We start from the raw sequence: 47,542 nt of genomic DNA on the forward strand, positions 1-47,542 counted from the left end.
AACTGGCCGGAGGTCGCACTCGTCGTTGCGCGCGACCCTGCACTCAGCCTCGCGCTGCTGATTGCCCAGCCCGTCGCCGCCGACGAGCTCAGCGATGGCCTGAACAGCGTGCTCAGACGACGCCTGGAACGTCTCGGCCCCGACCTGCTGCGTGCCTGGCTGCTCGGTCTGGGCAACACCAACACCGACTGCGGCAGCGCCCCCGACCTCGCCCTGCTGCGCGCCGAATGCGCGCTGCACCTGGCGATCGAAACGCGCTATCCACGCCCCGACGAGGCCTATCTTGCCGGGCTGTGGCGCGGCTTTGGCAATGCCAGGCGGCCGCCCGGCGAGACCAGCGCGGCGAGCACGCCCGGGGTGAAAGCCTGCGCGCAGCAGACGCGCCAGGCGCAGCAGCTGTCGAAACTGATTCGTGACTGTGGCCTGCCGGCCAGCCTTGGCGACGCGCTCGAACTGGGCACGGTGATGGAAGAGCAGCTCGAGGGCGCACATCCGCTGCTCGCGCTCGCACTCGCCGCCGAGCGCCTTGCGTATCCGCAGTGGCAGGAACACCTGCCCGAGGTGGCCCGCCTCACCGGCCTGCACGAAGGCGTGCTCAGCAGCATGCGCACCGACGTCGCCTACATCGTGGCCGGACATGCGGCCTATCCGGCAGCGCCTGCCCTGCCGTGCACGAGTGAGACGCACTTGCCGGCCACGGTGAGCGATGACCCCTATCGCAGCGCCGGCATGCTGGGCCTGCTCACCGCCGCCTTTTTCGACCTCGAACCACAACAGGTCCAGGACCGCCTCGCCAGCGCCTGCCCGCTGTTTGGTCTGCAGCAGGTGCCGCCCTTGCTCACCGTCGATGACAGCGGGCGTCTGCGCACCATGCTGCCCGCGCCCAGCGCCGCGCTGTCGGCCCTGATCGACGAGCTGCAGCTGCGCGTCGACGACGACAAGAGCGTGATCGCGCTGTGTGCCCGCAACGCCCATGCAAGCACCGTCCTCTTTCACAACCGGCAGCCCGGGCGCAGCCTTGCCGACTGGCAGATCGCCGGCTGGCTGGGACACAAGGGCTTGTGCTGCCTGCCGCTCACCGCCAACGGCCAGCCCATGGTAGCCCTGATCGGGCTGGATCATGAGCATGCGTTGAGCAGCGAGCTGCGCTGGCGCTACGCCGCCCTGCTCGGTGCGGCGGCACGCTCCCTGCACGCTGCACAGCGCCATCGCAACGAGATTGCAGCGCGCGAAGCCTTGCTCCAGCAACGCTTCCACGACCATGTGCGCAAGATTGCACATGAGGTCACCAACCCGCTGACGGTACTCAAGAGCCGGCTTGAGATGCTCGGCATGCAGCGCCCCGAAGACACCCCGCTGCAGGACGAGATGGTGCTGCTCAACACTGAGCTCGATCGCATCGACAAGCTCATGCGCACGGCCAGCAGCCTGCCGCTGGACGAGGTCGAGGTCGCACGCTGTGGCGTGCCTGAATTGCTGCTCGACATGCGCTCGATTTACGGTGAAGCGCTCTTCGCCGAGCGCGGCATCCAGCTCGAGTTGCGCGCAGCACGCGATCTCCCGCCTGCGGCCGTGCCCGCCTCCGCCCTCAAGCAGGTGCTGCTCAATCTCTTCCGTAACGCCTCCGAGGCTTTGCTGCCCGGTCAACGTCTGGTGGTGTCGGCCTTGTCGCAGGTCACCGTCGATGGGCGCGCCAGTCTCGAGCTCCGCCTCGTCGACAACGGCCCCGGCCTGCCGCCGGAGCGCGCCAGCGCGCCCTTCATGCCCCGCGCAAGCACGAAGGGCGACGGCCATCAAGGCGTCGGCCTCACCGTGGTGCGCGAAATACTGGCGCAATGGGGCGCCACCATCCTCTGTCGCAGTCAGCCCGGCGCGGGCACCCGCTTCCAGATATTTCTACCACTGGAACAAAGGGGCGCAGTGTTGCATCATGAGCGTTCTAAATAATATTTCAGACACGCTCTCAGCGCTTCATGTCGATCCCGGGCGACAAACCTTTCCAGCCTCCGCAAAGCCCACTCCCCGTGGAGCCCAGCTTTCGCATTCTGATCGTCGATGACGATCCGGCGCTGCGTCGGACCTTTCCGCACGTGCTCGCCCAGCCCGGGCGCAGCTTCGACGAAGCGGCGAGCATAGGCGAGACCATTGCGCGCCTCGAGCAGCAGCACTACGACCTCGTGCTGCTCGACTACCGCCTGCCGGACGCATCCGGCCTTGCCGTGCTGGACTGGCTGGTGGAGCGTCGCCGGGACGAGGCCGTGATCATCATCAGCGGCGAGGATGCCATCGACGCCGCAATCAGCGCACTGCGCCGTGGTGCCGACAACTACGTGCGCAAGCCCTACCACGTGGCGCAGCTGCAGCGCGCGGTGGACGGCGCCCTGCACAAGGGCGCGCTGGAAAAGACCAACCGCGCCATGGGCCTGCGCCTGAAGGCATCCGAGCGCCTGCATCGCTATCTGGTCGAAAGCTCACCCGACCTGATCTTCACCCTCGATGCCGAAGGCCGCTTCAGCTACATCAGCCCACGCGTCAGCTCGCTACTCGGCTTCGAGCGCAAGGCCTTGCTGCGTCGCCCCTTCACCACCCTGATCATGCCCGAGGACATCGATCGGGCGTGCAGCCTGCTGGCCCAGTCCAGCACCTCCCTCACCGAGAATTTCAACCTCGAGCTGCGTTTGCGCTGCAATCACGGCATCAACAACGACGGCATCACCGTTGCGCTCACCGCCTCGCCCATGCCGACGCACAGCGGCGGCGCCGGACTCTACGGGGTCGCACGCGACATCTCCGAGCGCAAGCGCGCCGAAGAGATCATCAGCTTTCAGGCCTTTCACGACCAGCTCACCCTCCTGCCCAACCGCGTGCTGTTCAAGGATCGCCTCGAACTGGCGATCACGCAGGCACAGCGCCGCAGCGGCACGCTGGCGGTGATGTTCATCGACATCGACCGCTTCAAGCTCGTCAATGACACCTTCGGTCACGCCGAGGGCGACGCCCTGCTGCGTGCGATCGCAAGCCGGCTGTCGAGCACGCTGCGCCGCGGTGACACCCTGGCGCGACTCGGCGGTGACGAATTCACCGTACTGCTGCCGGACATCAAGCTGACACAGGACGCCGAACTCATCGGCACCAAGATCCTCGCCGCCCTCGAGACCCCGATTGCGCTCAGCCACGGTGACTATCGGGTGACGGCCAGCATCGGCATCGCGCTCTTCCCACGTGATGGCAGTACGGCTGAAGAGCTGACGCGCAATGCCGACGTCGCCATGTACCAGGTCAAGCGTGCGGGCAAGAACGCCTTCCGCTTCTTCGAGCCCTCGTTCAACACCCATCACCGCGAGCGTATTGCACTCGAGAACGACTTGCGCGATGCGCTCCAACGCAAGGAATTCGAACTTCATTACCAGCCTCAGGTCAGCGTCAGTCGCCGCCAGATCATCGGCATGGAGGCCTTGCTGCGCTGGAACCACCCGGTGCTCGGCAAGCTGACGCCGAACAGCTTCATCGAGATCGCCGAAGAACTCGGCCTCATCGGCGAAATAAGCCGCTGGGTGCTGGAAGAGGCTTGCACGCAGCTGGTGCAGTGGCGCAGCGACGGCCACCTGGAGGTGCGCATGTCGGTCAATATGTCAGCGCTGGATTTCGACCGCCGTGACATCGTGAGCTCGATCACCGACTGCCTGCAGCGCCATGCGCTGCCGCCCGCCCGCATCGAACTCGAGATCACCGAAAGCCTGATGATGAACAACGCCGCCGGCGTCGCGGTCAAGGTCAAGGAGTTGCGCGGCGCCGGCATCAGCATCGCCATCGATGACTTTGGCACCGGCTATTCGGCACTCGCCTACTTGCAGAGTTTTCCGGTGAGCACGCTGAAGATAGACCGCAGCTTCGTGCGCGCACTCGAGGGACCGAAGAGCAACCCCATCATCTCGGCCATCACCGGCATCGCGCGCGGCTTCGACCTCGACGTCGTGGCGGAGGGCGTGGAACAACTCCACCAGGCCGAGACCCTGCAGCTACTGGGCTGCGACATCATGCAGGGCTACCATTTCGCCCGTCCCGCACCGGCCCACGAAGCGCTCGAGTGGTTGCGCCAGCCCGAGCTGCTGTTCGGCGCCCACTGACCCCGGGCGGGCCAGACAGCGAGCGCGTGCGCACAGCGGGCGTAAACGTCAAAGGCCGACATCACAGTCGGCCTTTCTTGTCTTGCACCTGCCCATGTGGGGCCCATGCAAAGCGTGCAAGGGATTACTTGAGCGACAGCACCCAGTGCACCAGTGCCTTGGCTTCGGCGTCATTGACCTGCGGGTTGGGAGGCATCGGGACCTTGCCCCATGCGCCTACGCCACCTTTCTGCACCTTGGTCACCAGCATGGCCTCGGCATCAGCCTGGCCTGCATACTTGGCAGCGACTTCCTTGTAGGCCGGGCCAACCAGCTTCTTGTCCAACGCGTGACAGGCCATGCAGTTCTTGGCCTTGGCCATGGCTTCATCGGCAAAAGCCGGAGCGCTGGAGAGGAGACCCGCGGCAAGCGCGGCTGCGACGAACAGTTTCATATTCCTTACCTCGTTGTTGTGGGCCGGTTTAAGGCGTGACCGATGTTAACTCAGGGTCGAGCTTTTTCCTATCGATGGACACCCTTGGAAACAGCTTTTTCATGCACGAATGGCCGGCATCAGGCACGGATTTAACCCATATCAAGAAGCGCCTTCCTGCATGCGTCGTACTCGCCCTGCCTACTGCCTGACCTCCATGCCCTCATCGGCCTGCAGGCCCGCATGACTGGTACGAAAGGGGTTGATGTCCAGCCCGCCACGCCGCGTGTAGCGCGCCCACACCGCGAGCTCACGCGGCCGGCAGCGCGCAAGGATGTCGCAGAACACGCGCTCGACACATTGCTCATGGAACTCGTTGTGGGTGCGAAAGGACACCAGGTAACGCAGCAGCCCGGCACGATCCATCGCCGGGCCGGTGTAGCGCACCACCAGCATGCCCCAGTCAGGCTGACCGGTCACCAGACAATTCGACTTCAGCAGATGCGAGTACAGGGTCTCGCTCACCTCGCTGCCGTGCGCATGCAACAAGTCCGGCGCCGGCTCATAGGTGTCGATGTCGAGCTCGAGCTGATCCAGGCAGAAGCCCTGCGGATAGCTTGAGCTGCGCTGTGGGCGCTGGGTCAGCGGCGTGATGCGCACCGCCACCGCGGCGCCCGCCGCAGCCACGAGGTCGCAGGCAATCATCGCCTGCACCGTGCCCACATCAGCGCAGCGCTGCTGGTTGTAAGCGTTCAGGTAGAGCTTGAGCGACTTGGATTCGATCAGGCGCGGCGAGTTCGCCGGCACCCGGAACTGCGCCAGCGCCACCACCGGCTTGCCGCGCAGGTCCAGCCAGGACAGCTCGTAGGCGTTCCACAAGTCCTCACCGATGAAGGGCAGGTCGTCGGCCTTCAGGCCCAGCTCGTCACGCTTGAGCTGGCGCTCGATCGGGAACAGCAGATCGGGTGCATAGGTGTCACGGTAGGCGGCGGGGCGGCCCAGCGGCGAGGATTCGGCGCCATGCAGGCGCGGGGTGTCAGTGCTCATGGGGGCGACAAGGGTGAGAGGGTGGGCTGCGTGGGCAGGCGATGGTCAAACAGAGCGTCGATCGCGCAAGAGGTTTCCAGCGCGTCGGCAAGGCGCTCGATGTCCGCTTCGCGGCGTGCCGCCAGATCGATCGGCTGCACGTCCTTGAGCCCCGCCCAGGCCAGCAAGGCCGACAGCGCCTGGGGGGCGTCGAACAGCCCATGCACATAAGTGCCAAGAATCTGCCCATCGGCCGACAGCGCGCCGTCCGCACGCTTGCCCGCGGCGCTCTCCAGCCACAGCGCCGGGCGCTGCAGCGCCGCACCCCAGGACACGCCCATGTGGATTTCGTAGCCGCTCACCACTGCTGCGCCGCCACCGAGCGCGCCATCCAGGTGGCCGCTGACGGTGCCGAGCTGCTTGTCCGGTTTGAGCTCGGTTTCCATCTCCAGCCAGCCCAGCCCGGGGGCGGTGCCGGCCTCGCCTTCCAGCCCAAGCGGGTCGGCCAGGCTGCGACCGAGCATCTGAAAGCCGCCGCAGATACCGATGAGCTTGCCGCCATAACGCAGGTGGCGCGCGATCGCCTCGTCCCAGCCCTGGGCGCGCAGCCAGGCCAGATCGGCCTGCACGCTCTTGGAGCCCGCCAGCACGATCAGGTCCGCAGGCGGGATCGCCTGCCCCGGCCCCACCCAGTGGAAGTCCACCTGAGGGTGCAGGCGCAACGCATCGAGGTCGGTATGGTTGGAGATGCGCGGATGGACCGGCGCCACCACGCGCAGTGCGCCCGCTGCGCCCGCCCCCTCCGCCACTGCATCGCCGAGTCCGTCCTCGGCGTCGAGAAACAGGCCGTGCAGGTAGGGCAGCACGCCGAACACCTTGCGCCCGGTGCGCGCTTCCAGCCAGTCCAGACCGGGCTGCAGCAGGCTGATGTCGCCGCGAAAGCGGTTGATGATGAAGCCCCTGACGCGCGCCTGCTCGGACGCCGACAGCAGCTCGAGGGTGCCGACCAGGTGGGCAAACACGCCGCCACGGTCGATGTCGGCCACCAGCACCACCGGCACGTCGGCGGCCTCGGCAAAGCCCATGTTGGCGATGTCACGGTCACGCAGGTTGATCTCGGCCGGGCTGCCTGCGCCTTCGACCAGCACCGCGTCGTAGCGCGCGCACAAGCGCTCCCAGCTCTGCATCACCGCCGCCATCGCGGTAGGCTTGTAGGCGTGGTAGTCACGCGCCGAGAGACTCGCCACCACGCGCCCATGGATGATGACCTGGGCGCCGATGTCGCTCGAGGGCTTGAGCAGCACCGGGTTGAAGTCGGTATGCGGGGCGAGGCCGGCGGCCAGCGCCTGCAAGGCCTGGGCACGACCGATTTCGCCCCCGTCTGCGGTGACGGCGGCGTTGAGCGCCATGTTCTGCGGCTTGAAGGGCGCCACCTGCAGCCCGCGGCGACGCAGGATGCGCGCCAGGCCGGCAACCAGCGTGCTCTTGCCGGCATCGGAGGTGGTGCCCTGCACCATCAGCGTAATCGGGGGAGGCATGGCGTAGAATCCGGGCTCTTCGAGTTGGGCGGTGGATTATCGCCCATTCACGCGCGTCACAGGCCGGCTGCGGCGCTGGCGCTGGCGACGGTCTTGCTGCGGTGCAAACCTCATCCTGCAACGCCGCGGTTCTTGTCTTGCTCACGGTCACCGATCTTGCTCTCCGCCCTCTTCGTTCTCGCACTGAAAATGGCCGCTGGCCTGCTCGCCGACCGCCTCCTGGGTGAAGCTCGACGTTTTCACCCGCTGGTCGGCTTTGGACGCTGGGCGCGCGCGCTGGAAGCCGCCACCCGCCGCCACGTCGGCACGCATCGCGGCGCAGGCATGCTGGCATGGGCGCTCGCGGTGCTGCCGTGGCTGGCGCTGGCGCTGGCGCTGCGTGCAACACACCCGCTTGCGCACTGGCCGCTCGATATCGCCCTGCTCTACCTTGCGCTGGGCGGGCGCAGCCTGGCCGAGCATGCCGAAGCGGTGGCGGCGCCGCTGGCTGCGGGCGATGTCGACAGCGCGCGTGCGCACGTGAGCTGGATCGTCAGCCGCGACACGGGCGCGCTGGACGCTGCGGGCGTGGCGCGCGCGGGCACCGAATCGGTGCTGGAGAACGGCAACGACGCGGTGTTCGGCGCCCTGTTCTGGTTCTTGCTGGGCGGCGGTGGCGGGGTGCTGCTGTTTCGCCTGGCCAATACCCTGGACGCGATGTGGGGCTATCGCACCCCGCGCTACCTGCACTTCGGCTGGGCCGCGGCGCGCATCGACGATGTGCTCAACGCCCTGCCGGCACGCCTGACCGCGCTCACTTACGCGGTGCTCGGCAACACCCGCTGCGCGCTGAAGTGCTGGCGCACGCAGGCTGCGGCCTGGGACAGCCCCAACGCCGGCCCGGTGATGGCTGCGGGCGCGGGCGCCCTCGGCGTGGCCCTGGGCGGCGGCGCGCTCTACCACGGCCAGTGGGAACAGCGTCCGCCCCTGGGTGCAGGGCGCACACCCGATGCGGGCGCAATTCGCGCCGCGATCACCCTCGTGCGCCGCGGCAGCGTGCTGTGGCTGGCCATCACCAGCGCGCTGGCCGTCGTCATCACGCTGGCAGGCTGGGCTCATGCTTGAACACGGCGGCCGCCTGCGCCGCGCCGCACAGCACTACGGCATTGCCGTGGCCGACTGGGTGGACCTGTCGACCGGCATCAACCCCAATGCCTACCCCGCCCCCGCCGTACCCGCCTCCGCCTGGCAGCGCCTGCCCGAGGACGATGACGGTCTCGACGCCGCCGCCGCTGCTTATTACGGCAGCAGCGCGCTGCTCGCGGTGGCGGGCTCTCAACCCGCCATTCAGGCCCTGCCCGCCGTGCTCAGCGGCGCGCGTGTCAGTCTGCTGGCGCCGAGCTATGCCGAGCATGCGCATGCCTGGCGCGCGCGCGCCCCACATTTTTTCGCTGCCGATGCGGACGCCGCCGAAGCCGCCGAAGCCGCCGAAGCCGCCGAGGCCGCGGTCGACGCCAGCGACATCGTGGTGCTGGTGCAGCCCAACAACCCCACGGGCGCGCTGTTCGAGCGCAGCCGGCTGCTGGACTGGCACGCGCGCCTGGCGCGCCGCGGGGGCTGGCTGGTGGTGGACGAGGCCTTCATCGACCCCACCCCCGATGCCAGCCTGGCGCCGATGGCAGGCGCCGACGGTCTGGTGGTGCTGCGCTCGCTGGGCAAGTTCTTCGGGCTCGCCGGCGCCCGCGTCGGCTTCGTGCTGGCGCCGGCCGCAGTGCGGGCGCAACTGGCGGAGCAACTCGGCCCGTGGACGATCAGCGGCCCGGCACGCCATGTCGCACGCAGCGCGCTGGCCGATGTCGCGTGGCAGGCCGGCGCGCGCGCGCAGCTCAGGCGCGACGGCCAGCGCCTCGCCCAACTGTTGCGCCGGGCCGGCCTGGGCGGGTGCACCGGCACCTGCCTGTTCCAGTGGATTGCGCTGCCCGAGCTTCCCGCCGCCGCCGCACTGCACCACGCGCTCGCCCAGCGTGGCATCCTGACCCGGCTGTTTACCCACCCTCCTGCGCTGCGCTTTGGCCTGCCGCCCGACGAAGCGGGCTGGTCGCGACTCGAACAGGCTCTCGCGGCCTGCCGTGCACCCGCATGAACTCCAGCGCGGCGACACCGCATGAGCGCCGCGCCAGCCCCTGCAAGCCGTACACCTGAGCTACCCCAAACCATGGCCGATTTTCTGCGTACCAACTCACTGCATGCCGATTCCCTGGACGGCGCTTCACGTCCGGTCTCGCGGCTGAAGCCTGTCGCCCGCGCACGGGCAGGGACGTGCATCAGCCTGTGCACGCTGCTGGGCCTGATGAGCCTGATGAGCGCGCCCGCGCTCACCCACGCCTCGGCTTCCACCGCCAGCGCTGACAGCGCGATCGAGATCACCGACGACGCGGGCAATCACCTCCGCCTCGAGCGTCCGGCGCAGCGCATCGTGAGCCTGGCGCCGCACGTCACCGAGCTGCTGTTCGCGGCCGGGGCGGGCGCGCAAGTGGTGGGCGTGGTGGCTTACAGTGACTTTCCACCCGAGGCTACGGCGCTGCCGCAAGTGGGGGGCTACAGCAAGGTGGACCTGGAGGCGGTGGCGGCCTTGCGGCCTGACCTCGTTGTGGCCTGGCGCAGCGGCAACCGCAACGCCCACCTCGACCGCCTGCGCGCGCTGGGCATCCCGGTGTTCCTGAACGAGCCGCGCAGCCTGGACGACGTTGCCCGCAGCCTGGAGCAGTTCGGCACGCTGGCCGGCACCAGCGCACCCGCCGCCGCCGCTGCGGCGCGCTTTCGCGCCCGCCACGCCAGCCTGTCGGCGCGCTATCAGGAGCGCGCACCGGTCAGCACCTTCTACCAGATCTGGGACAGGCCGCTGATGACGATCAATGACGAACACCTGATCGCCGACGTCATCCGCCTGTGTGGCGGGCGCAACGTGTTCGGCACGCTGGGCACGCTGTCGCCGACGATCGGCGTCGAGGCCGTGCTCGCGGCCAACCCTGAGGCCATCGTTGCCAGCGGCATGGGCGCGGCGCGCCCGGAGTGGCTGGATCAGTGGAAGCGCTGGCCAGATCTGGCGGCCAACGCCCACGGCAACCTGTTCTTCATTCCGCCCGACATCGTGCAGCGCCACACGCCACGCATCCTCGACGGCGCCAGCCAGCTGTGTGAACAGCTCGAGTCGGTACGCGCAAGACGCGCTGAACGGTCGCCCGCAGCGCCAGCGCCGAAAAACTGAGCCCGCCGCAAAAGCAGCCAGCGCGCGCACTCAGTCGTCGCCGTGCATCTCGTAGCGCGTGCGCCGCTGTGCCCGCCAGGCCCGCCCCCAGGCGCGGTCGAACACCCAGGCCAGGCTTGGCAGCACGGGACGCAGGAAATGCACCGCGGCCGAGGTGGGATCATCTTCGGGCACGCGGCAAGGCACGCCCAGGGCGCTGAGGCGGCGCTGCAAGCTGGGGTGAAAGGCAAAACGCTGCTGTGCCGTGCCCTCGATTGCCACCGCATGGTCGGACACCGTGCGCATGAAGCCGACCTGGACGCCCAGCGCCATATCGCGGTAGGGGCGTAGCGAAGGCTGCGCCTGCCCGGTGCGATGGGCCTCGACATGGGGCCAGTAATCTCGCTCGAGAAAGTGCGACTTCAGGCTCACCTCGACCAGGGCCTCACCCATCAGACCGCGACCGACCAGCTCGGCCGCGATCGCGTCGGCCTCGAACTCCTCGATGCGGGCGAGACGCAGCATCGCCAGACACAGATTGAGCGACTTCGCGTCCAGCCACGGCGAAATCGACGCAAACCGCGCGCTCGCACGGTCGAGCGTGCGCGCCCACCACGCCCGCAGCGCACCGCCCACGCCGGACCAGCCCCGGCGCTGCGCCGCAACATGCGCCAGTTCGTGCGCCAGCACGGCGGCAAACTGGGTCGGAGACAGGCTGTGCGCCAGCGGCAGGCCGATCATCAGGTAGGTGCGCAGCGGGCCGACCACGCCCCAGACCGGGCGCTGGTGGATGTGGGCGTTCATGTCGTCGGTGATGTACACCGCCCGAATGGGCGCAATGCGCAAGCGCGCCGCGGTGGTGTCGAGCAGCCGGAACAATTCGGCAGCGGCCGTAGGCGGCAGCCGGATACCTTGCGGGCGCGGCGGCGCGCTGAATACGACATCGGCGAGCGCGATCGCACACAGCGCCAGCATGACGCCGGCCAGGCTCCACAGCCCGCTCGCAAGCGGCTGTCCGGCGCTGATCGCAGCCCAGCTGTTGGCCAGCGCAAGAATGAACCCACCGACCAGCATCGCCAGCATGAACGTGCACACGGCCAGACCGGCGAGGGCAAGCAAACTCATCCGCCGCGCGAGGCGCTTGCGCAGCTTGAACAGTCGTTTGCCCGAAGCGATCGATTTCATGGGAGATTTCAGGTCGGCCAGGGCCAAAAGTATACGTCAGTGGCCTGCACAATGTTTCTCTTATATAAGACCGGAACGCTGAAACGTGGTGAGCGCAGATGCCAGCCTCGCTGCGCCGCACAAAAAACAAGGAAAGCGCTCGCGCCAGGCCGACTTAACGTCTATAGTGCTGACTGCCCGCGAATTGACCAATCGACCGCGGCTGCTCCTGCAACGATCCTGCTGGCACCCTGCCGCGGATCTCTCCCGTCAGTCCGGATTGGTGTCGCCACGAAGCGCGACGGGCTGGCGCCGGAAACGACTACATGAATTCCGAAGTGACTTTCGCCAGCCTTGAGCTGGCAGACCCCATCCTGCGCGCCATTGGCGAAGCCGGCTATACCTCGCCGACGCCGATTCAGGTCAAGGCCATCCCGCAGGTGCTCGCCGGCCGCGATCTGCTGGCTGCGGCCCAGACCGGCACCGGCAAGACCGCGGGCTTCACCCTGCCCTTGCTGCACATCCTGTCGCAAACCCACGCTCATCCGCACCCGCCTGGCCGTCCGCGCTGCCTGATCATGACCCCGACGCGCGAACTCGCGGCCCAGGTCGAGGAGTCGGTCAAGACCTACGGCAAGCACCTGGCGCTGTCTTCACTGGTGATGTTCGGCGGGGTCAACATCAACCCGCAGATCAGCGCCCTGAAGAAGCGCGTCGACATCCTCGTCGCCACGCCCGGGCGCTTGCTCGACCACGTCGGCCAGCGCACGCTGGACCTGTCGGGGGTGGAGATCCTGGTGCTGGACGAAGCCGACCGCATGCTCGACATGGGCTTCATCCGTGACATCCGCAAGGTGCTCGCGCTGCTGCCGAAGAAGCGCCAGAACCTGCTGTTCTCGGCCACCTTCTCGGACGAGATCCGCGAGCTCACCCGTGGCCTGCTGCACGACCCGGCCACGGTCGAAGTGGCGCCGCGCAACACCACCGCCGAGCGCGTCGAGCAAGCGGTGTACATGGTCGGCCAGAAGCAGAAGCGCGAGCTGCTCGCCCACCTGATCAAGGAAAAGCAGTGGTTCCAGGCCCTGGTGTTCACCCGCACCAAGCATGGCGCCAACAAGCTCGCCGAATACCTGAGCAAGCACGACATCCCGGCAACCGCCATCCATGGCAACAAGAGCCAGGCGGCGCGCACGCGCGCGCTCGCGCAGTTCAAGGACGGCTCGCTCCCGGTGCTGGTCGCGACCGACATCGCCGCCCGCGGTCTGGACATCGACCAGCTGCCACAGGTGGTGAACTTCGAGCTGCCCAGCGTGGCCGAAGACTACGTACACCGCATCGGCCGCACCGGCCGTGCAGGCGCAGCCGGGCACGCGATCTCGCTCGTCGACCGCGAAGAGGTGAAGCTGCTGACCGCGATTGAACGCCTGATCAAGCGCCAGATCGAGCGCGCGGTGGCCGTCGACTTTGTGCCCAGCGCCGGCAGCGAAGCCGCGCATGACGCCGATCATGAGCGCGAGCCCATGCCGCGCCGTGGCGGCGGACGCAACACCCAAGGACGCCCACAGCCGAGCGCAACGGCCACGCGCAGCGCAGACCGCCCCGGCGGCGGGCGCAGCAGCAGCGCGCCGAGCAGGCCGGGCGCGCGCCCAGCCCAGCGCCCGCGCACCGAGGCCGATGGCAACCGCGCACCCCGCCAGAGCGATGGGCGTGAGGTCGATGGCAATCGCGCACCCCAGGCACGCACCCAGGAAGTCGACGGCAACCGTGTCAGCTCATCGCAGCGCGCGGAAGTCGATGGCAATCGCGCACCGGCCAACCGCCGCCCCGAGGGCGCCGGCAACCGCAGCGGCCAGAGCCAGAACCGCCGCCCCACCCCGCGTGCAGCGCTGTTCTCGTCCAAGCCCGGCGGCGGCGAACGCTGAGTCACACCCACGGCGGGCTGAGCGAATTGATGCAGGCTCCATACGCTAAAGTATGGAAACAGGTATAATCCGGGCGCATCGAAATAATGCCGCCGCCCTGCACAAGGGCTCAACCCGCCGTGGAGACAGCATGAGCAAGCCGGAAACCCTGTACCAAGAGAAACGCATGACGGCGGCCGACGCCGTCGCCCTGGTTCGCGATGGCGACACCATCGTCGTCCCCACCGGCGTGGGTGAACCGCCCGCCTTGCTCGAAGCGCTGTCCGCACGTCGCCATACGCTCAATGACGTGGCGGTGAGCCAGATCCTGCCGCTGCGCAAGTTTGCCTATCTCGACCCTGAGACCCGCGCCAACGTCCGCCACGACGCCTACTTCTTTGGCGGCGCCAACCGCGCTGGCGGCCAGGCCGGCTGGGTCGACTTCATTCCGGCCTACTTCTCCGAACTGCCGATGCTGATCGACCGCGGCCAGCTGCCTGCCGACGTCGTCGTGTCGATGGCTTCGCCGATGGACGAGCACGGCTTCTTCAGCCTGTCGCTGGGGCCGGACTACACCATGGCGGCAGTGCGCCAGGCGCGCGTCATCCTGCTCGAAGTCAACCCGAACGTCCCCTTCGCCAACGGCAACTGCCACGTGCACCTGTCCCAGGTGTCCGCGCTGGTGGAGAGCGACGAACCCTTGTTCGAAGTCGGCCTGCCGCAGATCGGGCCGGTGCAGGAGGCTATCGGCAAGTACGTGGCCGACCTGATCGACAACGGCGCGACCTTGCAGGTGGGTTACGGCGGCATTCCCGACGCCGTGGTGATGCAGTTGCAGCACAAACGCGACCTTGGCATTCATTCCGAAATGATCGGCGACGGCATCCTGTCGCTGATCGAGTCGGGCGCGGTGACCAACCGGCGCAAGACCTTCATGACGGGCAAGAGCATCGCCACCTTCGCCCTGGGCTCACGCAGGCTGTACCGCTTCCTGCACCGCAACCCGACGGTGGAGATGCACCCGGTGGACTTCACCAACGATCCCTATCTTGCCGCGCAGAACGACAATCTGTGCGCGGTGAACGCCACCATGCAGATCGACCTGCTCGGCCAGTGCGGCTCGGAGAGTCTGGGTCACCTTCCCTACTCGGGCACCGGCGGCCAGGTGGACTTCGTGCGCGCCGCCAACCGCTCGAAGGGCGGCAAGGCCTTCATCGTGCTGCCCTCGACCGCAAAGAACGACACCGTGTCGCGCATCGCGCCCGTGCTGTCGCCAGGCACGCATGTCACCACGAGCAAGAACGACATCAACTACGTGGTCACCGAGTATGGCGTCGCCCAGCTCCGCGGCAAGACTGCCAAGCAGCGCGCCGAGGCCTTGATCGGCATCGCCCATCCGGACTTCCGCGCCGAATTGCGCGAAGCTGCCCGGCGCTTGAACCTGGCTTGAGCGCTTGCTGCTCCACGCCCACTCCCTTGCGGGCGTGGAGATGACACCCTGGCGAGCTTTTTTCGCCACTCCGCGACGCTCGCCAGCCACCTTCAGCTCAGCCGACCGTTTCGCCCCAGGCGGCACGGTCGGCGCCAGCCTTGCAGCGGAGCGCCATTGACCAGCTCTCACACCAGCAACCCGGACGCAGGCAAAGGCCTGCTCGCCGCGCTCATCGTGGTGCTGTTCTGGTCGGGCTTCAACATCGTGTCGCGGCTCGGCGCCACCGCCACCTTCACCCCCTTCGACATTGCGGCGATGCGCTTCGGCGTATCAGGCGCGATCGCGCTGCCGCTCTTCCTGCGTTTCGTACCGCGCCAGGACTGGCCCCGGCATGCGGTGCTGGCGCTGTTTGGCGGGCTGGGCTACGGCATCATGGTGTATTCGGGCTTCGCCTTCGCGCCGAGCGCGCATGCCGGCGTCTTCGTCAATGGCGGCATTCCATTCTGGACCGTGATCATCATGGCGGTGATGACGCAATTCCGTATTCCACGTCAGACCGTGATCGCGCTCCTGCTGTCGAGCTGCGGCCTGCTGCTGATCGGCTTTCAGAGCCTGTTCGCGAGCGCCCGTGGCGAGCAATGGATAGGCGACCTGCTCTTCCTGGGCGCCGCGCTGTGCTGGGCGATCTTCGGCCTGCTGATGCGGCGCTGGCAGATCCGGCCCCAGCTCGGCATTCTGGGCATCGCCAGCTTCTCTGCCCTGGCCTACCTACCGGTGTATGTGCTGTGGCTGCCTGCTGCCATCGGCGACGCGAGCTGGGGGGCGATCACCCTGCAGTGCGTCTATCAGGGCATCATCGCCGCCCTGCTGGCCGGCGGCCTGTACAGCTATGCGGTGCAGAAGGTGGGCGCGGGAGAGGCCTCGATGATGCTCGCCCTGGTGCCCGCATTTTCTGCCATCGGTGGTTTTCTCATCCTCGACGAAACCCTGGGCCCGACGAGCATCATCGGCATCGTCGTGGTCTCGGTGGGCGCCCTGCTTGGCGCACTGCCTCCCGGCGCCCACAAACGCATGCGTCTGTTCAGCTCGCGCTGAAGCCAGCGCCAGGGCGGCGCGGATCGTCACCCGTGGCCACAGACAGGCGTGGCGCACGCACTGCCTGTCTGTGAATGCTGACGGTGAGCCCGCCTACTGGCTGAGCTTGTGCCCCATCGCCTCGCCCAGACGCACCGGGCTCGCCGCCGCCCAGTCGGAGGAAAAGCGCAGCGTGCACTTCGGGAACAGCATCACCACCGTCGAACCCAGCAGGAAGCGCCCCATTTCGTCGCCCTTGCGCAGTTCGACCTCACCCGCCGCATAGGCGTACTTCTCGATGTCGGGCCGCCGTGGTGGATTGACCACGCCGTGCCACGTCGTCGCCATGCTACCGACGATGGTCGCGCCCACCAGCACCATCACGAAGGGACCGCTCTCGCCTTCGAACACGCACACCACACGCTCGTTGCGCGCGAACAAGCCGGGTACGCCGCGCGCGGTGGCCGGGTTCACCGAGAACAGCTCACCCGGCACGTAGATCATCTGCGTCAGGCGCCCGTCGCAGGGCATGTGGATGCGGTGATAGTCGCGCGGGCTGAGATAGAGGGTGGCGAACTCGCCGTCCTCGAAGCGCGCCGCCAGGCTGCGGTCCCCACCGACCAGCGTGCTCGCACTGTAGAAGTGGCCCTTGGCCTGGAAGATCTGATCACGCTCGATGGGCCCGAACTGGCTGATCGCGCCATCGACCGGGCAGACGTAGTCGGCCTCGGCAAGTGGACGCATGCCTTCACGCAGCGGGCGCGTGAAAAACTCGTTGAAGCTGGCGTAGCTGGCCGGATCGGGGTTTGCGGCCTCGTCCATGTTCACGCCATAGCGCTTGATGAACCAGCGGATGACGGCCGCCGTCAGCTTGCCCGCACGCACGCCGGCGAGCTTGCCCGCAAGCTGGGTGAGGGCACGCTTGGGCAGGACGTATTGCAGGCCAACGGTGAGGCGCTCGGACACGGCGGATTCCTGATGGGAGGTGATGGGGGAATTATAACGCTGCCATGGCAGCGCTCGGCCGGCCCACACACGCGCCAGCCCGCAGCGCTGCGTCGCAAGCAAACATTCAGGCGGAGCCTGGGGTGAAGCCTTCGAGCTCCTTCACCCACTCCTGCATGGTGGTGTTCATGGCCGGGTTGGGGGCCTCAAGAAAGGCGATGGTGAAGCGGTCGTCAAGTTCGCACACGCCGATCGAGCGCGGCCGCGGCGCCATCGCCAGCGGGTTGGGCAGCTTGATGCCGAAACAGAACACCAGATGCTTGGCCGCACGGATGTTCGGGGCGATCTCGCCATCGGGCAGCGCACGGGTGTGGGCGTAGTGATCGAACTCCGCGATCAGGCCAGCGCGCGGGTCCGCCTCCACCTTGGCAGAAAAGAAGGCGATGATCTCATCCACCGAGGTGCAGGCAGTTTCGGTCTTGAGCAGATCGACATGATGAGTGGGGTACTTGTCCATGAAGAGCGTGTATTGCATGGCTTGAATTCTCCTGAAGACTCAGACCGGCTTCGGCCCAAAGAAACGATCACTGAACTTCACATACCAGGCCGCAGACTGCACCTGGATGACATAGGCAACGGCAATCAGCAGCGCCGCGTCCTCGCCGGCGGCACCAAAAGCGTTCATCGCCAGGGCAAGGGCAATCGACAGGTTGCGCATCACCGTGCCATAGACCAGGGCAATGGCGTCACCGCGCGGCAGCAGTCGCCTGGCGACGAAGGTGCTGAAGGCATAGTTGAAGAGGTAGAGGACGAACAGCGGCAGCAGGATGTCGAGCAGCATCTCGGGGTGGGCCAACAGCGTCGTGCCCTTGAGGGCGAGCGCCACGAACACGATGCCCAGCACGCCCAGCGTGGACAGCGGCGGGAAGCGCGGCGCCCAGTGCAACTGGAAAGCCTGCTGCCCATGCCGGCGCAGCAGATGGGCCTGGGTGAGCTGGCCCGCGAGCATGGGCAGGAAGACCACGAGCACGATCTGCAGGAAGATCTCGAACAGATCCACCGCCACCGTCGCGCCCATCAACCATTGCACATACAAAGGCGTGAGCAGCGAACCGAGGATCAGCCCCACCACCGTCATCTTGATCGCGGCAGGAAGATTGCCCTTGGCAAATCCGGTCCAGGCGATGGTCATGCCGCTGGTGGGCAGCAAGGACGCCAGCAACAAGCCAAGCGCGAAGTAAGGCTGCTCGGGAAACCACAGCCGCCCGAGCGCGAAGGCGACAAAGGGAATCACCGCGAAATTGATCGCCTGCGCGAGCAGCTGCGCCTTGCCATCGCCGCCCACGAGCAGGGTGCGCAGCTTGAGGTTGACCATCATCGGATACACCATCAGCAGCGTCAGCGGCACGATCAGGGTGCGCAGCCAGGCGGTCGGTGCGATCAGGCCGTAGCCCAGACCCAGCAGCATCGCCACTGGAATGGCCACGGTGAGATTACCGGTGATGCGGGAAAGCAGCTTCATTCCTGGCCTCTTTTACGACGAAGGATTGCAAGTACACCACCCTTCCATTTTGCCACACGTCATTTCGCCCGCTGCGCCGAGCAGGGCCGCCACCGCCGCCGGATTGGACGGGAACCAGAAGTGCACGTAGGACGCGGTGATCGAGCCCACCCGGTACACTGCCTCGCCCTCGCCACCATCGGGACGCTGCGCGCGCAAGCAGGGCAGCAGCGGGGTCTCCATCCTGGAGTAATGAAAGCTGTGTCCGCTCAGGCGGCCTTGCGCCAAGTCCACATGCTGCATGCCCAGCGCGACCAGGCGCGCCTGCATCAGCGCGCGCCCGGGCAGCAAGCCGACACCCGCATGGACCACACCGGCCTTGTCCACGATGCTGTCGAGCAGACTCATGAGGCCGCCACATTCGGCCAGCACCGGCTTGCCCGCGGCGACATGGGCGCGCAACCCGGACCACAGCGCGCTGTTGGCCACCAGCGCAGCGCCGTGCAACTCGGGGTAGCCGCCCGGCAGCCACACTGCGTCACTGTCCGTCGGCAGGGCATCTCCGGCCAGCGGCGAGAAAAAGGCGAGCTCCGCCCCCAGCGCCTGCAAGGTGTCGAGGTTGGCCGGGTAGATGAAGCCATAGGCCGCATCGCGCGCAATCGCAATGCGCTTGCCGGCCAGCAGCGGCGGCAGCGCGGGCGCGAACGCGGGCACAAAGTCGACCGCCGGCGGCAGCTCGGCTGCGCCAGTGCCTTGCAGATGATCGGCGAGACGATCCAGGCGCTGATCGAGATCAGCGATCTCGGCGGCCTGCATCAAGCCCAGATGGCGCTCGGGCAGCGCGGCGTCGGCGTCGCGCATGAGCGCACCGAACCAGCGCATGCCCGCGGGCACAGCCTGGCGCAGCAGCTCGGCATGGTAGGCGCTGCCCACGTGGTTGGCGAGCACGCCGGCAAAGGCCAGGCCCTCCTGATAGTGCGCCAGTCCGAAGGCCACGGCAGCAAAGGTCTGCGCCATCGCGCGCGCGTCGATCACTGCCATCACCGGGATGCCGAAGCGGCGCGCGATGTCGGCGCCCGAGGGCGTACCGTCGTACAAGCCCATCACGCCTTCGACCAGGATCAGATCCGCCTCTTGCGCGGCGGCGTGCAGGCGCCAGGCAATATCGGCTTCGCCGCACATGCCCAGATCGAGGTTATGCACCGGCGCCGCACTGGCCACCGCATGGATCTGCGGATCAAGAAAATCCGGCCCGCACTTGAACACCCGCACCCTGCGCCCCAGGCGCACATGCAGGCGCGCCAGCGCCGCGGTGACCGTGGTCTTGCCCTGGCCGGAGGCCGGCGCCGCAATGAACAAGGCCGCACAGCGCGCGGTCGTCCAGGCTGCGGCAGGGGCACGAAGCCCGGAGCCATCCACCACGGCTCAAGGCTCGCGCGAGGTATGCACCACCGCACAGCCAGCGTGCGGCAGCGGTGAAGCGGCAGGCGGCGCCTCGGGCTGGAACCAGCTCAGGCGTGGATACAGCTTGACGACGTCGCCGACGATGGTCAGCGAGGGCGGGCGGATGCCCGCGCGCAGCACCTCGTCGGCCAGGGTGGCAAGCTCGGCCTTCACGATGCGCTGCGCATGGGTGGTGCCGCGCTCTATCACCGCCACGGGCGTCGTCGCCGGCAAGCCGTGGGCGACCAATTGCGCGCAGATTTCGGCCAGCCGCGACACCCCCATGTAGATCACCAGAGTCTGGCCGCGATGGGCGAGCAAGGGCCAGTCGAGATCGAGCGCCCCATCCTTGAGAAAGCCGGTGGTGAACACTACCGAATGTGCATGGTCGCGATGGGTGAGCGGAATACCCGCATACGCCGCCACACCGGCGGCGGCGGTCACGCCCGGCACCACCTCGACGGTGATTCCCGCCTCCAGCAGATCCTCCATTTCCTCGCCGCCACGACCGAAGATGAAGGGGTCGCCGCCCTTCAGGCGCACCACGCTCTTGCCCGCCTGCGCCAGGCGCACCAGCAGCGCGTTGATCGCCTCCTGCGGCAGGCTGTGATCGGCCGCCTTCTTGCCGACGTAGATGCGCTCAGCTGCAGCAGGCGCCAGATCGAGCAGCGCCGGCGCCACCAGATTGTCATACACCACCACATCCGCACCTGCCACCAGACGGGCGCCGCGCAAGGTCAGCAGTTCCGGGTCACCCGGTCCGGCCCCGACCAGATAGACATGGCCCGGCACCGGGCCGGGGCGAAAGACAGCGAGATCAGGCAGGGACATGCAAAACCTTCCGTGTATGCGTTGTGCTGAAGTCTGACACAGGCGCGCAGGCTGGGCGCGGCCGTCTCAATCAGGGACAAAGATCACCCGCCCCGCGCTGTCGACGCGGCGCAGCGGATGGCCGAAAGCCTGACTCAGCAGATCAGCGCGCAGCACCGCCTCGCGGTCGCCCGCGATCACCCCGCCACGGCCATCGAGCAGGATGACGTGGTCGGCATAGCGCGCCGCGAGGTTGATGTCGTGCAGCACCATCACCACCGCACGCTGCATCCCTTGTGCGCGGATGAGGGCGCGAAAGAGCTCGAGCGTGGTGATCTGATAGTGCAGATCGAGATGATTCAGCGGCTCGTCGAGCAGGAACAATTGCGGCGCCTGCGCCAGCAAGGTGGCGATGGCCACGCGCTGGCGCTCGCCCCCGGACAGGGTCAGCACCTCCCTCGCCTCGAAGCCCTGCAGGCCGACCTCGGCCAGCGCCTGGCGGGCGAGGGCTTCATCCGCGGCGCTCTCCCAGCCCCAGCGTCCGAGATGGGGGTGGCGCCCGATGAGCACGGTTTCCAGCACGCTGGCGCCAAACTGGTCGGGCTGCTGCTGCACCAGCAGGCCGCGACAGCGCGCCGCTTCCAGCGCCGGCCACGCGGCATAGGGCTTGCCGGCGAGCCGCACCTGGCCCACGGAGGGCGCACGCAAACCCGCCAGGGTGTGCAGCAAGGTGGTCTTGCCGGCGCCGTTGGGGCCAAGCAGGGCAAGACATTCGCCCGCGACCAGACGCAGGCTGAACTCGCAGCACAGCCAGCGCTCACCCACCTGCAGCGCCAGCCCTTCGGCCTCGAGCAGAGGGGCCTCGTCGCCGTGGCGTGCGCTCATCGCGGATGCCTCGCGAGCAGAAACAGAAACACCGGCACCCCGATCAGCGCGGTGAGCACCCCCACCGGCAGCTGCTGCGGCGCAATCACGGTGCGCGCCGCGGTGTCGGCCAGGGTGAGCAGCGTGCCGCCGGCGAGCGCGGCCGCCGGAATCAGCACGCGCTGGTCATTGCCCAGCACCAGCCGCACCAGGTGCGGGATGATCAGACCGACGAAACCGACCGAGCCCACCAGCGTCACCGCGGTGGCGGTCAGCAGCGAAGCCAGCACATACAGCGCCATGCGCAGCCTTTGCACCTGCACACCGAGCGCACGCGCGCTGAGCTCGCCGCGTGCGAGCACGTTGAGGTCGCGCGCGAAGGGCTGCACCGCCGCCACCGCCACCACCAGCACCAGCGCTGCCGGCCAGGGCCGGGCCGCGGCGCTGGCGTCGCCCATCATCCAGAACAGCATCGACATCACCCGTGTATCCGGCGCCAGCGCCAGCATCAAGGACACCGCCGCGCCACAGCCGGCGGCGACAATGACACCGGTGAGCAGCAAGCGCGTCTGCGTCCAGCTGCCATCACCATGAGCGAGGCCGAACACCAGCAGCATCGCCGTCAGCGCACCGCCAAAGGCGAGCGCATCCACCGCCAGCGCAGCCACGCCCAGCGTCATCCCCAGCAGCGCGCCCACCGCCGCTCCGCCCGAGATGCCGAGAATGTAAGGGTCGGCCAGTGGATTGCGCAGCAGCACCTGCATCAACGCCCCGGCGGTGGCGAGCAGGCCACCGCTGACGAAGGCCGCCACCGCGCGCGGCAGGCGCAGCTCGCGGATGATGGCGGCGGTCATGCCCTCACCGCCGCCAAGGGCTGCGAACACCTCGCCCAGGCTGATCGGCATGTCGCCGGCGACCAGCGCCCAGACAAGCGCCAGCACTGCCGACAGCAGACCGACGGCGAACACAAGACGATGGCGGCGGCCCGATCGCATCAGCCCCAGACCTCGGCCCACGGGATGACGATCAGATGCGACGAGCATCGCTTAGTGCATGGCGTAACGCACGGCGATGAAGGCATTTGCCCCCTGGGTGCCATAGTTCTTGGCAAGCTCGTAGCCCTTGTCGAGGAGGTTGTTGGCGCGCAGCTCGACGCTCCAGTCCGGCGCCACTGCGTAGTGGACATAGGCATTCAACAGACCATAGCCATCGAGGCGAGTGCTCGGACTGTTCGGAATGCGATCATAACGCCGCCCTTGCCCGTTCCATTCCACGCCCCAGGCCCACGCGCCAAGCGCACGCTCAATCCCCAGTGATCCGCCAACACGGGCGCGCCGTCCGAGTTCATCACCGGTCTGCTTGTCCTCGGCGTCGAGCAGGTCGACGCTGGCGCGCACCCGGTACCCGGCAACCAGGGTCGCCAGGGACGCCTCGACCCCCTGGATGTCCGCAGTGCCGACGTTGGAGGCGATGCCGCTGCTCCAGTCGATCAGGTTCTTCGCCCGGTTGTTGAAATAGCTCAGGCCCGCGCTGACATTGCCGCGCTCCCACGCCACACCGAGCTCGCGATTGAGGGCCTCCTCCGCCTTGAGCGCCGGGTTGCCGCCAAAGCAGCCCCATAGCGGATAGCACTCAACCGGATAATAGAGATCATTGAAGGTCGGCGCCTTGAACGCAGTGCCGATGCTGGCATGGGCCCGCCACTCGGGCGTAAGCCGGTAGCCGTAAGCCGCGGTGCCGGTGGTCTTGCCACCGAACTGCGAGTTGCGATCGTGGCGGGTGTTGAGCTGCACATGATGGCTGCCGAACTCCCCGCCCCAGCCAAGCAGGAAGGCGTTGATGTTACGGCGGCTTGTCTCATAGTTCGCGGTCGTGTCGACACGCTGCTGCAGAAACTCGTAAGCGGCCATCAAGGACCCGCCGCCGAGCGCGAGGTCGTGCTGCCAGCTCAACTGTCGCTGCGTCGTGTCGAAGCGCGAGCGCGAGCGCGCGTTGGACTGATTCTCCAGCCCATCGAAGCCGTAGCCGAAGCGCAGCGTGCTCGTCCACTCCGCCGTGTGTTGCTTGCGCAGATGCAGACCCAAGGTCTCCGTCTGCTTGTCGAGGTAGGAATTGAAGGACTGCGCCGCATCGAACCAGTTTCGCATGTCGGAATACAGCACGCTGGCGCCGATTTCATCCTTGCCGCCGAGATCCAGGGTAAGCGAGGCCGCCAGATAGTCCTCGCGGAAGCCGTCATCATCGCGGTCGTGGGCGGTCTGCGATGGCGTTCGCGCATTGAAGCCATCGCTGCGCTCGTGACCTGCAGTCAGGCTGTAGCGCAGGGTCTTGTTTCCACCGGCCAGGGTGACGCTGCCTTGGCGCGCACCGTCGCTGCCAGCGCCGACGCGCACCGAGGGCTGGAAGCCTTCGCGCCCCTTGCGGGTGAACACCTGAATCACGCCACCGAGCGCGTCTGCGCCATAGAGCGCACTCGCCGGTCCGCGCAGGATCTCGATGCGTTCGACGACTTCAAGCGGAATCGTCTCCAGCACGGGCGAACCACTGGTGGCCGAACCGATGCGCACACCATCGACAAGCAACAGGGTGTGACCCGAATTGGCGCCGCGAATGAAGACGCTGCCGCTCGAGCCAGGGCCGCCGTTGCGCGCCATCTGCACGCCGGGGCGCGCCGCGAGAAGGGTCAGGAGGCTGGAATGGCCGGCGCGCGCGATTTCGTCGCGCTCGATCACGTCGACACTGGCCAGCGCCTGGTCAGCGCTGATCGGCTGACGGGTGGCGGTAACCACGACATGGCCAAGCTGGGCATCATTGGCCTGCGCAAGGGCAGCGAACGGATAGGCGAGCGCACACGCGGAGACGAGCGCGGAAAGACGGATTTTCATGCTGGGAGCTCCCTTCGCCATGGTCTGCGTCCCCGCAAGCCATGGCAGCTTCATATGGACGCACCACGTTTGAGTAGACTCGAAGAGAGCAGGACACACCGCACCCGTCGCCGCCACCCCGCGGCACATCCGCCATTTCGCGTTACGGCCGGTCTCCGGGCTGGTGCGCTGTGTCGGCCCGAGGGCCGCACGGGCGGGTCGCCTTCCCAGGAAAATTCCCAGTGGCAGCATGACTCGCCTTGCGCGCACTTACCGTTGCGGGGGCAGCACAGGCATTGCGGCCTTGTCCTGACGACAAGCCGCGCACCTGTTTCCCGTTTAAGCCGAGGGCGAGATACGCCCACGGGCACCGATAACGCGCCGCCCCTTACGGAGCAGTGGGGGCGGATGATAACGTACGGGGCAGTATTGCGCACTGCAATAAAACACCGTTTTGAAACCATGAGGCGCGACCGGACCATGGCATGTGAATTGATTCTGGGCGGCGCACGCTCGGGCAAGAGCCGCGCGGCCGAACAGCGCGCCGCCGAGGGCGGCATGGCGGTGACGGTGATCGCCACCGCCGAGGCGCTCGACGCGGAGATGAGCGCCCGCATCCACCGTCATCAGGCCGACCGCCCCGCGCACTGGCGCACCCTGGAAGAGCCCATCGAGCTGGCCGCCGCGCTCGCGCGCGAGGCCGCTGTCGAGCGCTGCGTGATCGTGGACTGCCTGAGCCTGTGGCTCAGCAACCTGCTGGCGGACGCCGACACCCTGGCGCCGGGCGCCGATGCCCAGGCCCTGCCCCTGTTCCGCCGCGAGCGCGACGCCCTGCTCGCCTGCCTGCCAAGCCTGCCCGGCCACGTCATCCTGGTTGCCAACGAGGTCGGCCTCGGGCTGGTGCCGGAGACCGCGCTGGGGCGGCTGTTTCGCGACGAAGCCGGACGACTCAACCAGGCGGTGGCGGCGCTGTGCCCGCGCGTGGTGTTCGTGGCCGCCGGCCTGCCGCTGGTGCTGAAGCAGGGCTAAACTCGCCCCCCGGCCTGTCGCCGTCAGCGCCGCAGCTCCCGCCTTGTCCTCTGCTCGCCCTCCACTCGCCCCCCTTCAGCCCCCCTTCAGCCCCACTCCAGCTCCATCATTCCAGCCCATGAACCTCCTCATCACCGCGCCCGACCCCGCCCTCACCCCCGCCCTGCAACACAAGATCGACCGCAAGACCAAGCCGCTCGGCGCGCTCGGTCGGCTCGAGGCGCTGGCGCTGCAGATCGGCCTCGTGCAGCAGACCTTGACACCTGAACTGCGCCAGCCCCACATCGTGGTCTTTGCCGGCGACCACGGCGCCGCGCGTGCCGGCGTGTCAGCCTATCCGCAGGACGTGACCTGGCAGATGGTGGAGAACTTCCTCGCCGGCGGTGCCGCAATCAACGTCTTCGGCCGGCAGATGGGCCTGGGGCTGACGGTGGTCGATGCTGGTGTCAATCACGACTTCGGCAAGCGCAGCGGGCTCATGGACGCCAAGATCGCGCCCGGCACCGCGAATTACATCGAACAGGCGGCGATGAGCGCCGAACAGCGCGATGCCGCGCTGCAGCGCGGGCGTGAAATCGCCCACGCCCTCGCAGGCAACGGCTGCAACTGCATGTGCGTGGGCGAAATGGGCATAGGCAACACCGCCTCCGCCTCCTTGCTCACGAACTGCCTTGTCGGCGCCGAGCAGGGCGCGGATCTGTACACCGTCACCGGCCGCGGCACTGGCCTGGACGACGCCGGACTGGCACACAAGCGCGCCCTGCTCAAACAGGCGCTGCAGCGCACTGGCGGGCCCAGGGACGCGCTTACGGTGCTGGCCGAATACGGCGGCTTCGAGATCGCGATGATGGTCGGCGCCATGCTGGGCGCAGCAGAAAAGCGCATGCTGGTGCTGATCGATGGCTTCATCGTCAGCGCTGCGCTGCTGGTCGCCCATGCCATCAATCCTGCTGTGCTGCCCTATTGCGTGTTCGCCCACCGCTCGCAGGAACCCGGCCATCGCGTGCAGATGGCCTACCTCGGGGTGGAGCCGCTGATGGAGCTGGACCTGCGCCTGGGCGAAGGCACGGGGGCTGCACTGGCGTTTCCGCTCGTGCAGGCGGCCACGAACTTCCTCAACGAAATGGCCAGCTTCGAGTCGGCCGGCGTCAGCGCCAAGAGCTGAACCGCGCCATGCGCTACCAGCTCGAACTGTTCTTCACCGCGCTCGGCTTCTTCACCCGCCTGCCCATCCCCGCCTGGGTGCCGTGGTCACCGCAGCGGCTCACTGATGCCGGGCGCTACCTGCCGCTGGTGGGCTGGGTGGTGGGCGCGATCGCAGCGCTGAGCGTCCTCGGCTTTGCCCTCATCCTGCCGCCTTCGCTGGCGGTGCTGCTGTCGATGGCGCTGACGGTGCGCATCACCGGCGCCTTTCACGAGGACGGCTTCGCCGACAGCTGCGACGGCCTCGGTGGCGGCTGGGACAAGGAGCAGGTGCTGGCGATCATGAAGGACTCGCGCATCGGCAGCTACGGCACCATCGGTATGGTGTTGCTGCTGATGGCCAAGGCCGCGGCGCTGATCGAGCTTGCCCGCCTCGGCACCCAGGGGCTGAGCGGTGATCTGGCAGGCATGGGCATGCTGCCTGTGGCCTTGCTCGTTGCGCACCCCTTGTCGCGCCTGGCGGCAAGCAGCCTGATCCATGTGCTGCCCTATGTGCGCGCAGACGAGAGCGCGAAGTCCGCAGCGCTCGCAAAACGCCTGAGCGCGACCGAACTCGCCATCGCCGCCAGTTGCGGCTTGCTGCCGCTGGCGCTGCTGGCGCCGGCCCAGATCGTGGTGGTGGTGCTCGCCGTATTCGGGGTGACGCTGTGCGCAGCGCGCCTGTTCCGCCGCCGCCTCGGCGGCTATACCGGCGACCTGCTCGGCGCTACGCAACAGCTCACCGAGCTGGCGTGTTATCTCGCCCTCCTCGCCGCCCTCTCCCCCGCCTCGGCGTAAAACGCCATCCATCACTACTCGCCCATGCAGCTTCACCTCATCCGCCACCCCCGCCCCGCCATCGAGCCCGGCATCTGCTACGGTCAGAGCGATATCGGCCTGGCCGAATCCGCAGTCGAGGTAGCGACCCGGCTCAAACCGCTGCTGCCCGACGCCTACACCGTGCACGCCAGCCCGCTGCTGCGCGCCCGCCTGCTGGCCGAGGCGCTGGGCACGCCGACACTGGATGAACGCCTGAAGGAGATCCATTTCGGCGACTGGGAGGGGCGCAGCTTCGAGTCGATCGGCAGCGCCATCGACGACTGGGCGGCCGACCCGCTCGGCTTTCGCGCACCGGGCGGCGAGTCGGCGCACGAAATGAGCGCGCGCGTGCTGCACTGGCTGAGCGCGCTGCAACTTTCTGCACCCACAGAGCCGGTGGTGGTGGTCGCCCACGGCGGCCCGCTGCGCGCCATCGCCGGCCACCTGCTGGGCCTGCCGCCGGAGCGCTGGCTGGGGCTGGATTTTGGCTGCGGGCAGGTGACGCGGCTGGACGTGGAGGGCTGGGGCGTGGTGCTGCGCTGGTTCAACCGCTGATACCAGGGGCCGGGATGCTAAAGTTCGGGCTGTTTCGAGCCCACACCACCCGATGACCTCCTCCGGCCAGCTCTACCTTCGCCTCCTGCGCTATTTCCTGCCGTATCGCGGCATCGCGGTGTTCACCGTGATCCTGATGGCGGCAGCCGGCGGTGTCGATGCGCTGATGATCAAGCTGCTCAAGGAGCTGATCGACCGCTTCGAGTCGCTTGCCAACGGCAGCATGGCGCTGTGGGTCATGCCGGCAGTGCTGCTGGCCGTGGGCCTGACGCGCATGCTGACCTCCTACGGTTACGAGTACGCCAGCAGCTGGCTGTCCTCGCGCATCACCCACGACGTGCGTGCCGAGATGTATGAGCGCCTGCTGCACCTGCCGGTCGCCACCTACGACCGGGCCTCGGTCGGCGAACTGCTGTCGCGCGTCACCTATGACGTCAACCAGATCATGGAAGCTGGCCTGCAGGTCATCACCGTCGTCGTCAAGGACGGTGTGCTGGCGATCTCGCTGCTCGCCATCCTGCTCTACACCGACTGGCAGCTGGCCATGTTCTGCGCCCTGCTGTTGCCCGGCGTCGCGTTCTCGATGAAGGTGGTCGGCCGTCGCCAGCGCAGGCTGTCACTGCAGACGCAGGACTCGATGGGCATGCTGGCGCGCATCCTGGATGAGAGCCTGGGCGGGCACCGCGTGGTCAAGATCTTCAACGGCCAGGGCTACGAAGCCAGGCGCTTCTCCCGCACCAACCAGCAAGTGCGCCGGCTCACGGTCAAGCGCGCCGCCACCACGGCGCTGAACTCCGGCATCAACCTGTTCATGGTCGCGATCACGATCGCGCTCATCGTCTACTTTGCCGGCGTGCGCACCCAGGCGGGGGCGCTGACCGCTGGTGACTTCGTGTCCTTCATGGGCGCCATGCTGCTGCTGCAACAGCCGGTGAAGAGCCTGACCAAGATCAACGACAGCCTGCACCGCGGCCTGGCTGCAGCACAGACGGTGTTCGCGCTCATCGACCAGCCCATCGAACCCGACCACGGCCAGCACCCGATCGAGCGCGCACGTGGCGACATCGATATCCGCGCCCTGCGCTTCGCCTACGGCGCGGAGCTTGCCCCTGCGCTGCAGGACATCGACCTGCACATCCGCGCCGGTGAGACCGTGGCCTTCGTCGGCCAGTCGGGTAGCGGCAAGACCACGCTGGTCAATCTGATCGCGCGCTTCTACAGCGGCTACGACGGCGACATCCTGCTCGACGGCACCCCCATCGCCGACTACCGCCTGCACGATTACCGTCAGCAGCTGGCGATGGTGGGCCAGGACGTGGTGCTGTTCAACGACACCGTCACGGCCAATATCGCCTACGCCGACTCCAATCCCGACCCCGCCCGCGTGCGCGCCGCCGCCGAGGCCGCCTTTGCCGCCGACTTCATCGCCCAACTGCCGAAGGGCTATGACGAGGTGCTGGGCGAGGAAGGCGCCCGCCTGTCCGGCGGCCAGCGCCAGCGCCTGGCGATCGCCCGCGCGCTCTACCGCGACGCCCCGGTGCTGATCCTGGACGAGGCCACCTCGGCGCTCGACACCGAGTCCGAGCGCATGGTGCAGGCCGCCCTCGACAACCTCATGCGCGACCGCAGCACGCTGGTCATCGCCCACCGCCTGTCGACGATCGAAAAAGCCGATCGTATCGTCGTCATGCATCAGGGCCGCATCATCGAATCCGGCACCCACGACGCCCTGATGGCGCGCAAGGGAGCTTACGCCGCGATGCACGCGGTGCAGTTCGTGGAAGCAGCAAGCTGACCTGGGGCGCAGCGTGCCATCACAACAGGCTCGACCCCTATGCCCACCCTCTGGCTGATCACCGACAACAAGCCCGGCCATCGCAGCCAGCTGCAAGGGCTGGCGCAGGCGATGGCTGCGCGCACGGCGATCGAGACGCACTGGATCGACACGCCGCGCGCGCGCCACGCCTTGCTGCACTGGCTCAGTGCGCGCTTCCCGCCCGGCGCCGGCCTGCCCGACCCGGATTTCATCCTGGTCGCCGGCCATCGCACGCACCTGGCGGGCCTCGCCGCACGGCGTGCGCGCGGCGGCCGGCTCATCGCGCTCATGCGGCCCAGCTTGCCGCTGGGCTGCTTCGATCTGTGCGTCATCCCGCAGCACGACAGCCCCCCCACCCGCAGCAATGTCATCACCACCCGCGGCGTGCTCAACACCGCCCGCCCCGACCGTGAGCGCAAGGCCGACAAGGGTCTGTTCCTGATCGGCGGGCCATCGAAGCACTTTGCCTGGGACAGTGCCGGGCTGCTGGCCCAGATCGACGCCATCCTGAGCGCCACGCCCGACCTGCACTGGACGCTGACCACATCGCGGCGCACGCCAGCACAGACCGAGTCCGCGCTGCTCGCGCTGCGCGCCCGCGGCGTAGACGTGCGCCCGGTGAGCGACACCGCGCCGGGCTGGGCAATGGCACAAGTGGCGTGCAGCGCGCAGGCTTGGGTGAGCGAGGACAGCGTGTCCATGGTGTATGAGAGCCTCACCGCCGGCGCCGCCACCGGGCTGCTGGCCGTGCCGCGTCTGGGCGCAACCCGCATCGCCGCAGGGGTGGCCGAGTTGCAGCGCGAAGGCCTGGTCACGACCTTCGAAGCCTGGCAACAGAAGGGCGCGCTGCATGCCCCGCCTGAGCGCCTGGCGGAGGCGGATCGAGTGGCGGAGGCAGTGCTGGCGCGTTGGTCAGCCGCCCGAGACTGAACTCAGCACCTGAAGACATTTTCGGCCGCTCCAGCTAATCGCCTAGAATGTCGTCAGGACGTCCGCCAGATGGAGTGCCACCATGGGTTACGCACAGCGCAAGGAACAACGCTTCACCTACGCCGACTACCAGCGCTGGCCGGAAGAAGCGCGCTATGAGCTGATCGACGGCGAAGCTTTCCTGATGGCACCCGCGCCGCTCATCGAGCATCAGATCATCGCGGGCGAGATATTCCGTCAGCTGGCCAATGCACTCGACGGGCAGGCGTGCACCCCCTTCGTCGCCCCGGTCGATGTCCGTCTGCCCCGCGCGGACGAAGCCGATGAGGCCATCGACACCGTCGTCCAGCCCGACGTGCTGGTGGTTTGCGACCCGGCGAAGATCGACCGCCGCGGCGTGCGTGGCGCCCCCGACTGGCTGGTGGAGGTGCTCTCGCCCAGCACCGCCGCCCACGACCAGATCGCCAAACGCCGCACCTACGAGCGCGCCGGCGTGCGCGAATACTGGCTGGTCCACCCCGGCGACCGCACCCTCACCGTTTACGCGCTGATCGACGGTCAGTACGGGCGCCCGGAGATCTACGAACTCAAGGACCACACCCCCATCGGCGTGTTGCCGGGGGTGTCCATCGCCTGGGATGCGCTCGTGGCCAGGCTGCCCCAGCCGGAGTACTGAAGTCAGCACCGCAACGGCCGCTGGGCGATACGGGTAAAATCCGCGCATGTTCGCCCACCCTGCCCTCACCCTCAGCGCTTTCACCCTCAGCGACCAGGCCGAGCCATTGTGGACGGCTGGGTCACGATGAAGCCCCTCAAGGTTCTGCAACTCCTGCCCGCGCTCGACAGCGGCGGCGTCGAGCGCGGCACGCTGGAGATCGCGCGTGCGCTGGTCGCCACCGGACATGAATCGGTAGTGCTGTCCAAGGGCGGGCGGCTGGTCGAGGCCCTGCAGCGCGAAGGTTCGCGCCACATCACACTCGAGCTCGGGCGCAAATCGCCGCTGACTTTCCTCCACGCGCGCCGCCTGCGCCGCCTGTTCGAGGCCGAGCGCTTCGACATCGTGCACGCCCGCTCGCGCATGCCGGCCTGGGTGGCGTGGCTGGCCTGGCGCGGCATGCCGCTCGCGACCCGGCCGCGCTTCGTCACCACGGTGCATGGCATGCATTCGGTGAGCCGCTACAGCGCGATCATGTGCGCGGGCGAGCGTGTGATCGCCGTCAGCGACACCGTGCGCGACCATATCCGCAGCCACTACCCCACCACGCGCTGGCCGCATCTGGCGGACGATCGCATCACCGTGATCCCGCGCGGCATCGACCCGGCGGAATTCCCGCATGATTACCCAGCCTCGACCGAATGGCTGGCGCGCTTCCACGCCGAGTTTCCGCAGCTCGGCCAGCGCAAGGTGCTCACCCTGCCCGGGCGACTGACCCGGCTCAAGGGCCATCACGACTTCATCACCCTGGTCGGCAAGCTGGTCGCCGAGGGCCTGGACGTGGTCGGGCTGATCGTCGGCGGCGAAGATCCGAAGCGGCCCGGCTACGCCAGGGAGATTCGCGCGCGCGTGCTCGCCGCCGGGCTCACCGAGCGCATCGTGTTCACCGGGCACCGCAGCGACATGCGCGAGATCTACGCGATTTCGGACTGCGTGCTGAGCCTGTCCTCCACGCCGGAATCCTTCGGACGCACAGTGCTGGAGCCGCTGGCGATGGGGCGGCCGGTAGTGGGCTATGCGCATGGGGGCGTGGCGGAGATTCTGGCGGAGCTGTTTCCCCACGGAGCGGTGGCGAAGGGTGACATCGGCGCGGCGACCCTGCGTGCGGAGGCTGTGCTGAAGGGCAAGACGCCTGCGGTGCTGCCCAATACGCGCTTCCTGCTCGAGCGCATGCAGCGCTCCACGCTTTCGCTGTATGAGGCGCTCGCCACATGATCTGGCTGGGGCTGAGCTTTGCGCTGGCGGCGCTATGGTTTTCCAACCGCTACGCCTGGTGGCGGCGGCCGGTGGCGGCGCAGCACCCGCGCGTGCTGATGTACCACATGGTGAGCGCGCATCGGCCGGGCGCCCGGTTCAACGGCCTGCGCGTGCGACCCGAGCGCTTCGAGGCCCAGCTCGCCTGGCTGAAGCGCAAGGGCTGGCAGTTCTTCACCGTCAGCGAACTGTGGGAACGGTGGGACACGCTGCCGGAAAAGAGCGTGGCGATCACCTTCGACGACGGCTACGCCGACAACCTGCACAATGCCCTGTCGCTGCTGGAAAAGTACGACGCCAGAGCGACCATCTACATGGTCGTCGACCGCCATGATCGCGACTGGTCCACCGCCAAGAAGGCGCATCACGACAGCGGTGAGCTGGCGCGCGAACCCAAGCTGAGCGACGACGAGTTGCAGCGCCTGATCGCCAGCGGCCGCATCGAGATCGGCTCGCACACGCTCACCCACATCAACCTGCGCACCACACCCATCGACGACAAGCGCCGCGAACTGGCCGAAGCCCGCCGCCTGCTGCAGGCGCAGAGCGGGCAGGCGGTGACCAGCTTCGCCTACCCTTTCGGCATCTATGGTGATGAAGATGTCGCGCTCGCACGCGAAGTCGGCCATGTCACCGCGGTGACCACCGTCGACGGCATCGATGCGCGCACACCCCGCCCCGACCCCCTGCAGCTCAAGCGCATCAAGGTCAGCGGCAAGGACAACATGCTCGCCTTTGTCATGCGCATGCGCGGCGGCAAGCGGGGGTGGAAGAAATGAGCACAGCGAAAACGATTGCGGCTCGTACAGAACCCCCCCTCAGCGTCTGGCTGCTCAGCGACGGCGCGCCCGGCCACCTCAGCCAGAGCCGCGGCATCGTCGATGCGCTGGCCACGCGGCGCGAGGTCAAGCTCACGACCATCGACCTCAAGCTGCGCAGCAGCATGTGGAAACGGCTCGGTCGCCTGTGCCTGCCGCGCATCCGCGACACGGCGGGCTGGCTGGCGCGCACCTACACCCTGAGCCTGCCCGCCGGACGGCCAGCGCTGATCGTGTCGTCCGGCGCGAACACGCTGCTCGCCAACGCCTTGCTCGCCCGCCAGCACGCGGCAACCAACGTCTATAGCGGCACCCTGAAAGGCTACGACCCCGCGGCTTTCGACTGCGTGTTCACCGTGGTGGCGCTGGGCGTGGCCTGCAACCATGTGCTGCCCCTGCCCCCGGTCCCCGGCGAGCTCGCCCACCCGCTGCCGGCAGCAGGTGGCGAGCCGCTGATCGCGGTGCTGGTGGGCGGCGATGGCGCCGGCTACGTTTTCAAGGATGCCGACTGGCGCGCTTTTGCTGACGGCCTCGCCGCGCTGGCCAGACGCGAAGGCGCACGCCTGCTGCTCACCAGCTCGCGCCGCAGCGGCGCCGCCGCCGAAGACCTGCTGCGCGCCAGCCTGCCGCCCGAACTGCTGGCCGACGCGGTGTGGTGGTCGCAGGCACCACGCAAGGTGATGCGGCGTTTTCTGGGGGCGGCCAGCGCCATCGTCGTCACCGAAGACAGCCTGAGCATGGTGGCCGAAAGTCTCTATTCCGGTCGCCCGGTGATTTCGGTTTCACCCGCCATGGCCCAGCCCAACGCCAATGACGGCGCCGCGCTGCAGGGCTATGCAGCACGCGGCCTGCTCGCACGCTGCCCCATCGACCGTCTGTCGGAGGCACGTTTTCCGGCACGAAACACGCCTATCCCCGACGTGCAGGCCGAGATCGCCGACACAGTGCTGGCGCTGCTGGAGCGCGCCCGGTGATGAAGAAAGTGCTGATCTGGGGACGCTACGGCAACTACGGCCCCGACTACCCGCGCAACCGCGTCATCGAATCGGTGCTGCGCGATCTGGGCTGCGAGCTCAGTCGCTTTCTGCCCAAAGTCTCGGCACTCGCCGACATCGAATACAGCCTGCGCGGCGGCCCGCGCCCCGACCTGATCTGGGTGCCCTGCTTTCGCCAGCGCGACCTCGCCGCCGCCGCACGCTACGCGCGCCGCCACCGTATCGCGCTGGTGTTCGACCCGCTCATCAGCGCCTACGACAAGCAGGTCAACGAGAAGCACAAGTTCGCCACCGACAGCGCCAAGGCACGCAAGCTGCTGGCGTGGGAGACGAAACTCTTCAAGCTGCCTGACTGCCTCATAGCCGACACCGAAGGCCACGCCGACTACTTTCACACCACCCACGGCGTGGCGCGCGAACACATCCGGGTGATCCCGGTGGGCGCGGAAGAAGCGCTGTGCACCCCACAGCCCTGGCCGCACAAGGCCGCCGACGCTGCGCTGGAGCTTGCCTTCTTCGGCACCTTCATCGGCCTGCAGGGCGTGGACGTGCTGGCCCAGGCCATCCTGCACTACGACGGCCCGCCCACGCACTGGCGCCTGATCGGCGAAGGACCGCTGAAGGCCGACTGCGAGCGCCTGCTTGCGCCGCTTGCCGGCGCAAGCGGCCCCAGCCGCGTCAGCTTCGAGGGCTGGGGGCCGCTGCCCGAACTGCCCGGCCGGCTCGCCAGCGCCGACGCCATCCTGGGCATCTTCGGCACCAGCGACAAGGCACTGCGGGTGATTCCGAACAAGGTGTATCAGGGCCTGGCGCTCGGGCGGGCGGTGATCACCGCGGCAACGCCAGCCTTCCTGCCCGCGCTGCGGGCGGATGAAGAGCAGGGTTTGCTGTGGGCGCAGCCCGGTGAGCCGGCGAGCATCTGCGCAGCCGTCGAGCGCCTGCATCAAAGACGTGACGAGATTGCTGCACTCGGCCAGGCCGCACGGGCCAGCTACGAAGCGCATTATTCAAACCGCCGCATCGCCCAGGTGCTGGGCGAGATCCTCGACAACCAAGCCGCTGCCTGCTGACACCATGCCACCGCTCGTCTCGATCATCATCACCAACTACAACTACGGACGCTTCCTGGGGGAGGCGATCGAATCGGCGCTGGCGCAGACCTGGCAGCACAAGGAGGTCATCGTCCTGGATGACGAGTCGCGGGACGATAGCCTTGAGATCGCCTGCCGCTATCCCATCACGGTGATCGCACAGAAGAATTCTGGCTTGTCGCTTGCCCGCAACAATGCGCTGACCCAGGCACACGGCGATTACGTGATCTTCGTCGATGCCGATGACCGTCTGGTGGCGACGGCTGTGGAAAGACTGATGACAGGCCTGGTGAATGCACCTGCCGGAGTCGCCTACGCTTACGGCCAGATGCGTTACTTTGGCGAGCGGGATGGCATTTTCGCGTCGGCCCCGTTCGATGCGCGCCGCCTGGCCAGAGCCAATTTCATCTGCGCAACGACCCTGTTGCGCAAGGACATCCTGCTGGGCGTAGGAGGTTACGACAACGCATTTCGCAAGCTGCGCGAGGACTGGGAGCTCTACCTGCGGCTGTACACCAAGGGCTACGAAGGGATTTTCGTGCCCGAAGTCGTGCTGGAAAACCGCAAGCACAAAGGGGCGACGGTCGGCACCTCGCCCATCAAGGCGCACTCGATCGCGATGCTGCTCAGGCTGTACCCCGGACTGATGTGGAAGCACCTCCTCAAGCATCCCTGGCGCTATGGCTCGCAGCTACTTTTCGGGAAGCTCGGCGAGGAAGTCGGCCAGTATGGCGACCGGGCCACCGAATCAGGCCTCAAGGTTTTGCAGCGGGCGGGAGAATAGGGAGCGCCGCGCCATGAACCCAGCCCCCAGCATGAAGATGCCCAGTGGCTGGATATCGATCAGCTTCATGTCGGTCAGGCCTTTCCCGGCCATATACATGACCAGCAGAAAACCCAGCATCGCCAGCGGATCGGCCACTATGGCTGAGCGACTGCTGAAGCGGAACACAGCGTGGATCACTGCAACGAACAGCGCACAGCCCAGGACACCAAACGAGAACAAGGCCTCAAGGTAGATCTGGTGTGGATAGACGTAGAGGACTCCCAGGACGGCAGTGTCCGCGAGCCCCTTGAAATTGTTCATGCCATAGCCCACCCAGGGGCGTTCAGCCACAAGCGCCAGCAAACGCTCGTTCATGATCGCGCGTATTTCAAAGGACTCCAGGCTCAGCCCCAGGCTCGCCTTGGCGAGCTCGATATTGAGCATCAGCAACACGTACACCGCCACCCCGGCGCACACGCCCAGGCCGCCGAGCACGCGCAAGGCGCCACCATAGCGCAACGCCACCCAGGTACAGGCGCAGATGCCCAACGCCAGGTAGGCGCCTTCGGACTGCAACACCCACTGCACCCAGACTGAAAAAGCACACAGCACGGCAAGCACGGCGCGCATCGGCATGCGGTCCTCGAAGACAAGCAGGACCACGGCGCCCAGCAAGACCAGCGCGGACACGTTGATGAGATTGTGCGGATTGCCGAAATGCGCGAACGCCCACGCGTACATATGCTCGTAGGGGCCTGGCGGCGCAAGGCCGGTGAGATACATGACCAGAAACAGCAGGCTGAAGATCAACACATAGGCCTTCAGCCAGTTCAGCACCTGCTGTGGCACATCCTGCGCCACCAGCACCAGCGCAGGCAGGATCAGGCTCAGGCTGCGCAGCAGCTCATAGCCGCCCACCACGGCCCGCCCGGGAAGCCGTGCGCTCAGGACGCTGAAAGCGGTCAGCGCCAGCACGCCCCAGACCACTCGCCGGTAATGGCCCCAAAAATACTGCCAACCGCCCAGCCTCAGGGCGAGCAGGAAGGCAATCGCCCACATCACGGGCACCCCGAAGGCGCGCGGGGCTGCATTCATGAACACACAGTAGAGCGTGGCGAAAATCAGCCCGTGCAACTGCCAGTTCGCGGCCTTCTTCACTGGAGACAAACTCGTTTCACCCCTGAAGCCGACTTCCATCAAGCCGCCCTGCCCGCAAACAGCTCGACCAGTGCCTTCACCCGCAGGTCGAGCAGCCTGGCCACTTCAGCATCGGCATGTTCGGCCATCGCCTGCCGGCGCCCATTGGCCGCCAGGCGCGCGCGCAACGCGGGATCTTCCTTCAAGCGCAGCAAGGCCGCCGCCATCGCAACGGAATCCTTGGGGGGCACGACCAACGCTGTCCGTTCGTGCTCATAACAACTCGATGGGCCAGGGATGTCGGTAGCGACCAGCGCCTTGCCCCAGGCAAAGGTTTCCAGCACCGTGAGCGGCTGGGTGTCCCATTCCGACGGCGAGCAGATCACGTCGCAGTCCTGGAAAAAATCCGCCTTCTGCGCCGGCCCGACCCAGCCTGCAAACACCACCTTGTCACGCACCGCCAGTTCATCGACCTTGCGCTCGAGCATTGGCCGCTCCTCCCCTTCACCGGCCAGCAGCAAGCGGAACTCCACGCCCTGCCGCGCAAGCACGGCGGCGGCATCGATCAAGGTCGGCAAGTCCTTGTTCAAGGCCAGGCGGCCAATGAAGCCGATGGTGAAGGGTCGCTCTGCCTGGCCCGCGATCAAGGCCTCATCCGGCGGGATGCTCACCGCATTGCTGATCACGAAGCTGGGCTTGCTGCCCCCGGTGGCGGCGTCCACGATGTGCTTCATGTACGGCGTGATGCAGAAAAAAGCATCCGCCTTCAATGTGCGCTTGATGTTGTGGCTGTGGTTGAAGGCGATCACCGGCACCGTCGACGGCGCCGCCCGCTTCAGCATGTGAATTGCCCGTCCGCTGTGGGCGATGACGGCGTCGATCTTGCGGTCGCGGATGAGGCGAGCCGCCTTCCAGCTGGCAATCAGGTCGTAATGCCCCGAATTTTTCAGGCTTACGACGTCGATCTTGCGTCCAGCGTAGTCTGGCACCTTGTTCAGGTCCGAAGGCGCGATCAGCAGGGTGAGCTGATGCCCGGCGTCCGCGAGCAGCTCACCCGTCTTCAGGGTGGCGCTCCAGCGACCACCCGATGAATCGCCATAAACAGAGTTCAATATTCTCATTGTGGGCACGACTTCCAGAACGCTTGCAGTGGCCAATCAGGGGGGGGGTTTGATCCAGCATACGGATCAGGCGTGCCGGGTTTCCGCCGACGACACTGAAGGGTGGAACATCACGCACAACGATCGAGCCGCTCGCAAGGACGGCGCCATTGCCGATCACCACCCCCTTCAGAATCCTGACCCCCGCGCCGATGAACACATCGTCGCCGATCACCACCGGCTTGCACCACGCAGGATCGGACCGATGACGGTCGCACAACTCAAGACCATGGAAGTCACTGTCGGTGATTTCCACATTCGCGCCGATCAGGCATCTGCGCCCGATTCTGACCGATGAATATTCAGCGATGAGCGCAAAGCCGTTGCTGATCCAGGTTCCGTCGCCGATCACGATGATCGAACCGGGATGGCGCGCCTCGATATGTGCATAAGAGGAGAGGAAGTGTGGCGAAGGAAAGACCCCCACTCTCACCTTGCCCTCGATTTCGAGCCGCCCCTCTCCAATCGCATGCACGGGCTGGTAGCGAACCAGCCTGCCCTCGATGGGCAGAAAGGAGACCAGGCGATAGCCCAGGACGCGCACACGCTGCACCAGCTTGATCAAGCGCAGCGCCAGAACACGCCGCAACGCAAGAGGGCGATGCTGCTTCTCGGCAATCATGCAAACCTCCCTATCAGCCGCGGGACCGGCCCGGAAAAAGGGAACGCAAGCGTGCCTTGAGGCCGGACACCAGCTGCAGCCTGGCCTCGCCATGAACGGCCTTCAACGCCTCGGCAACAGAACCCGGGCGCCTCTGATCAAACAAGGCACCTGGCGCCTCGTGATAGGCCAGCCGACTCTCGACATCCCGCAACTTCGCACCCATCGCGCCCAGCACGGCCGGCTCGGGGCGCTCTGTCCGCCGGTAGTCAGCCATGCGCTGCCGGAACACGGCACGCATCATCTTCAGTGCGCGAACCCTGCGCTGATTGCGGACACTGCTTTCAAGCGGTTTTTCCTTGCGCGTCATGCCGGTGTCGACGCGATAGCGCACCAATGGCGTGTCCAGGTATTTCATTTCCCCCAGCAAGCGCGCGCGGAACCCGAGGACCAGATCCTCGTAGGCAAAGGCCTCGAGAACCGGACCAAAGTGGTCGAACACCGCCTTGCGATAGCCGGCACTGGCCCCCAAGTGCAGGCCCAGGCTCATCGCCAGGCTGGCCACCTCGTCCGGCTTGCCCAGCATGGGCGGATGCCACAGCCCCAGGATCTGGCCCGTGGAGTCGATGCGCTCGACCGGGGTGTGCACCAGCATCACCCGCTCATCCTCCATGAAGGCTGAGACGAGGCGCTCCGTGCGCTGGGGCAGGGAGACGTCATCGCCCGCGGCCAGCAGCACGAAATCGCCTGCAGCCAGCTCGAACAGCGCATTGACGTGTCCGATCAGGCCCAGATTGTTCGCGTTGCGATTGATTCTGACCACATGAGGCCCGCTGTAGGCCGCAGCCATTTCCTCGATCACCGCATAAGTGCGATCGCTGGAGGCGTCATCCGACAGGATGATCTCCAAAGGCGAGTAGGTTTGCGCGAACGCCGCCTCGATCGCCTGCCGGACCAGTTCCTCCTGCTGGTAGGCGAGCACCGCAAAAGTCACCAGCGGGCGCGGCCCAGCCTGTGCCTTCGGGCTCATTCGGCCGCGGCCTCGCGCACGCGCTGCACCACCTCATCCGCATCAGCGCGGCTCAGATGCGGCCCCATCGGCAGGCTCAGGACTTGTTCAGCCTGCATGTTCGCAAGCGGGAAGTCTCCGGGCGCAAAGCCCGCATCCGCGTAGGCTGCCTGCCTGTGCGGCGGGATGGGATAGTGGATCAGGCTGCCCACGCCCCGCTCGGCGAGGCGCTTCTGCAGCTCATCGCGGCGCGGGTGGCGCACCACGAAAAGATGCCACACCGGGTCGGCAAATGCCGGCACCTGCGGCAACACCAGGCCGCAGTCAGCCAACCCAACCAGATACTGCGCCGCAATCGCCTTGCGGCGCGCATTCCAGTCATCCAGATGGGCAAGCTTGACGCGCAGCACTGCGGCCTGCAGCGGGTCCAGGCGGCTGTTGAAGCCCCTCAGCTCATTCACGTACTTCACCCGCGAGCCGTAGTTTCGCAGCACCCGGATACGCTCCGCAAGTTCAGCGTCATTGGTGGTCACGGCCCCGCCATCGCCCAGCGCGCCGAGGTTCTTGCCCGGATAGAAGCTCCACGCCACCGCGTCGCCATGGCTGCCCAGGCGCCGCCCCTTGTAGCGGGCGCCGTGGGCCTGGGCGCCATCTTCCAGGACGCGCAGTCCGTGCTTGCGCGCAAGTTGCAGGATGGGGTCGAGGTCGGCGGGCTGCCCATAGAGATGGACCGGCAGGATGAGCTTGGTTCGTGGCGTCAGCGCCGCCTCGATGCGCGCCGGATCGAGGTTGTACGAGGCGTCCAGCGGCTCGACGGGAACAGGTCTGGCACCGCACTGGCTCACCGCCAGCCAGGTGGCGATGTAGGTGTTGGACGGCACGATCACTTCGTCGCCCGGCCCCACGTTCAGCGCACGCAGCGCGAGGTGCAGCGCATCGAGCCCGTTCGCCACGCCGACCGCATGGCGCGCCTCGCACCAGGCGGCGTATTCGGCTTCGAAGGCCTCCACCTCGGGGCCAAGAACGTACCAGCCGCTGTCCACCACGCGCGCAATGGCCGCGTCGATTTCGGCGCGCAGTTCGACGTGCGGCGCCTTCAGGTCGAGAAAGGGAATCACGGGCGCGCTCCCACCAGGCCGAGAAACTGGTCGTAATCACGGATGTAATCGTCGGCGTCGTAATAATGCGAGGCAAACACCAGGAGCACCGCATCGGCCGAATACTTGTACTGGATGCCCCACACCCGCGGCGGAAGATGCAGCCCCAGGTCGGGGCGGTCGAGCACGAACTCCTCACGGTTCGTGCCGTCATCGGCCACCACCGACAGCTGCCCGCGCACACACACCAGGAACTGGTGGCAGGTGTGATGCGCATGCTCGCCGCGTGTCTCCACGCTTGGCACGTCGAACACCATGAAGTAGCGCCGCGCCGGGAACGGCACCGAGCGCTCGAACTCGCCCACAGTCAGACTGCCGCGGATGTCGGTCACGCGCGGCAGTCGGTGCAGCGTCACCCCTTTCACCCGCGTCGGCTGCAGCGGCGCGTCACTTGCCACGCGTCCATCCATCGGCGCGCGACGATCCGCCTCGACATAGCCCACGATGCGCGCCGGATTGCCCACCACGATCGCATTCGCCGGCACCGAGCGCGTCACCACCGCCCCCGCCCCAACCATCGCGTTCTGCCCAATGCTCAGCCCCGGCAGGATCGTGCAGCCCGCACCCAGCGAGGCCCCGGCCGCAACATGCGTGCTCAGCGGCGATGCCAGATACTGGCGACTGCGCGGAAACTTGTCGTTGGAAAAGGTGACGTTGGGGCCGATGAAGACGTCATCCTCGACCCGCAGCCCATCCCAGAGTTGCACCCCGCTCTTGACCGTGACACGATCGCCGATCACGACATCGTTCTCGATCAATACATGTGCACAGATGTTGCAGTCGCTGCCGATCCGGGCCTGCGCCAGCACAACGACGAACTGCCAGATTCGGGTAGCCTCGCCGATGGACGTGCTGTGCACGTCGGCGGAGGGGTGGATCATGGGTAGAGATGTCATCGCAGTCTGGGGTGAAGATATCGGGGCAGAGCGAGGGATTGTCTCATTGTGCCGATCACTTGTATGAGCTGGCGAGGCATTGAGCTCAAGCCCAGCCCAAAGCGTCGGCAGGCGGCGGCCCGACTTGGCTTATCATCAGCTTCGATAAAGTGTGAACGGAGGCCCCCATGAGCAACCCACTTCCGCGCCCAGCCCCGATCGACATCGACGACTACCTCGATGGCGAGACCCGCTGTGAGATCAAGCACGAATACCTGGATGGCGAGGTCGTCGCCATGGGCGGGGCCAGCGCCAGACACGGCCTGGTCGTGACCGGACTGGGGCTCGCCCTCGGTCCCCACGCTCGCCGCAAGCGTTGCCAGCTGTTCATGGCCGACATGAAGTTGCGCGTCGAGCACAGCGACCAGACCTATTTCTACTACCCCGACCTGTTGCTGGCCTGCGATCCGCAAGACCGTGAGCCTTACTACCGCCGTCGCCCCTGCCTGATCGTCGAGGTGCTGTCGCCCAGCACCGAGCGCATCGACCGTCGCGAGAAGCTTTTTGCCTACCAGACGATTCCGTCGCTACGCGAATACCTGCTGATCGATCCCGACAAACGCTGCATCGAAATCTATCGTTTCGGCAACCCGGTGCGACACGAGATCCACACCGAAGGCAGCTTCCGCCTCGACTGCCTGGACGCGGAGCTCACGGTGGACGAGGTCTATATGGACGTTGAGGCCTTGTAAGCCACCAGGGCCTTGTAAAGTGGGTGTCCGTTTGCTTCGAAGTGCTTTTGTTTCGTCGTCTAGTGCAGCACAACGCTGCGTAAACTGGCTTCGGCGCTCACCTGAGCATCTTCCACCCACGCCGGCCACACGCCAGTGGGCCATTCGGCCTTGCGGTACTGCTCGTACACGATGCCCAGCCACTGGCGCAGCGGCTGCGCGCTCAGGGTCAGCAGCACCGGCTCCCCTGCTTCACCCTTGAAGGTGAGCGCCAAGCTGTCCTCGCCCTGGGCGATATCGACAGCATCCACTCGCCAGACGGCCATCGGCGATGAGGCGCGCACCGGTGGCTCGGGCACCAGTTGCGCACGCGCCGCCTGCTGGGCAAAGCCCTGCACGATGTCCTGATGAGCGGCTTGAACGGAGGGGTTGCTGGATGCCGGCGCCAGCTGGCGTGCCAGCCAGGCGCTGAGGTGCGGCACCAGACGACTCAGCAGCCGCTGAGTGAGCCACAGCACCACCGTATCGCCGTGGGTGAGCTGGCCGCTCAGGCGGATGCGGTCTTCGCGTTCGACGTATTCGGTGGTGAGGCGCTCAAGCCTGTTCATGGCTGCGTGGGCGCGCTGGCTTAGCGGGCACCGAAGCTGAACGTGCCGTTGTTGCTCAGAAAGCTCAAATCAAGCTCACCGCTGGGCGTGGTCGGCAGCGCTTGCGCCGCTTTGCGCTGGGCCTGGGCCTGGGCCTGGGCGAGTTGCCCCAGCAAGGGCAGGTGCTGCATCGACAGCAGCTGGGAGTAGACCGTAGGCAGCGCGCCCGCTTCCTGCAGCGCTTTGAGCGATTCGGCCGCCAGCGCGTTCAGCGCCGCTTCGTCGATACGGTAGAGACCTTCGACCTGACGCTCGCCGCCATCGCCATTCACGGTGATCGGCCACGCTTGCAGCAGTTGGTGGTCGGCCAGCGCCTTGCAGATGCGTTGGGTCAGCTCCCGGTTGGCCTGCACCTGCGTCAGAAAGCCCAGAATGTTCTGCACCGCCTGGGCGGGGCGGCCATCGGCATCAAAAAACGGCTCGCCCTCACCTTCGGTGAGCAGTCCGCTGTCGGTATCGAAGGCGAGCACCTGCTGGCCATCGGGCAGATTCGCCAACGCGAAAGGGTAGGCGCGGTAGGCTGCCGGCGTATAGGCAGCCAGCCAACGCCCCTCGGGCGCGACAAAGAGGTTCTGACCGGGCTGGATGCCGAGGACTGCCACCGGCGTGAACTGCCCGTCCTGGGCGACAAAAGCGATCGGCAGGTGCAGAACGGCGCGCGGCAACTCCTGCGCCACCAGAGGCGCCAGGGCATCGTGCGCGGCAAAAGCGTAGCTGTCGTAGCGCTTCCAGCGCTTGTCGGCGTGGGTGGTGCTGGAGATGGCTTGGAAAGTGGGCATGGGCTCGTGTCGCTGTGGGGGCTTTTCGTGAGCACACTCTACCCGAACGCGCTCATGAAAAAAAACCCAAGCTCGTGACGGAGAAGGGCGCGACTGAAGCGCCCCCTTTCAACTCACACGCCTCCACGAAAAAAATAAATTGGGTGTCCTTTTGTTTTTCATTCGATTGAACCCCAGGTCGTTTGACCACAGCGCAGCGCTCGACTACAATTGTGGTAAATATATCTCAGAGGAGGTGGCGATGAGCACCGTGTCCGTGCGTATCGATGAGAGCCTGGTCAGCGCCGCACGCGCTGCAGCGAAAGCCGAGTTCCGTACCGTGCAGGGCCAAGTGGAGTTCTGGGCCAAGGTAGGTCGAGCCGCGCTCGACAACCCTGATCTGCCCGCCTCGTTCATTGCCGAGAGCCTGATGAGCATGGCCGAGCCCCGTGAGGACAGCACACCCTTCGTGCCTCGCTCGGCTGCCAGAGCGTGACTTGGGACGTTCGCCAGACTCGGCGATTTACGCGCATCTACAAGAAGCTACACGACAACATCGTCGCCGAGGTGGATACGGCCGTCGAAGCCGTGGCCCAGGACCCTGACATCGGCGAGAAGAAGAAAGGCGATCTCTCGGAGCTGTGGGTATACAAGTTCCGCTGCCTCGGCCAACTCTACCTACTGGGCTACACCCGCGATGAGGGCATTCGGCTGGTGCACCTCGAATCCGTCGGTCCTCACGAGAACTTCTACCGCGACTTCAAGCGCTAGCCCGATCCTGGCGGCACAGCCGCCGGGAAGTGCTCGCGCCCAAAGCGCAACCCCAGGCTGCGCTCGCCGAAGAACGCCGAGCGCGTCGCGGTGTTTCAGCCCGAGTTTCTGGAAGACCTGAGCTACTGGGCAGAGACGGAACGTCGCACAGCCAAGCGGCTGCTGGAACTGGTCAAGGCGGCTCTGCGCGATCCCTTCAAGGGCATTGGCAGCCCCGAACCGCTGTGAAGCACCTGGGCTCGGATGTCTGGTCACGGCGCATCACTCATCACGCAGGAACACCGCTGCGTGTATCTGGTGAAAGCTGATCGGATCGCGTTTTTGCAGGGACGCTACCACTACGGGAAACGAAGTGGGTGTCCTTCTGTTTTTCTTGCACCGTACGAATTTTCCGCGTTACGGAAACAAAGTGAGTGTCCTTTTGCGGCACACCGACAACGGTCATTCGGCCTCTTCCGGCTTACATAATGAGATCGCCCGATTCAGGCTCCGGCAACTTGCGCGGTCTGCCGGATTTTCCTGGCGTTACGCGCCGGCCCAATAGCGCTGCGATCTCCTCGGCAAAGCGGGGGCTGCCCAAGGCGAAATTGCCATTGCTCGCCTGGCGGATCTGCTCAACCAGGCCCGGCTCAAGTTCAGACCGGAAAAGATCCCGGTAGCTTGCCTGCCGGTGTTCTGCCGTGCTTCCCAACGCGAGGAAAATCTCGTGCGGCGTCACCAGCGCATCTGCCTCTCCCTGGGCGTTCGCTCGATAACTCGACCAACGATAATCCGCCGGATGCGCCACCATGCCAGCACGCACCGGGTTCAACTCGATGTAGCGCTGACAGGCCAGCAGGTAATCTTCCGCCTGGGTCAGGCAGGAGCGATAGCGGCCTTCCCACAAGGTACCGCTGCGGCGATAAGTCCGGTTGAAATACTGCACGTAGCGCTGCCCCAGCGCCTTCATCAACGCGCCCGGCGACTCGCCACGATCTGCGCTGACCAACAGATGCACATGGTTGGTCATCAACACATAGGCATGAATGCGGCAACCCGACTTGCTGGCGTATTCCTTCAACCAATCCAAATAAAACCGGTAATCCTCATCCGCCACGAAACAGATTTGACGGTTGTTGCCGCGCTGGATCAGATGCAGTGGAACGTGGGGTAACACCACACGGGGTCGGCGGGGCATGAAACCTCCATCAACATGAACACACGTCCAGCTTAGCAAAAAACCGTGGTCTGTCCCCCATTGTTGGTTCTCAGCGAGCGCCCGAGGTGATGGCAACCTGACCGATGACTGAGCTTGCCGACCTGAAGGCCCGCATTCTGGTGAACCCCGAGGCCCGCGCCGAGCACGACGCGCAAGCGCCGGAGTTTGAGCTTGCCCGCGAACTCATCACCGCCCGCACCCGCGCCGGCCTGACTCAATCCGAGCCTGCCGAGCGCATGCACACGACGCAATCGACCATCGCCCGCCTGGAGGAAAACCGTGGTCTGTCCCCTACTATTTTCCCTTCTATTTTCCCTTTTCAGCGAACTGCGCTTCGATGTCCATCGCGCCATGCAGCACCCGGACGATACGCACCAGACCGAGTTCCTCGAAGAAAAACACGACGTAGTTGCCATAGGCACATGAGCGCAGGCCTTTACCGAGCTCCGGTCGTGGCCGGTAGGCTTTGGGCGCCTCCGTGATCTTGCGACACTGCCCGCGCAGCTCGCGCACGAAACTGATCGCCCGCCGTGGATTATCGCGAGCGATGTAGTCACCGATGGCCTCGAGATCCATCTCAGCCTGCGGCAGAAATACCAGTCGCATCAGGCTCTTATCGCCGCTTCAGCCATCGCAAGATACTTCGCCTCAAGTCGATCAAACACCTCGTCTGCAGGAATATCCGGCCCACTGGCCAAGCCTACCGCAATCGCTTCGCGCAGAGCTTGCAGCTTGGCGGTTTGTTCAGCTTCGCGCTCCTCGAGCAGGCGCAGTCCGGCGCGGACGACCTCGCTGACGTTATTGAAGCGGCCCGAGTCGACCTGCTGGCGGATGAAGGTTTCGAAGTGGGGGCTGAGCGCAACACTGGTCGGCATCGCAGTTTCTCCTGACGACTAATAACAGTTATTAAACTCAGCCCCCAGTCCCGTGTCAAGGCGTGGCTTCGGCCGATGCTGTTCGTCGGTGACGGCCGCTTCCACTGCGGTCGTAACCATAGTACCGGGCCAACACGCCCAGCCCAGCGATCAGGATGCCCTTGGGCCTCGTGCAGGGAGATTGCCTTGCCGGCCCAGCCTTGGCGCAACGCCCACTCACGGACCGACTGGCCCAATCCAGCCACGTACCACAGCGCCGATCCCGCCGGACTGCCACTGCCACCCACCGCATCCAGCGCATCTCGAACCGCACGGGCAGCGCCGGC

The 47,542-nt window shown here is 66.6% G+C and carries 45 protein-coding genes, 3 pseudogenes and 1 riboswitch (1 of these 49 only partly in view); of the genes and pseudogenes, 24 read left to right on the forward strand and 24 right to left on the reverse strand.

The features are described 5' to 3' along the window. Together M622_RS24790 and M622_RS24795 are read left to right on the forward strand one after the other, a co-directional pair. Window positions 1-1,947, forward strand: the 3' portion of a protein-coding gene (locus M622_RS24790) for an ATP-binding protein (protein WP_021248266.1). 90 nt of this gene lie to the left of the window's left edge; only the last 1,947 of its 2,037 coding nucleotides appear in the window; its start codon lies off the left edge, out of view; its stop codon occupies window positions 1,945-1,947. Between the two features lie 26 nt (window positions 1,948-1,973). Then, window positions 1,974-4,127 carry a putative bifunctional diguanylate cyclase/phosphodiesterase gene (locus M622_RS24795; RefSeq protein WP_031346358.1) on the forward strand — a complete coding sequence of 718 codons (2,154 nt, stop codon included), beginning with the start codon at window positions 1,974-1,976 and terminating at the stop codon, window positions 4,125-4,127. Window positions 4,128-4,251: 124 nt separating this feature from the next. Here M622_RS24795 and M622_RS24800 read toward each other — a convergent pair whose 3' ends face one another. From M622_RS24800 to M622_RS24810, 3 genes are all read right to left on the reverse strand, one after another. Further along, entirely contained in the window at window positions 4,252-4,560 is a 309-nt protein-coding gene (locus M622_RS24800) for a c-type cytochrome (protein WP_021248268.1), read from the reverse strand. Window positions 4,561-4,740: 180 nt separating this feature from the next. Then, window positions 4,741-5,586: an NADPH-dependent 7-cyano-7-deazaguanine reductase QueF gene (gene queF / locus M622_RS24805; protein ID WP_021248269.1), complete on the reverse strand. Its 846-nt coding sequence runs from the start codon at window positions 5,584-5,586 to the stop codon at window positions 4,741-4,743. Continuing rightward, the gene (locus M622_RS24810; protein ID WP_031346359.1) at window positions 5,583-7,103 is read right to left on the reverse strand and encodes a cobyric acid synthase; all 1,521 of its coding nucleotides are present in this window, start codon (window positions 7,101-7,103) and stop codon (window positions 5,583-5,585) included. The genes queF and M622_RS24810 overlap by 4 nt, the downstream gene beginning before the upstream one ends. A 189-nt stretch (window positions 7,104-7,292) precedes the next feature. On the opposite strand from M622_RS24810, the gene cbiB reads away from it, so the two are divergent. From cbiB to M622_RS24825, 3 genes are all read left to right on the forward strand, one after another. Then, entirely contained in the window at window positions 7,293-8,207 is a 915-nt protein-coding gene (gene cbiB, locus M622_RS24815) for an adenosylcobinamide-phosphate synthase CbiB (RefSeq protein ID WP_021248271.1), read from the forward strand. Beyond that, entirely contained in the window at window positions 8,200-9,225 is a 1,026-nt protein-coding gene (cobD, locus tag M622_RS24820) for a threonine-phosphate decarboxylase CobD (protein ID WP_021248272.1), read from the forward strand. The genes cbiB and cobD overlap by 8 nt, the downstream gene beginning before the upstream one ends. A 207-nt stretch (window positions 9,226-9,432) precedes the next feature. After that, window positions 9,433-10,350, forward strand: coding sequence for a cobalamin-binding protein (locus tag M622_RS24825; protein WP_052028677.1), 918 nt, complete (start codon window positions 9,433-9,435; stop codon window positions 10,348-10,350). Window positions 10,351-10,380: 30 nt separating this feature from the next. Here the strand turns inward: M622_RS24825 and M622_RS24830 are convergent, their stop codons facing one another. Further along, window positions 10,381-11,514 (reverse strand): M48 family metallopeptidase, encoded by a 1,134-nt coding sequence (locus M622_RS24830; RefSeq protein ID WP_021248274.1) that lies wholly within the window; start codon window positions 11,512-11,514, stop codon window positions 10,381-10,383. A gap of 305 nt (window positions 11,515-11,819) precedes the next feature. Between M622_RS24830 and M622_RS24835 the strand changes: the two genes are divergently transcribed. The 3 genes from M622_RS24835 to M622_RS24845 all read left to right on the forward strand — a co-directional run bounded on the left by M622_RS24835 (window position 11,820) and on the right by M622_RS24845 (window position 15,921). Beyond that, a complete protein-coding gene (locus M622_RS24835) occupies window positions 11,820-13,415 on the forward strand; it encodes a DEAD/DEAH box helicase (protein ID WP_021248275.1) in 1,596 nt (531 codons plus the stop codon). 130 nt (window positions 13,416-13,545) lie between these two features. Beyond that, window positions 13,546-14,844, forward strand: a complete 1,299-nt coding sequence (locus M622_RS24840) for an acetyl-CoA hydrolase/transferase family protein (RefSeq protein WP_021248276.1) — start codon at window positions 13,546-13,548, stop codon at window positions 14,842-14,844. Between the two features lie 156 nt (window positions 14,845-15,000). Further along, window positions 15,001-15,921 (forward strand): DMT family transporter, encoded by a 921-nt coding sequence (locus tag M622_RS24845; RefSeq protein ID WP_021248277.1) that lies wholly within the window; start codon window positions 15,001-15,003, stop codon window positions 15,919-15,921. A 93-nt stretch (window positions 15,922-16,014) separates the two neighbouring features. Here M622_RS24845 and asd read toward each other — a convergent pair whose 3' ends face one another. The 8 genes from asd to M622_RS24885 form a co-directional block, all read right to left on the reverse strand. Next, a complete protein-coding gene (asd, locus tag M622_RS24850) occupies window positions 16,015-16,866 on the reverse strand; it encodes an archaetidylserine decarboxylase (RefSeq protein ID WP_031346362.1) in 852 nt (283 codons plus the stop codon). Between the two features lie 106 nt (window positions 16,867-16,972). Continuing rightward, a complete protein-coding gene (locus tag M622_RS24855) occupies window positions 16,973-17,380 on the reverse strand; it encodes a DUF6858 family protein (protein ID WP_021248279.1) in 408 nt (135 codons plus the stop codon). A 21-nt stretch (window positions 17,381-17,401) separates the two neighbouring features. Beyond that, window positions 17,402-18,367 carry an arsenic resistance protein gene (locus M622_RS24860; protein ID WP_021248280.1) on the reverse strand — a complete coding sequence of 322 codons (966 nt, stop codon included), beginning with the start codon at window positions 18,365-18,367 and terminating at the stop codon, window positions 17,402-17,404. Window positions 18,368-18,379: 12 nt separating this feature from the next. Next, window positions 18,380-19,765: a cobyrinic acid a,c-diamide synthase CobB gene (locus tag M622_RS24865; RefSeq protein ID WP_021248281.1), complete on the reverse strand. Its 1,386-nt coding sequence runs from the start codon at window positions 19,763-19,765 to the stop codon at window positions 18,380-18,382. Window positions 19,766-19,771: 6 nt separating this feature from the next. Next, window positions 19,772-20,620, reverse strand: a complete 849-nt coding sequence (cobA, locus tag M622_RS24870; RefSeq protein ID WP_021248282.1) for a uroporphyrinogen-III C-methyltransferase — start codon at window positions 20,618-20,620, stop codon at window positions 19,772-19,774. Window positions 20,621-20,686: 66 nt separating this feature from the next. Continuing rightward, window positions 20,687-21,484: an ABC transporter ATP-binding protein gene (locus tag M622_RS24875; RefSeq protein WP_021248283.1), complete on the reverse strand. Its 798-nt coding sequence runs from the start codon at window positions 21,482-21,484 to the stop codon at window positions 20,687-20,689. Then, window positions 21,481-22,458 carry a FecCD family ABC transporter permease gene (locus tag M622_RS24880; RefSeq protein WP_031346364.1) on the reverse strand — a complete coding sequence of 326 codons (978 nt, stop codon included), beginning with the start codon at window positions 22,456-22,458 and terminating at the stop codon, window positions 21,481-21,483. The genes M622_RS24875 and M622_RS24880 overlap by 4 nt, the downstream gene beginning before the upstream one ends. Before the next feature lie 51 nt (window positions 22,459-22,509). Continuing rightward, window positions 22,510-24,348 carry a TonB-dependent receptor domain-containing protein gene (locus M622_RS24885; protein ID WP_021248285.1) on the reverse strand — a complete coding sequence of 613 codons (1,839 nt, stop codon included), beginning with the start codon at window positions 24,346-24,348 and terminating at the stop codon, window positions 22,510-22,512. Between the two features lie 129 nt (window positions 24,349-24,477). Beyond that, window positions 24,478-24,718, reverse strand: a riboswitch (cobalamin riboswitch). An 89-nt stretch (window positions 24,719-24,807) separates the two neighbouring features. Here M622_RS24885 and cobU point away from each other — a divergent pair. The 12 genes from cobU to M622_RS24945 all read left to right on the forward strand — a co-directional run bounded on the left by cobU (window position 24,808) and on the right by M622_RS24945 (window position 36,315). Further along, a complete protein-coding gene (cobU, locus tag M622_RS24890) occupies window positions 24,808-25,356 on the forward strand; it encodes a bifunctional adenosylcobinamide kinase/adenosylcobinamide-phosphate guanylyltransferase (RefSeq protein ID WP_021248286.1) in 549 nt (182 codons plus the stop codon). A 118-nt stretch (window positions 25,357-25,474) separates the two neighbouring features. Next, complete coding sequence (gene cobT, locus M622_RS24895) at window positions 25,475-26,521, forward strand: nicotinate-nucleotide--dimethylbenzimidazole phosphoribosyltransferase (RefSeq protein WP_021248287.1); 1,047 nt, start codon at window positions 25,475-25,477, stop codon at window positions 26,519-26,521. Between the two features lie 8 nt (window positions 26,522-26,529). Further along, the gene (locus tag M622_RS24900; RefSeq protein ID WP_021248288.1) at window positions 26,530-27,336 is read left to right on the forward strand and encodes an adenosylcobinamide-GDP ribazoletransferase; all 807 of its coding nucleotides are present in this window, start codon (window positions 26,530-26,532) and stop codon (window positions 27,334-27,336) included. Between the two features lie 24 nt (window positions 27,337-27,360). Then, on the forward strand, window positions 27,361-27,912 hold the full coding sequence (gene cobC, locus M622_RS24905) for an alpha-ribazole phosphatase family protein (RefSeq protein ID WP_021248289.1): 552 nt from the start codon (window positions 27,361-27,363) through the stop codon (window positions 27,910-27,912). Window positions 27,913-27,964: 52 nt separating this feature from the next. Further along, entirely contained in the window at window positions 27,965-29,707 is a 1,743-nt protein-coding gene (msbA, locus tag M622_RS24910; RefSeq protein ID WP_021248290.1) for a lipid A export permease/ATP-binding protein MsbA, read from the forward strand. Between the two features lie 39 nt (window positions 29,708-29,746). Continuing rightward, the gene (locus tag M622_RS24915) at window positions 29,747-30,658 is read left to right on the forward strand and encodes a mitochondrial fission ELM1 family protein (RefSeq protein WP_021248291.1); all 912 of its coding nucleotides are present in this window, start codon (window positions 29,747-29,749) and stop codon (window positions 30,656-30,658) included. Window positions 30,659-30,740: 82 nt separating this feature from the next. Next, complete coding sequence (locus tag M622_RS24920) at window positions 30,741-31,334, forward strand: Uma2 family endonuclease (protein ID WP_021248292.1); 594 nt, start codon at window positions 30,741-30,743, stop codon at window positions 31,332-31,334. 126 nt (window positions 31,335-31,460) lie between these two features. Then, the gene (locus tag M622_RS24925; protein ID WP_031346365.1) at window positions 31,461-32,588 is read left to right on the forward strand and encodes a glycosyltransferase family 4 protein; all 1,128 of its coding nucleotides are present in this window, start codon (window positions 31,461-31,463) and stop codon (window positions 32,586-32,588) included. Further along, window positions 32,585-33,406, forward strand: coding sequence for a polysaccharide deacetylase family protein (locus M622_RS24930; protein WP_021248294.1), 822 nt, complete (start codon window positions 32,585-32,587; stop codon window positions 33,404-33,406). The genes M622_RS24925 and M622_RS24930 overlap by 4 nt, the downstream gene beginning before the upstream one ends. Then, window positions 33,403-34,419 (forward strand): ELM1/GtrOC1 family putative glycosyltransferase, encoded by a 1,017-nt coding sequence (locus M622_RS24935; RefSeq protein ID WP_021248295.1) that lies wholly within the window; start codon window positions 33,403-33,405, stop codon window positions 34,417-34,419. Before M622_RS24930 ends, M622_RS24935 begins: the two co-directional genes overlap by 4 nt. After that, window positions 34,419-35,510 (forward strand): glycosyltransferase, encoded by a 1,092-nt coding sequence (locus tag M622_RS24940; protein ID WP_021248296.1) that lies wholly within the window; start codon window positions 34,419-34,421, stop codon window positions 35,508-35,510. Before M622_RS24935 ends, M622_RS24940 begins: the two co-directional genes overlap by 1 nt. Window positions 35,511-35,514: 4 nt before the next feature. Then, entirely contained in the window at window positions 35,515-36,315 is an 801-nt protein-coding gene (locus M622_RS24945; RefSeq protein WP_021248297.1) for a glycosyltransferase family 2 protein, read from the forward strand. Here M622_RS24945 and M622_RS24950 read toward each other — a convergent pair. The 7 genes and pseudogenes from M622_RS24950 to M622_RS24965 form a co-directional block, all read right to left on the reverse strand. Beyond that, complete coding sequence (locus tag M622_RS24950) at window positions 36,280-37,455, reverse strand: O-antigen ligase family protein (protein ID WP_021248298.1); 1,176 nt, start codon at window positions 37,453-37,455, stop codon at window positions 36,280-36,282. The genes M622_RS24945 and M622_RS24950 overlap by 36 nt on opposite strands. Window positions 37,456-37,493: 38 nt before the next feature. Continuing rightward, the gene (locus M622_RS24955; protein WP_031346369.1) at window positions 37,494-38,555 is read right to left on the reverse strand and encodes a glycosyltransferase family 4 protein; all 1,062 of its coding nucleotides are present in this window, start codon (window positions 38,553-38,555) and stop codon (window positions 37,494-37,496) included. A 61-nt stretch (window positions 38,556-38,616) separates the two neighbouring features. Further along, a pseudogene (locus tag M622_RS40785) lies at window positions 38,617-38,766 on the reverse strand (DapH/DapD/GlmU-related protein); the annotation flags it as partial. Between the two features lie 42 nt (window positions 38,767-38,808). Beyond that, window positions 38,809-39,309, reverse strand: a pseudogene (locus M622_RS40790) (LbetaH domain-containing protein); the annotation flags it as partial. Next, the gene (locus tag M622_RS0119910; RefSeq protein WP_021248301.1) at window positions 39,230-40,225 is read right to left on the reverse strand and encodes a glycosyltransferase; all 996 of its coding nucleotides are present in this window, start codon (window positions 40,223-40,225) and stop codon (window positions 39,230-39,232) included. The pseudogene M622_RS40790 and the gene M622_RS0119910, both read right to left, overlap by 80 nt. Further along, a complete protein-coding gene (locus M622_RS24960; protein WP_021248302.1) occupies window positions 40,222-41,322 on the reverse strand; it encodes a DegT/DnrJ/EryC1/StrS family aminotransferase in 1,101 nt (366 codons plus the stop codon). Before M622_RS24960 ends, M622_RS0119910 begins: the two co-directional genes overlap by 4 nt. Further along, window positions 41,319-42,242 (reverse strand): WxcM-like domain-containing protein, encoded by a 924-nt coding sequence (locus tag M622_RS24965; RefSeq protein ID WP_021248303.1) that lies wholly within the window; start codon window positions 42,240-42,242, stop codon window positions 41,319-41,321. Before M622_RS24965 ends, M622_RS24960 begins: the two co-directional genes overlap by 4 nt. A 182-nt stretch (window positions 42,243-42,424) precedes the next feature. On the opposite strand from M622_RS24965, the gene M622_RS24970 reads away from it, so the two are divergent. Beyond that, window positions 42,425-42,988 (forward strand): Uma2 family endonuclease, encoded by a 564-nt coding sequence (locus M622_RS24970; protein ID WP_021248304.1) that lies wholly within the window; start codon window positions 42,425-42,427, stop codon window positions 42,986-42,988. Window positions 42,989-43,047: 59 nt separating this feature from the next. Here the strand turns inward: M622_RS24970 and M622_RS24975 are convergent, their stop codons facing one another. Then, entirely contained in the window at window positions 43,048-43,575 is a 528-nt protein-coding gene (locus M622_RS24975) for a hypothetical protein (RefSeq protein ID WP_021248305.1), read from the reverse strand. Between the two features lie 20 nt (window positions 43,576-43,595). Next, a complete protein-coding gene (locus M622_RS24980) occupies window positions 43,596-44,393 on the reverse strand; it encodes a SapC family protein (RefSeq protein WP_021248306.1) in 798 nt (265 codons plus the stop codon). A gap of 241 nt (window positions 44,394-44,634) precedes the next feature. Between M622_RS24980 and M622_RS24985 the strand changes: the two genes are divergently transcribed. The 3 genes and pseudogenes from M622_RS24985 (at window position 44,635) to M622_RS24995 (ending at window position 45,611) form a co-directional block, all read left to right on the forward strand. Next, complete coding sequence (locus M622_RS24985; RefSeq protein WP_021248307.1) at window positions 44,635-44,868, forward strand: TA system antitoxin ParD family protein; 234 nt, start codon at window positions 44,635-44,637, stop codon at window positions 44,866-44,868. Next, window positions 44,865-45,143, forward strand: coding sequence for a type II toxin-antitoxin system RelE/ParE family toxin (locus M622_RS24990; RefSeq protein ID WP_021248308.1), 279 nt, complete (start codon window positions 44,865-44,867; stop codon window positions 45,141-45,143). The genes M622_RS24985 and M622_RS24990 overlap by 4 nt, the downstream gene beginning before the upstream one ends. Window positions 45,144-45,233: 90 nt before the next feature. After that, window positions 45,234-45,611, forward strand: a pseudogene (locus M622_RS24995) (Txe/YoeB family addiction module toxin). Here the strand turns inward: M622_RS24995 and M622_RS25000 are convergent. From M622_RS25000 to M622_RS25010, 3 genes are all read right to left on the reverse strand, one after another. Beyond that, window positions 45,604-46,320, reverse strand: a complete 717-nt coding sequence (locus tag M622_RS25000) for a transposase (RefSeq protein ID WP_021248310.1) — start codon at window positions 46,318-46,320, stop codon at window positions 45,604-45,606. The pseudogene M622_RS24995 and the gene M622_RS25000 sit on opposite strands and share 8 nt — an antisense overlap. Before the next feature lie 327 nt (window positions 46,321-46,647). Then, complete coding sequence (locus M622_RS25005; protein ID WP_021248311.1) at window positions 46,648-46,947, reverse strand: type II toxin-antitoxin system RelE/ParE family toxin; 300 nt, start codon at window positions 46,945-46,947, stop codon at window positions 46,648-46,650. Next, complete coding sequence (locus M622_RS25010) at window positions 46,947-47,216, reverse strand: type II toxin-antitoxin system ParD family antitoxin (protein WP_021248312.1); 270 nt, start codon at window positions 47,214-47,216, stop codon at window positions 46,947-46,949. Before M622_RS25010 ends, M622_RS25005 begins: the two co-directional genes overlap by 1 nt. Window positions 47,217-47,542 lie beyond the last annotated feature (326 nt).

This window comes from Thauera terpenica 58Eu, from assembly GCF_000443165.1.
GTDB classification, from domain to species: domain Bacteria; phylum Pseudomonadota; class Gammaproteobacteria; order Burkholderiales; family Rhodocyclaceae; genus Thauera; species Thauera terpenica.

What these genes read in the sequence shown, in the direction of transcription:
- M622_RS24835 (WP_021248275.1), top strand. Translation starts at nt 11,820, where the DNA reads ATGAATTCCGAAGTGACTTTCGCCAGCCTTGAGCTGGCAGACCCCATC.
- M622_RS24860 (WP_021248280.1), bottom strand. Translation starts at nt 18,367, where the DNA reads ATGAAGCTGCTTTCCCGCATCACCGGTAATCTCACCGTGGCCATTCCA.
- M622_RS24875 (WP_021248283.1), bottom strand. Translation starts at nt 21,484, where the DNA reads ATGAGCGCACGCCACGGCGACGAGGCCCCTCTGCTCGAGGCCGAAGGG.
- cbiB (WP_021248271.1), top strand. Translation starts at nt 7,293, where the DNA reads ATGGCCGCTGGCCTGCTCGCCGACCGCCTCCTGGGTGAAGCTCGACGT.
- M622_RS24955 (WP_031346369.1), bottom strand. Translation starts at nt 38,555, where the DNA reads ATGAGAATATTGAACTCTGTTTATGGCGATTCATCGGGTGGTCGCTGG.
- M622_RS24840 (WP_021248276.1), top strand. Translation starts at nt 13,546, where the DNA reads ATGAGCAAGCCGGAAACCCTGTACCAAGAGAAACGCATGACGGCGGCC.
- cobC (WP_021248289.1), top strand. Translation starts at nt 27,361, where the DNA reads ATGCAGCTTCACCTCATCCGCCACCCCCGCCCCGCCATCGAGCCCGGC.
- M622_RS24800 (WP_021248268.1), bottom strand. Translation starts at nt 4,560, where the DNA reads ATGAAACTGTTCGTCGCAGCCGCGCTTGCCGCGGGTCTCCTCTCCAGC.
- M622_RS24810 (WP_031346359.1), bottom strand. Translation starts at nt 7,103, where the DNA reads ATGCCTCCCCCGATTACGCTGATGGTGCAGGGCACCACCTCCGATGCC.
- M622_RS25010 (WP_021248312.1), bottom strand. Translation starts at nt 47,216, where the DNA reads ATGCCGACCAGTGTTGCGCTCAGCCCCCACTTCGAAACCTTCATCCGC.
- cobA (WP_021248282.1), bottom strand. Translation starts at nt 20,620, where the DNA reads ATGTCCCTGCCTGATCTCGCTGTCTTTCGCCCCGGCCCGGTGCCGGGC.
- M622_RS0119910 (WP_021248301.1), bottom strand. Translation starts at nt 40,225, where the DNA reads ATGAGCCCGAAGGCACAGGCTGGGCCGCGCCCGCTGGTGACTTTTGCG.
- M622_RS24940 (WP_021248296.1), top strand. Translation starts at nt 34,419, where the DNA reads ATGAAGAAAGTGCTGATCTGGGGACGCTACGGCAACTACGGCCCCGAC.
- M622_RS24920 (WP_021248292.1), top strand. Translation starts at nt 30,741, where the DNA reads ATGGGTTACGCACAGCGCAAGGAACAACGCTTCACCTACGCCGACTAC.
- M622_RS25000 (WP_021248310.1), bottom strand. Translation starts at nt 46,320, where the DNA reads ATGCCCCGCCGACCCCGTGTGGTGTTACCCCACGTTCCACTGCATCTG.
- cobD (WP_021248272.1), top strand. Translation starts at nt 8,200, where the DNA reads ATGCTTGAACACGGCGGCCGCCTGCGCCGCGCCGCACAGCACTACGGC.
- M622_RS24825 (WP_052028677.1), top strand. Translation starts at nt 9,433, where the DNA reads ATGAGCCTGATGAGCGCGCCCGCGCTCACCCACGCCTCGGCTTCCACC.
- M622_RS24925 (WP_031346365.1), top strand. Translation starts at nt 31,461, where the DNA reads ATGAAGCCCCTCAAGGTTCTGCAACTCCTGCCCGCGCTCGACAGCGGC.
- M622_RS24945 (WP_021248297.1), top strand. Translation starts at nt 35,515, where the DNA reads ATGCCACCGCTCGTCTCGATCATCATCACCAACTACAACTACGGACGC.
- M622_RS24885 (WP_021248285.1), bottom strand. Translation starts at nt 24,348, where the DNA reads ATGAAAATCCGTCTTTCCGCGCTCGTCTCCGCGTGTGCGCTCGCCTAT.
- M622_RS24980 (WP_021248306.1), bottom strand. Translation starts at nt 44,393, where the DNA reads ATGCCCACTTTCCAAGCCATCTCCAGCACCACCCACGCCGACAAGCGC.
- cobU (WP_021248286.1), top strand. Translation starts at nt 24,808, where the DNA reads ATGGCATGTGAATTGATTCTGGGCGGCGCACGCTCGGGCAAGAGCCGC.
- M622_RS24985 (WP_021248307.1), top strand. Translation starts at nt 44,635, where the DNA reads ATGAGCACCGTGTCCGTGCGTATCGATGAGAGCCTGGTCAGCGCCGCA.
- M622_RS24930 (WP_021248294.1), top strand. Translation starts at nt 32,585, where the DNA reads ATGATCTGGCTGGGGCTGAGCTTTGCGCTGGCGGCGCTATGGTTTTCC.
- M622_RS24830 (WP_021248274.1), bottom strand. Translation starts at nt 11,514, where the DNA reads ATGAAATCGATCGCTTCGGGCAAACGACTGTTCAAGCTGCGCAAGCGC.
- M622_RS24970 (WP_021248304.1), top strand. Translation starts at nt 42,425, where the DNA reads ATGAGCAACCCACTTCCGCGCCCAGCCCCGATCGACATCGACGACTAC.
- M622_RS24965 (WP_021248303.1), bottom strand. Translation starts at nt 42,242, where the DNA reads ATGATCCACCCCTCCGCCGACGTGCACAGCACGTCCATCGGCGAGGCT.
- queF (WP_021248269.1), bottom strand. Translation starts at nt 5,586, where the DNA reads ATGAGCACTGACACCCCGCGCCTGCATGGCGCCGAATCCTCGCCGCTG.
- M622_RS24915 (WP_021248291.1), top strand. Translation starts at nt 29,747, where the DNA reads ATGCCCACCCTCTGGCTGATCACCGACAACAAGCCCGGCCATCGCAGC.
- msbA (WP_021248290.1), top strand. Translation starts at nt 27,965, where the DNA reads ATGACCTCCTCCGGCCAGCTCTACCTTCGCCTCCTGCGCTATTTCCTG.
- M622_RS24975 (WP_021248305.1), bottom strand. Translation starts at nt 43,575, where the DNA reads ATGAACAGGCTTGAGCGCCTCACCACCGAATACGTCGAACGCGAAGAC.
- M622_RS24900 (WP_021248288.1), top strand. Translation starts at nt 26,530, where the DNA reads ATGCGCTACCAGCTCGAACTGTTCTTCACCGCGCTCGGCTTCTTCACC.
- M622_RS24795 (WP_031346358.1), top strand. Translation starts at nt 1,974, where the DNA reads ATGTCGATCCCGGGCGACAAACCTTTCCAGCCTCCGCAAAGCCCACTC.
- M622_RS25005 (WP_021248311.1), bottom strand. Translation starts at nt 46,947, where the DNA reads ATGCGACTGGTATTTCTGCCGCAGGCTGAGATGGATCTCGAGGCCATC.
- M622_RS24935 (WP_021248295.1), top strand. Translation starts at nt 33,403, where the DNA reads ATGAGCACAGCGAAAACGATTGCGGCTCGTACAGAACCCCCCCTCAGC.
- M622_RS24855 (WP_021248279.1), bottom strand. Translation starts at nt 17,380, where the DNA reads ATGCAATACACGCTCTTCATGGACAAGTACCCCACTCATCATGTCGAT.
- M622_RS24880 (WP_031346364.1), bottom strand. Translation starts at nt 22,458, where the DNA reads ATGCGATCGGGCCGCCGCCATCGTCTTGTGTTCGCCGTCGGTCTGCTG.
- cobT (WP_021248287.1), top strand. Translation starts at nt 25,475, where the DNA reads ATGAACCTCCTCATCACCGCGCCCGACCCCGCCCTCACCCCCGCCCTG.